Source organism: Nitrospira sp. (genome assembly GCA_016788885.1).
Classification (GTDB): Bacteria; Nitrospirota; Nitrospiria; order Nitrospirales; family Nitrospiraceae; genus Nitrospira_A.
The window spans coordinates 112677-170347 of sequence record JAEURX010000052.1 but is presented as its reverse complement, the minus strand read 5'-3'; the positions used below and the strand labels follow the sequence as shown (position 1 = coordinate 170347).

Genomic DNA, 57671 nt, shown 5'->3' with positions numbered 1-57671 from the left:
GGTCAACGCTGCCGGGGAGGCCAATGGGCGCCGGCATCGAGAGCAAGCGGATCCACCAAGTGGGCGAATCAGGGCCCAGCATGCCCAGCAGAAAAATGGCACGGGATCGTCCGTCAGGGGCTGTGCGCAGGTGGTGCAGGTGATCGGAAGCAGGAGCCGTGATGCCTGTCTGAGTAGGTTCAGTATCATCGCGTGCGTGTATCTTCAGTCGCCCGGAGGAGCGGAGCGAAGCGTGTGGCGGGATTGTGCACGGAATGACCCAGGGGCTGTCAAGGTTGTAGGCCGTGAATGGGTGTGGTATAGGACCCTTCCGCCTGCACCGGGTCGATTCCACGGGCCCGGTCAGGTTCGGTTCCCATGCACCGGCCGAGAATTGCCGCCAACCGTCACGGCTCTGGGGCTCCACCATGCATGCTTCTCCCCGAACGTTGGTCAGTGTGAATCACCTCTCCAAGGAATACCGCCCTGGAGGGACTGTCGTGCGTGCGTTGCATGATGTGACTCTCGATGTGCAGCCCGGGGAGTTCTGCGCGTTTGTAGGACCGAGCGGATGCGGGAAGAGCACGTTGCTCAATCTGATCGGAGGGTTGGATACTCCGACCTCTGGAAGCATCGCGCTTGACGGTCAGCCGGTAACTGGTGCCAGCCCTATGGAGTGGACCCGCCTGCGACGGGAGTTGATCGGGATAGTTTTTCAAGCCTTCCACCTGATTCCCGGCCTGACCGTGGGGGAAAACGTCGCCTTGCCCATCCTGCTGCGGGGCGAGCAAGGACGTGGCCTCGCAGGTCGGATCGATGAGGCTCTGCAGGCCGTGGGCATGCAAGGACGTCGTTCTCATCGGCCGAGCGAGTTGTCAGGCGGTGAGCAGCAGCGCGTCGCGATCGCGCGGGCCATCGTGCATCGGCCGCGATTGATTCTGGCGGACGAACCGACGGGGAATTTGGATTCCAAACAAGGCGCCGACGTCATCAGCTTGTTTCGGACCTTGCCTCAACGGTATGGTCATTCCGTATTGTTGGTGACGCACAGTGAGAGTGCGGCGGCGGCGGCGGATTACGTCTGGCACATGCAGGATGGTCGATTGGTCGACTGCGTAAGGCAACAAGCCTCAGCCGTTCAAACGCTGTAGCCGTCCGGGGTTGGATGGCGACAGGAACGCAAGGCCGGCCGAGGGCAACGATCCTGCCAGGAGAAAGGATGAGAATGGACCTGAGCATCACCATTGCGGGCGTGAAATTCCCCAGCTGTTTTATGAATGCTTCCGGAGCGCTGTGCATGACGAGGGAGGAGCTGCTGGCATTGGGCCGCTCGCGATCCGGTGCCATTGTCACCAAGTCGATGACAGTCGAACCACGGGACGGGAATCCGGAACCTCGCTACTATGGATTCCCAGGCGGCTCGATCAATTCCATGGGGTTACCGAATCTCGGATATCGTGCCTATTCGGAACTCATTCCCGAACTCAAACAGTTCGGCAAGCCAGTGATCGCCAGTATTGCCGGTCTTTGCGAGGATGACTTCCTGACCATGGCGCGAGTCATCGATCAGGCGCGCCCTGACCTCATCGAAGTCAATCTGTCTTGTCCCAATATTCCGGGCAAGCCGCAGATCGCCTATGATGCGGCGGATGCCGAGCGCTTGCTCAAGCGCGTGCGGCCACTGATTACCGTCCCGATGGGCGTCAAGCTACCCCCGTACTTCGATCCTGCGCACCATGCCGTGATGGCGGAGGTCATCGGCCGCGGTCACGTCGACTACTTGAATTTGATCAACTCCGTCGGCAATGGCCTCGTGATCGATCCCACGCGGGACAGGCCCGTGATCAAGCCCAAGGGAGGGTTTGGAGGATTGGGCGGAGCATTGATCAAGCCTGTAGCATTGGCCAATGTGCGGGCTTTCTGGAAACTCCTCGGAGGGCGAGTACCGATCATCGGTACCGGTGGGGTGGTACAGGGCCTTGATGCGTATGAACATGTGTTATGCGGAGCGTCGGCCGTTCAGGTGGGCACCGTGCTGGTCGAGGAGGGAGTAGGAGTGTTCGAACGCCTGGAGCGTGAATTGGCGGCTGAGCTCAACGCTCGGGGGCCGCGTTCACTGGAGGCGACTCGGGGAAAACTCCAGGAATTATAACGATCGCCGTGTGGACTCGGCGCAGCATGTTCCTGGCTGCGCCTATCTGAACGCGAAATTCTTCGGGAGGAATCCCAACTGCAGTGCCTGGCGCAACAGCTGGGCCACGTTACGGACCTTGAGGCGCCGCATGAGGTTGAAGCGGTGCACCTCGACCGTTCGCACGCTGATATCCAGCCGGCGGGCGATGTCACGGTTCGTATTTCCCTGTGACACCAGTTTGAGAATCTCTTTCTGGCGAGGGGTCAAGCCGTCGGATCGTTTGCCTCGTATGGGTGCGGCTTTGACGACCTTCACAGCCTTCCGCTTCTTGGCTGTTGGAGCCGTCTTCGTGGTCTTCACGGACTTCTTTGCTTGAGGACGTTTGCGTGGTGCCATAAAAATTTGTACCCCAAAATTCTACTGAACGTAATCTTAGCATACCTGGGTAAATCTGTAAAAACAATTACTAGACTGCCCAGTCGTCGAGTATGGCGATGTCCTTGATATCCGTGGCGTTCTTGAAGGTCTACGCCCGTCTTGGGTGGACACATTTGTCCACCCATCCGGGGCGGACAGCCCTGACAATGATCGGCGTGGCCCTGGGGGTTGCCGCGAGCATTGCGGTACAAACGGCCAACGTCGAGGTGCTGCGTTCTTTCGAAGAATCCGTCTTGAGCGTCGCCGGGCCGGTCACATTGGAAATATCGGCCGGCGAGGCTGGCATCGATGAGCATCTGATTCGTGCCGTACGGGAAGTCGATGGCGTCGAGTCCACCAGGCCTGTGCTTGAAGTCGGGGTTGTGACCACTGGTGGCCGGAGACACTCGTTCGCGGTACTTGGCTTGGATCTGTTGGACGAGGTGAATCGAGCCGACGGAAGAATTCTTGCCACCTTCGACATGCGGGACCGGCCGGGTGACGCGATCGCGATGGGCGGCCTTCTGAGTGCTAATGGACTGCTGGTTGGTGAGGCGCTCGCTATGGATCTGGGCGTCGGACCTGGAGCGCAGGTTGCTCTGGAGGCCAATGGTCGAGCGGTCTCCGTTTCGATTCTGTCCATCATGCACCGTCGGTCCGGCAGTCCCTCACCCTGGGACCATTGGGCGGTGATGGATATTGCCGCCGCCCAGCGGACGTTCGGGTTGATTGGTCGATTGGACCGCATCGATGTAGTGACTGCGGCAGCCGTATCGGTGGAGCAGGTGGCGGAGGCCATCGCGCGGGTGGTGCCTTCACATATGCAGGTTCGCCGTCCCATTCAACGGAGTCAGCAGGTCGAGTCCATGGTAGGGGCCTTCCAACTGAATCTGTCGGTGTTGAGCATGGTCGGGCTACTGGTAGGGATCTTTCTCATCTACAACACGGTCTCCTTCACGGTGGCTCAGCGACGGAGAGAGGTCGGCATCTTGCGTGCGATCGGCATGTCTGAGCCGATGGTGGTGGGTCTGTTTCTGGTGGAGGCCGGAGTGTTCGGTGTGGTCGGTGGATGTGCTGGAGGTGTCCTTGGCCTGATGCTGGGGAATGTGCTGGTGGGCATGGTGGGACGGACTATTCACGAACTGTATACGCCACTGGCTGAGGCCACCAGGGTGATTGGATTTGTTCCGGGCGCGGGCCGGCTGCTGATCGAAGCGATCGTCATCGGCAGCGGGGTTTCTGTTCTGGGTGCGCTGGGGCCGAGTTTGGACGCCGGCCGAACGGTCATCGTCGCAGCCCTGGCGCCAGGTGAATATGACGTCGCGCAACGGGTTCGCGCGGGGTCGCTCGGCTTGGCGGGAGTTGTTCTGCTGCTGTTCGCCCTGGGCTGTGTCTTCGCCGGGCCGGTTGCCGGAATACCCGTCTTTGGGTATGTGGCGACATTTTGCGTGCTGGCGGGGCTGTCCTGTCTCGTGCCGAAGCTGATGCAGATGTTCTGTCGCACGCGAGAGTTGAGCGTCGTTTCTCCGATGCCATCCCTGGGTGGGGCCGTTCGTCATATTGCCCGTGAGCAGACCACCAGAGGCATGGGCAGGAACGCGGTGACGGTGTCGGCCTTTCTGGTCGGCGTCGCCATCATGGTCGGGGTCATGGTGATGATCAGGAGTTTTCGCGAAACAGTAGAGATTTGGATTGATCAGACCGTCATGGCGGATTTTATTGTGGCGCCTGCCGGGTGGCCCAATGTCGGCCGTCATGGTGCATCGACGGCTGTGCTTCCAGGCGCGTGGCGGGAGCGGTTAGCCGGTTCGACCGTGGTGTCGGCGGTCGATGCCTATCGTGATCTGCGGATCGAGGCGCAGGGACGCCCGGCCGCGTTGGTGTCGAGGGATCTGGCGTTACACGCGGCCCGGAGCCGGTATCTCTTTCTCGAAGGGGATTCCACGCGCATTTTGAGCCGTGCCGCGGACGGGGAAGGGGCGATTCTTTCGGAGGTGTTGGCCAATCGCCTGCAACTCACCGCGGGGAATCGGGTGTCCATTGCCACCCCGGTGGGGGAGCAGTCGCTGTTGGTGCTAGGGGTATTTTACGACTATGCGACGGACGGCGGAAAAATTATCATCGACCGATCCCTCTATCAGCAATGGTGGAAGGACGATGGGGTGACCGTGTTTCCTGTATATCTTCATACGGGGGTGGAACTGGACCAGGCACGCTCGGCGATCGGGGAGTTGTTTGCGCGGGAGGACGATGGAAGTCTGATGCCGACGGTCCTCAGCAATGCTGAATTGCGGCGGGCAATTCTCCGTATCTTTGATCGGACCTTCACCTTGACGTATGTCCTCGAGGCGATTGCGGTCATTATCGCCATGCTGGGTATCATTAATACGCTCGTGACGTCAGTGGTCGAACGGCGCCGTGAATTGGCGACGCTGCAAGCGTTGGGTGGCAGCCAGGGACAAGTGACGGCGTTGATTCTTTGGGAGGCCGGTTATCTGGGGCTGCTGGGGACGGGCATGGGAATCGTGGGTGGGCTCGCGCTGGCCCTTATTCTGATCAGGGTCATCAACCGGCAGTCATTCGGTTGGACGATTCAGGTGGCCTATCCGTATGGGCTTCTCCTGGAAGTGGCAGCCCTGGCCTTGATCGCCTCACTGCTTGCCGGGCTTTGGCCAGCCCGTTGGGCCGCCCGGCAACCGTTGGTGGAGGGACTGCGCTATGAGTGACGTCCCACGGCCGGCTCAGTGGCCGGGGCGGAACCTTGCGTCAGGGGCAACGCATCCACTTGGATCTCAAAGCCCAGGTCTTCGATCATGCGCCAGACCTCTGCCGCCGGTTGGCCCGGTGTCGTGAGGTAGCCGTTCACAAAGACAGAATCGGCCGGATAGAGTGCCAGAGGCTGTAGACTTCGTAGGTTATGCTCGCGTCCGCCGGCGATCCGAATCTCCGTCCTCGGGTGGAGGAAGCGGAAGAGGCAGAGCGCTTTCAGGCATCGCTGCGGCGTCAGAGGCGTGCAATGCTCCATCGGAGTGCCGGACGCCGGATGCAGCATGTTGAGCGGAATAGAATCCGGTTTGACTTCCCGGAGGGCAAGCGCCAGATCGATCAAATCCTCATCACGTTCGCCCATCCCGACAATGCCGCCTGAGCAGATTTCCAGCCCCGCCGTCCGAGCGTGCCGAATCGTGGCTAATCGGTCCTGAAAGGTATGTGTGGTGCAGATTTCTGAATGGTAGGCTTCGCTGGTGTTCAGGTTGTGATTGATGCGGTCGACGCCCGCGGCTTTCAGGTCTTTTGCCTGGCCTTCATTGAGTAGCCCTAAGGAACAGCAAATCTGAATCGGGACTTCCTGTTTGATGGACCGCACCGCTGAGGCAACCTCGGCAATGTCGCGGTCCAAAGGGCTTCGTCCGCTGATGACGATGCAATAGCGTTGGGCCTTGGCGGCGGCCGCACGGCGGGCGCCCGTGAGCATTTGCTCTTGCGGGAGGAGTCCGTATCGCTCAATCGGCGCCTTGGACACGGCAGACTGGGAACAATACCCGCAGTCTTCCTGGCAGGCGCCGCTCTTGGCGTTCATCAGCATTTGCAGGCGGACGGTCTTCCCGAAGTAACGTTCACGCACCGTGAAGGCGGCTTGCAGCAGCTCCAGTAGTCGAGAATCCGGTGTTTGCAATACGGCCAGGGATTCTTCGTGGGTCAGTGGTTCGTCTCGTAAGGCCTTCTCGGCTAGGCTGCTCAGCTCAATCATGCACGCTACTCCTGGAAAAAACAGAACGAACCTTGAGTCCCGATCGGTGCGTCCGAGGGCGGAGGCCGTCTCTGTGAGGTGAAAAAAGTGCGGTCGAAACCCTACACGGTTTCAAAGGGAGATGCAATGCCTTGATAGGGGACGACAGGTATCCGTGAGCCTGGGCTGCTCTGGTCGGTGTCGGCCTTCGCATGGTCACGCCACGGAAGGGCGACGTAGGTATTCCAGCGCCCGCACCGCCGGCACCGGCCTGACCATTCCGCCAGTTCATGATGGCACTGGGAGCATTGATAGGGGACGACGACACGTTTCTTGAATCCGAGGGCTTTCTTGAGTTCCCCGACGGCTTCGTCCATGTGCTGCTTGCGGAGATACAGGTTGGCCATGATCTTGTGGTAGTCCACGAGCTGTTCCTGCGTGCCGTCCAGGGTCGAGAGGACGTCGTACGCCTCATCCACCATTTCGAGTCGGTAATATAATTTGCCCAGATAGAACTGGACGACGGCGTTGTGAGGGTCCTGCTGAAGCGCCTCCTGATATACGCGGATGATTTCATCCGGCTCTCCGAGCTCCAGAAAGAGTTCCTCCAGGCGATGGAGGATGATGACACTGCGTGTCTTGGCGTAGATTTTCTTGAGAATTTCGACCGCGTTCTTGGTCTTGCCCTCGCGAACCAAAATTTCACCGATGCCGATATAGGCTGGGAGAAAGGTCCGGTCCTTCTTGATGGCGCCCCGGAAATACCGTCGCGCTTTGTCGGGATGCCCGCGCTCGAGGAGTTGTCGGCCGACTTCGTACATGCAGCCAAGCAGGAGATTGGCTTCGGCCCGGCGTTCGCTTTCCGGCAGGTTCGCCTTCACCAGCCGGTGCTGGATCTCGAGCGCGTCACTCCATTTTTCAAGGCGGATGTACAGGTCGCGTTTGCGGATCAAGGCCATTAAATTGTCGGGCTCGAGCCGGAGGATGTTCTGAAGCGTTTGAAGCGCCTCTTCGTAGCGGCGTGCGCCTTCGAGATCCTTGGCCAACTCCAGCAGGACTTCCACATTGCGCTCTTCGATGCGGTGGGCCTGCTGATGGAGCCGGATCGCCTCGGCAAAGTTGCTCTCGGAGCGGTAAATATTCCCGAGCCACAGCAGTGAGTCGGTCCGGTTGGGATCGATGACGAGGGCACGTTCGAAGAGACTGACGGCATCGGCCGTTCGTTTGGACATGAAGGCGTGCGTCCCGTCCCGGTGTAGGGCATCGACCTTCTCTTTCCGGCGCACGAGGCGGTTGGTGCGCCAGTTCATGAACACGTGGGAGGTTTCCTTGATCGTGACGATCAGTGCGACCAGGGTGGCCCCCAGAGCCATCGAGAACAGCACCAAGGACACGGGACTGAGCTCAAAGAGGGCGTCTGGGCTGGTTCTGACCGTAATCGTGCCGGGGTTCAGCTCACGAAAGTAGCTGTAGAGAAAGATGCCGACGCTGACGAGGAAAATCGTGGAGAGGAGCCGAAACATGCTAGACCCGTTTCCGGGTGCGCGCCGGGCGTGCTGTCGTCCGTGCCGGTTTCGCCGCTTTCACGGCTCGCTCTTCCGGCAGGCGCACGTGCCCTGCATCGCCCCACAGTCGTTCGAGTGCGTAGTGTTCGCGAATATCCTTCTGGAAAATGTGGACGATGACGTCACCAAAGTCGACGACAACCCACTTGGCCGACGACGCTCCTTCGATGCTGAGCGGCGGATGGCCTTGGGCCTTGAGCTCGTCGATCACATGGTCTGCGATCGCGCGCGCTTGTCGCTCCGATTCTCCGGAGCCGATGACCAAGTAATCGGCAATGGAGGTCAGTTTGGCGATATGCAGGATGAGAACGTCGGCGGCCTTTTTGTCCAGGATGGCACTTGCCACCGCCAGCGCTTTGGCTTTTGATTCAGAAACGCTCACCGTCCTCCCTGTATAACCCCTCGCGAAGTATATAGGATTCCACCTGGGCGGGCAACAGATTTGCCAGAGGACGGCCGGCGTGAATGCGGGCTCTGATCTCCGACGCGGAGCTTTCGCAGGGGGGCAATCGCAGGAACGTCAGGGTGCGACCGTTGGTCAGGGGTACGTCGGCTCGGTCTTGTTTCGCGGCGTCGAGTGCGTCCAGCGTGACCTGTGGAACTTCGTTGAAGAACGGAATTGCAGCTAGGTCGAGGAACTTGGTAGAGGGTCTTGAAATCACGACAAAATTACACGTTTTGAGCAGGAGATCGGCTTCCTTCCAGGACGGGAGATCCACAAACGCATCCAGCCCGATGATGAAAAACAATGAGGTGTCTGATCCATATTCTTGCTGAATCGCCCGGACGGTATCGATCGAGTAAGACTTGCCCGTTCGGCGGATTTCGATGTCGGTTAGTACGAATTCCGGCACATCCTGAATCGCCAGCTGGACCATCTGGTAGCGATGCCGGGCATCGGCGAGAGTGCTCGATTGCTTGTGCGGAGGGTCTCCGGTGGGAATGAACAGCACACGGTCAAGGGGGAGACGCTGTCTGGCCGATTGTGCAATTGCGAGATGGCAGCGGTGGATGGGATTAAAACTCCCGCCCAAAAGTCCCAGACGCACGGCTCCTCCTCTCGCTCGAACTCCTGCCTCAGCTGGTTGACCGCCGGACTGGTTGCTTGATGCCGGCACCGGGAGTACCGAGTCCCTGGGCGCCTACAAAATCACGAGATTATCCCGGTGAATGACTTCTTCGTACTCCTGAAGTCCAGGGATCTTCTGGATATCGGCAGTCTTGAGGCCTTTGATGCGGGTCAGGACCGAGGAGGAGAAGTTCACCAGGCCTTTGGCGCACTCCTTCCCGTCGGGAGCGGTACAGGTGACGGGGTCACCGGCTTCGAATTGGCCGCTGATGTCGCGGATGCCTGAGGCGAGAAGACTCTTGCCATTGCGCACCAGGGCCTCGACCGCGCCCTGATCTAATTGGACATGGCCCCGAGGGCGCAATGTAAACGCGATCCAGTGTTTCCGGCTGTTCATGCGGCGCTCGCGACCAAGAAACAAGCTGCCGCCTGGCTGCCCTGACAGCACTTCCGGGAGGAGTCGTTGGTGGCTGCCATTCAAGATCAAGGTCGGGACCCCGTATTCTCCGACCTTTTTCGCGGCCCGCACCTTGGTCGCCATGCCTCCGGTTCCTTCAAAGGTGGAGGACAGGCCTGCGCGCTGTTCGATGTCTTCGGTGATGTCGTGGATCACGGGAATCAAGGTTGCATTGGGATCCTTGCGAGGATCGGCAGTGAATAAACCATCCACATCCGACAGGATGATGAGCAGGTCTGCGTCGACAAGGTGCGCCACCTGGGCGGCCAGCGTATCGTTGTCGCCAACCCGGATTTCTTCAACGGCCACGGTATCGTTTTCGTTGATGATGGGGATGACCCCGAATTTGATCAGGGTGGTCAGGGTATGTCGAGCGTTCAAAAATCGTCGGCGATCCGCGAGGTCTTCGTGAGTGAGCAGGACTTGAGCCACGCGGAGGCTCAGACGCTCAAACGCCTTTTCGTACGCCCACATCAACTGGCTCTGACCGACTGCGGCAGCAGCCTGTTTCACCGGCAGACTTTTGGGATATTCGCGTAACCCAAGTTTTTTGATGCCCGACACGACCGCGCCGGATGAGACAACGAGCACCTCGCGCCCCTGGCTGCGGATCTCGGCAATTTCTGTGGCGAGCCGCTCAAGGCGTTCGGCGCTTAAGCCCACCTCGCGCGAGGCGATGAGGCTGCTCCCGATCTTCACCACGACGCGTTTGGCTTGCTTTACGACTTCGTCTCGCATGGAATTTTACGCAACGCCGCCACCTGTTGGCCCATGTAGCGCAGGCACTCATCTAATCCTTCACGCGTGGCGGCTGAGATGGCAAAGAAGGGAATCTTGCGCCGTTGGCAATATTTCTTGAGCCGTTCGAGCCGTTCCCCTTCGCCTTTGACGTCAAGTTTTGTGCCCACGACTGCGTAGGGGCGATCGGCAAGCGCAGGGTCATACGCAGCCAGCTCGTGTCGCATAACTTTGAAGCTGGTGACCGGGTCCTCCGTGGCCCACTCTGAGATGTCGATCGTATGAATCAGCAGGCTGGTGCGCTCAATGTGGCGGAGGAACTGAAACCCGAGCCCTTTGCCTTCATGTGCCCCCTCGATCAGGCCAGGGATATCTGCAATAACGAAGGTCTGTTCCTCGCCCGATCGAACCACGCCAAGGTTTGGCGTTAGGGTGGTGAACGGGTAGTCGGCAATCTTGGGGCGTGCCGCGGAGACGGCGGCGATAAGTGTGGATTTTCCGGCGTTGGGGTATCCGACTAGGCCGACATCAGCCAGGAGTTTCAAATCGAGCCGAAGGAGGCGCTCCTCGCCGGGAGTGCCGGGCTCAAACTGAGTCGGAACACGGTTGGTGGAGGTGGCGAATTGGGTGTTGCCACGCCCCCCTCGGCCGCCCTTGGCGATGACGCAGCTGGCGCCGTCTTCCGTTAGGTCAGCGAGCAGTTCCTGCGTGTTGACGTCGAACACCATCGTGCCGACTGGGACGGGAATGGAGACGTCGACTCCGCGACGGCCATGGCAATTGCTGCCACCTCCGCCCTCGCCCTTCTCGGCTTCATAGTGTTTCTGGTAGCGGAGATCCAGCAGGGTCGTGAGGCGAGTGGTCGCCTGGACGAGAACGTTTCCGCCGTCGCCTCCGTCACCGCCGTCAGGGCCGCCACGGGGTACGAACTTTTCGCGGCGAAAGCTGCAGGCGCCATTGCCGCCGTCCCCCGCTTTCACGAGGATTTGGGCTTGATCGACAAATGTGGACATCGCAACGCCCCCTCAGCCGGCGTAGTTATTCAGAAGCAGGAGTATATCGTATTCGCCGGCCCATGGGGACGTTGCGTGAATGAAGGGTGTCAGTTTCCGTGGAGGCGTGGTCAGGACGAATGAGAGGTCAAGCCTTGGTCGTCACCGGATAGACGCTGACCTTTTGTCGGCCGCGACCACCTTCGAATTTTACGACACCGGAGACGTAGGCATAGAGGGTATGATCGCGGCCCAAGCCCACATTCAGCCCAGGAAAAAACTTCGTGCCGCGCTGGCGCACGATGATGGATCCCGCCTTGATGGTCTCTCCACCATAGGCTTTGACGCCGAGGTACTGTGGATTACTGTCACGGCCGTTCCGTGTGGAACCGCCGCCTTTATTTGTTGCCATGGCAAACTCTCCTTACGGCCGTTATTTCGTTTCGATCCCGGTGACCCGCAGCTGCGTGAAGCCTTGCCGGTGGCCCCGAGTCCGCCGATAGTTTTTGCGCCGTTGTTTCTTGAAGATGGTGATGGAACGGGTGCGTCCTTGGCGAAGAATCTCCGCGGTCACCTTTGCCCCTGCGACCACCGGTTGACCGACTACCAGACCGCCTTCTCCGTGCAGTAGTCGAACCTTGTCGATCTGCACCGAATGCCCGACTTCTCCAGGAAGTGACTCCACTTGGAGCACGGTTCCCGCTTCCACTCGATACTGTTTCCCGCCTGTTTCAATAATAGCGTACATGATCGCCTTTCTCCTCGTCAGCAGAACGCGGATGTTTATCATAGCCTCGGAGAGAGTGTCAAGAATTACTGCTGTGTTGGATGAACGGGCCCGGCAAAACCCGAAGAATGTGCGCGACCGGATGAGAAGCTGCAGGTCGGCAGATGGGGCAGTCGTTGCCTTGACGCTTATCGCGAGGCGCTGGTATTATCCGGCGCATGCTACAAACCAGCGAAAAAATATGGATGGACGGGAAGTTTGTTGCGTGGGCTGATGCGCAGGTCCATGTGCTCACACATTCACTGCACTATGGCCTGGCAGCCTTCGAGGGCATCCGGTGTTACAAGGGGCAGAACGGCTCGGCCATTTTCAGGCTGCGCGAGCATGTGGATCGGTTGTTCGAATCGGCCCATATCGGCCTGATGGAGATACCCTACGACAGGAAGCAAATCACCGAAGCGATTGTTGAAACCGTCAGGGTCAATAAGCTCGAAGCTTGCTACATCCGCCCGCTGGTCTATATCGGTTATGGGGCCATGGGTCTGTATCCTGGTGACAATCCCATCAATGTGAGCATCGCCGCATGGAAATGGGGGACGTATCTCGGGGATGAGGCCTTGGCGAAGGGGATTCGAGCCAGAGTGTCTTCCTTTACCCGCCACCATGTGAACGTCTCCATGACTCGCGGGAAGATCTCCGGCTACTATGTGAATTCGATACTTGCCAAGCGGGAAGTCAAAGCCGATGGGTACGATGAAGCCATTATGTTGGATCCTGAGGGGTATGTCGCTGAAGGTACAGGTGAGAATGTCTTCATTGTGCGACGTGGAGTGTTGAAGACTACGCCGCTCACCTCGATCCTCGAGGGAATCACTCGGAATTCGATCCTTCAATTGGCAAAAGAACGCCAGATTCCGGTGGTGGAGGAGCGATTCACCCGAGACGAAATGTATGTGGCCGAAGAAGTGTTCGTGACTGGGACCGCAGCAGAGCTGACACCAGTGACGGAGATTGATCAGCGGCGCATCGGGACCGGAACTCCCGGGCCCATCACAAAGACTCTACAGAAGGCATTTTTTGATGTGGTGGGCGGCACAGATCCCGCTCATCGGCATTGGCTTACCCCGGTCTAGCGATCTCGTAGCATTGCTACTCCTCCCGCGCTGACGATCGTCGGAGTCTCAGCAAAATTGTCGGACTCACGTCGTGTGTGAGGTGTGCCAAGTCCTGTCGTCGTCCATCGCACTCCTGTTCCTACCCCTAGCGGCCCTGCATCGAATGCTCTGTCATGAGTACTCACTCGGAGGTAATGCGACACCGCCAACCTCTTCTTGACGGCTCTTAGGTCTGCACATCCGGTAGGCTTCCGCCAGTGGGTGTATTTTTCTGAGCAACGTCAGCCGGTGTTCAATCGGTTGAGCTGAACGAATCGACGACGACGATACTCAAGATGAGAAGAGACTTCGCGAATGAATCCGGAGATAAACTGAATGATGGGAAGGGGAGAAAAGCTTAGTGCGAGCTCTCGCCGGAGGAGTGGGAGTCCTTTGCAGGGGCGGAAGTGCTGTCGGTCGAAGGCGAACTGGGAGACGTCGTGGCCGGTTTCTTGTTCAGGTCAATGACTGTGGAGGAGAAGGTGCGATCTTTGGCCAGGATAGCCAAAGACAATGACGTAAACATAAACACGAATGCGGTGATCACCGTAAACTTGCTCAAGAAATTCGCCGGCCCACGGCTGCCGAATACGGTTTGACTTGAACCGCCGAACGCTGCACCGATTTCGGCTCCCTTCCCGGATTGCAGCAAAATTGCTCCAATCATGAGCAGGCAGACGATGACATGAACAATGACCAGCAAGGTATACATAGTGTTTACGAGGTCGTGGTGGGCTTGGAGCCGATAGCGACCTTGATGAGTGTAGCAAAAGAGATGGGATCTAAACAAGCCCCGCCGACCAGCGCGCCATCGATTTCTTCGGAAGATAAAAAATCGGCAATATTGTGCGGTGTGACGCTGCCGCCATAGAGAATTCTCATCTCCTTGGCCAAGTGTGCTCCACCCAATTCACCGATAATGCGACGGATCATGCGATGGACCGGTACAGCTTGCTGTGCCGTGGCAGCTCGTCCCGTTCCAATCGCCCAAACTGGCTCGTATGCGATCGTGAGGGTAGCCAGTCCTGGGCCGTCAACCCCGACAAGTCCGGCACGAAGTTGTCGTTCAATCACGAGGTTCGTCTGTTCGGCATCGCGTTCCTGGAGGGTTTCACCCACACAGAGAATCGGGTGGAGTCCGTGCCGGATGGCTGCTAGAACCTTCTGGTTCGTCCACGTATCCTGGTCTCCAAAATATTGCCGGCGTTCGGAATGGCCGACGAGGACGAACTCACAGCCGAGGTCCTTCAGCATCGGACCCGATACCTCGCCGGTGAACGCGCCTTTGTCCTCCCAATAGAGATTTTGAGCTCCGAGGAGAAAGGCCGGCGTTGAACCAAGCGCGTCTCGCGTGGCGTGCAAGGCGGTAAATGGCGGTGTGAACCCAACCTGGATATGTTCAAGGCTGGGTAACTCCTGATTCAGGCGATGAACAAACGCCACGGCTTCGGTGGCCGTCTTGTTCATTTTCCAGTTGCCGACGATGAAGCGTGTTCTCACGGGGCCTCTCGTGGGAAGCGTGGGTCAAGAATATCGTTACGCCGGACGATTTGGGAGTGCCGCAAGCCCCGGGAGGGTTTTGCCTTCGAGAAGTTCGAGCGCCGCTCCACCACCAGTCGAGATGAACGAGATGCTTTCAGATTCCCCCGCGCGGTGAATGGCCAGTGCCGTTTCACCTCCGCCGACAATGGTGAGCGCATAGGCGTTTGCGACGGAATGGGCCATCGCCAGGGTGCCTCGTGCAAAGGCATCCACCTCAAACATGCCCATCGGGCCGTTCCAGAGAATGGTCTTGGCGTCCTGGACGGCTTCTGAGAAGAGTTTCACGGAAGCCGGTCCGATATCCAACCCGTACCAGCCCTTTGGAATTTCCTGAACCGGAACGATCTTTGTTTCGGCGCCCGGCTCGCGGCTGGCGGCGACGACACAGTCTACCGGCAGATAAAATTTGACGCCGCTCGAGAAGGCATGGTCCTGCACCCCTTTGGCGAAATCGAGCATGTCGTTTTCAACGAGTGATTGCCCGATCTCGAGCCCCATCGCCTTCAAAAACGTAAAGGCCATGCCACCGCCGATAATGACCTTGTCGACCCTCTTGCCGAGGTTTTCGATGACCCCGATTTTCCCTGAGACCTTCGCTCCTCCGAGAATGGCCACAAAGGGCCGCACCGGATTTTCGACGGCCCCTTCGAGATACTCGATCTCTTTCTTGAGAAGGTAGCCGGCCGCTGCTTCGGGGATGTATTTCGTGATACCGACGGTCGATGCATGGGCTCGATGGGCAGCACCGAAGGCGTCATTGATATACACATCGGCGAGTGAGGCGAGCGCCTTGGAAAATCCTTCGTCATTTTTCTCCTCTTCGGGGTGGAAGCGGAGGTTTTCCAACAGCATGACGTCGCCGGGTTGCATCTTGGCGACGAGACTTTCGACGGCCGCGCCGATACAGTCCGGAGCAAATGTCACTTCCTTGCCAAGCAATCGCTGGAGCCGTTTCGCTACTGGAGCGAGGCTGTATTTGGGATCGAATTTCCCCTTCGGCCTGCCGAGGTGCGAACACAGGATCACCTTCGCGCCTTCATCAACCGCTCGGTTGATGGTCGGAAGCGTGGATCGAATCCTGGTGTCGTCGGTAATTTGCAAGGAATCATCGAGCGGGACATTGTAGTCTGCTCGGATAATCACACGCTTTCCGCGTAGTTGAAGATCCTCGATAATTCGTTTGCGAATATTCATGACAGGGCCTCACTCCTTTTCCGGGTGTTCCGCGCCGGTGGCTGGCAGCTCCGGCCGGTGCTGCACGTCAGAAAAGCGCGAAGTGTGGGACTCGGTTCACGACGCTTTGGCAACGATGTACTTGATCAGGTCCCGCACACGGCAGGAATAGCCCCACTCGTTGTCGTACCATGCCGTGACTTTGACTAATCGTTTGTCGATGACCGCGGTCAGCGGGGCATCGACGATAGCGGAATGCGCATCGTCCTTGAGGTCGATCGAGACAATGGGGGCATCTGAGTAGGCCAGCACGTTTTTCATCGGGCCGTCGGCGGCCTTCTTGAACGCGGCATTCACCCCGGCCACATCACAGTCCTTTTCCGTTTCCACGGTGAGGTCCACCAAGGAGACGTTTGGCGTCGGAACGCGAATGGCCAATCCATCCAATTTCCCCTTTAATTCCGGAATCACCAGGTGAAGCGCTTTCGCAGCCCCGGTGCTTGTTGGGATCATGGACATCCCGGCAGCACGTGCCCGACGCAAGTCCTTGTGAGGGAGGTCGAGCAGTTGCTGATCGTTGGTGTAGGAGTGGATCGTCGTCATGACGCCGTGTTTGATGCCGAAATTTTCGAGCAAGACTTTCGCAACCGGCGCGAGGCAGTTGGTCGTACACGAGGCGTTCGAGACAATGTGATGGGTTTTGGCGTCAAAGACCTGTTCATTGACGCCCAGTACGACGGTGGCATCAGGGTCTTTCGCGGGGGCAGAGATGATCACGGTTTTTGCCCCGGCGGATAGATGTTTTCCTGCACCCTCGCGATCCGTGAACCGTCCGGTCGACTCCACCACGATATCGACATTGAGTGCTTTCCAAGGCAATTCCTTTGGATCCTTCACGGCCAAGACCTTGATCGCTTTTCCGTCCACGATCAGTTGGTCATCCTTGGCCTCGACCGAGGCCTCCAGCGTTCCATGAACCGAGTCATACTTGAGCAAGTAGGCCAATGTTTTGGCATCGGTCAGATCGTTGATGGCGACAAACTCCAGGCTGGGATCTCCCAGAGAGGCGCGGAGAACATTGCGGCCGATGCGTCCGAATCCATTGATGCCGATGCGTGTGGTCATGGGGCTAAATCCTCAAGAATTAAACGGGTTGAACTGAGTGAATCTGGGGCGATAGTACTGACCGACTTTCTGCGTGTCAAGCATACAAAAAGAGGGAAGGCCGGTGGATATTGGCGAAACGGACATCGGCGAGTGAGTGGAGAGACGGCCTGTCTTGTGTGTGCGCAAGGGGTCGGGTAGAGTCTGTTTTTTGAACATCCATGGGGCGTCGGAGCGATATGCCGTCCGAAACATTGCAGGCTGAAGCAGGAAAAGTGCTCGAGTGGGGGAAGTTATTGGAATACCTGGCGTCGTACGCCCAATCGACGATTGGCGTCGAATATTGTCGTACGATGGAGTTGGAAGAGGATCTGGCTCAAGCCCGAATCCGACAGGCGGAAACCACCGACATGATCCGCTTGCGGGGCGGGACCGATCCCTTTCCGATCCTGCGATTTCCGGACGTGTTGGAGTGGTTGGGGCGGGTGGCCAAGGGGGCGGCTCTGGAAGCGCATGGGTTGCGGGATATTGCCCTTGTCCTGGAAGTCATCGATGACGTGCAGCGCTACCTTCTCCGCCACCAGGCTGATGCGCCGACGGTGAGCGCCCTGGTGCCGGCGTTGGGGCCGGTGAGCGAGTATCGCAGGTTGTCCGACGCCTTGAAGCGAGCGATCGAACCCGATGGGTCCATACGGGAGTCGGCCAGCCCGGAGTTGCATCGCCTGATGCAGCGTGCCACAGACCTCAAACAGCAAATGCGGCATCGCCTCGATCAAATCTTGCACTCGCGCCGATACGAAGAGGTCTTGCAGGAGCAGTACTTTGCTCAACGGGAAGGCCGGTATGTGGTTCCGATCAAGGCTGAGATGCAAGGGCGGGTTCCAGGCATCGTGCACGATGTGTCGTCGAGCGGCGCCACCCTCTTTCTGGAGCCGCGCGAACTGGTAGACCTGAATAATTCTATTAAGGTTGTGGATTTGGACGTCGAGCGTGAGGTGCGTCGCATCCTGCGCGAGTTGTCCGCGCTGGTGGCTCCTCATCAACCGGCACTGGCAGGAACGGTGGGAGTGCTGGGTCGACTGGATAGCATATCGGCAAAGGCGGCGCTGAGTCAGCGCCTGCAGGCCTCTCCCACACGTCTCAACGATCAGGGGTGCGTGCTGCTCAAGCAGGCGCGTCACCCGTTCCTGGTGCTGACGAAAGAGCAGGTGGTGCCCAACGACTTGGCGTTTGATGAAACCGTGCGGGTGCTCATCATCTCCGGCCCCAACACGGGAGGAAAAACCGTCACGCTGAAGTTGCTTGGCTTGTTCTCGTTGATGGTGCGCTGCGGTCTGCACCTTCCCTGTGCGCCTGAGTCGGAAATGGCGATCTTTCCCTCGGTGTATGCCGATATCGGAGATGCGCAGGATCTGGCACGAGATCTGTCCAGCTTTTCTGCGCATATTACGCAGATGGTGCAGCTGCTCTCGGAGGTGTCCGACGGAGCCGCATCAGGAGGGCCGTCGACGTCGGGGGGGCCCGGTCGTGCGCTGGTCTTGTTGGATGAGCCGGTGACCTCCACCGATCCGGCTGAAGGCGCGGCGCTCGCCAGTGCCTTACTCTGTCGGTTGGCAGAGGCTGGGGTGAAGGTTGTGGCCACCACGCACTACAGCGTCCTGAAAGGTTTAGCCCACGAGCGGCCAGGATTTGCCAATGCGAGTGTCGAATTCAATATCGAGACCCTGTCACCGACCTACAGGGTGATCCAGGGACAACCGGGGGGGTCTGCTGCAATTGAAATCGCAGGGCGGCTCGGAATGGATCGAGCTTTGCTGGGCGATGCCCGGGCGCGGCTTCAGGGCGATAACAGGGTCCTTGAGACCCTGTTGAGTGATCTGCAGGACAAGCAACGACGATTGAGCGAGGACCTTGCTGCGGCGACGGCGGCCAGGCAGGCTGCGGAACAGGCGTCTCGAGAAACACAGGAATTGCTGACGTTCCTGCAGGAATCCGAACGGGATGAGCGACAGGGGTTGAAGAAAAAGTTGTCCCAGGAGTTTCAACGCGCCCGGGCGGCCGTGCAGGCAACGATGGATGACTTGAAGCGGGATCAAAAACTGCTCAAGGCCAAAGAGGCCAAGGCGCGGCTGGTGGAATTGGAACAGGCGGTTCGGCACGAGGTCGGAGAGTCCGAAGAACCGATTCCCGTCGATCAGCTATCCACTGGAGATGCCGTCGAAGTGGTGGGACTCGGTATGACAGGCACGCTGCTGGAAAATCCTCAGGGCAAAAAGCGCGTGCGTCTGAAAGTCGGTGAGGGGGAAATCCTGGCGAATGTGGCAAGTCTGGCAGGCATCTCCAGGAGTCGTCGGCCGGCAGTTCCTGAGCCGATCAAAACGAGCGCCGGTTCCCCGAGGCGAACTACCCAGACCTTGGCCTCTGAAGACATCCAGGAGACGCTGGACGTGCGTGGGCAGGCAGCCGACGATGCGTTGGATGTCGTCGTGGCCGGTCTCGATCGTGCCGTCTTTGGGGGAAGCCCCTTTGTGCGCATCATCCATGGGCACGGCACCGGTCGGTTGCGGGCCGCGCTACGGGAATATCTGAAGGCCTCCCCCTATGTCGTGGCGTTTCGGCCGGGTGATCGTGCGGAAGGTGGCGACGGAGTGACGATTGTGGAATTGCGATAACTCGGTGGCTTGGGGGCTATGTTCCATGCCGGAATTTTTGTATGCTGAAGAAGTATCCCCGAACGTGCCCGTCTGCGACTCGGTGTGCGGAGTCTGATAGGACGTAACCACATTGCGTCGGGATCGGAGCTTCGTCGGGCCGCACATAGCGCCTGACCTAAGTCGCCGGTCGAGCCGCAACCTACCCTATGGCCTGCCGTCATGCGCCAGCGGGTCAGTCTTCAGAGTTTGTTCACCCTGTCTGTACTCGCCGTGGGAATGTTCTGCGGCACCGTAGGCCTCGCCTATGCCTATTGGCACGCCAGACAGTCGCTTCAGTCCACCGTCGGGATCACCTTCCAGGAAATAGCCCGTCAAAGTGCCGACAAGGCTGCCTTACTGCTTGCCGGTGAAATTGAGTGGGTGCAACGGCTTGCCGCGCTTCCCGATCCCCGAGCGTCCGTGGAGGGAGCGATGCTCTCTGCGCAGGCGAATCCCCAGGTGGAGCGATGGCGTGAAGAGCAGCATCGATATTTCCATTCCCTCGCCATTGTACGGACGGACGGCCAACTGGTCGGTGGACGGGTGAATGATGCCACCCGAGGTTTTTACAGCCGACAGCCTTGGTGGACGGCGGTCGTGCAACAGGGGCATTCCTGGGCAGGACCCCTCACGGTGGATGAAGAGGGGAGTGGGTACTGGGAAGTCGCGGTGCCGATTGGTGAGCGGGGCGCGCCGGTCCGTGGTGTCCTCAAGGTCGTCATCGGGACGAATCGCATCCTGTCCTCTATTCTTGGGAGCCGTCTGGGTCGGACAGGGCATATGATGCTGTTGGATGAGCATGGAGCGATCCTGGCCTGCTCCGCGCGCGCGCGCAACCTTCATACACCTCTTCCGGAGAGTCTCACACACGGGAGGACCGGGGTTCCTGCCGCCCGATGGACCCAGGTCGACCGGGATAGTCACGGGGCGCAAGGGAGCATCATCGGAATAGCCCCTGTCGTGCTTCCCTCAGAGGTGGCGCAGGCGCCGGCCTGGTCCATCTTGGTACAGCAGGATCCGGCAGAGACATTCGAGCCGTTGTCTGCGTTGCTCGGGAAGCTTGGCGCGTTCTGGATCGGGACGGGCGTGTTTGTGGTGTGGTTACGCTGGCGGCTGGGGCGACGGATTGTGCGGCCTCTGGGTGCGCTGATTCAGCGTATCAACCAGATGGGCGGTGGTGAATATTCCGCCCTGCTTCCGTCGTCGTCCAACCGTGTTAGTGGCATTGAAGAGATCGACCGGCTCGCCGCGAGTTTCGATGAGTTGGCTGAACGCTTGGAGCTGGCGTCACAAGCGAAGGCACAATATCTTCGTCGAGTCGAGCAGGCTAATGCCGACCTGGCGACTTCCGAAGAACACTATCGACTGTTGTGGGATCACTCGGTCGATACCAAAATCCTGGTCGATCCCCTCGGTGTGATCCAAGCCATGAATAGGCGTGGTGAGCTGACGCTCGGCCGACCGGCCTCGACCCTCGTTCACCGTCCGGTTCTCGAACTCGTGGCTGAGGCCCAGCAAGTTCGTCTGCAGGCCCAGTTGGATCGTGTGCGTCAAAGTGGCGAGGACGTGTCGGCAGGCGTGATGCGCGTGCCGATGGTAGGTGGTGAGCTGACGATGGACGTCGATTGCGTGCCGGTCAAGAAGGCCGGCCGCATCGAATCGATCATGGTGCAACTCCGTGATTTGACTCAGCAGAAACAACTCGAGCAGCAATTGCTGCGATCCGAACGCCTCGCGTCGTTGAGTCAGTTCGCCTCGATGTTTGCGCACGACATCCGCAATCCTCTGGCCGGGATCAAGAAAACGCTGGAATGGCTTGCCGGACGTCCGGAGATGGGACAGGATCTGCCACGTCGCTGTTTGGAGGATTTGCGCTTCACGACCGACCTGCTCCTGGGCATGATCAACGACATGTTGGATGTGTATCAGGAACACTATTCGGGTCTTCCGCTGAGCCGGTCGCCGGTCGCCACTGGTCAGCTCTTGCAAGAGACGTTGAGGCTCTTCCGTTTCGAGGCAGAGGCGCAGGGCGTGCGATTCGCGGTGCGTAGGCCGTCGGAGGAAGTGTGGGTGTGGGGGGACGGGCGACGGTTGCAACGGGTCTTGATCAACCTGCTGCACAACGCCCTCAAATACTCGCCGCCGCAGGGCACCATTACCCTGACTCTGCTGGTGGAGGAGGCGTCGATGTCGTGCGCAACGGCAGCTTGTGAGCCGTCTTTTGGATCTATGGTGATGATCCATATCGAGGATGAGGGGCCGGGAATCGCCCCGGATGATGTGCCGCATGTGTTTGACATGTTCTTCCGCAAGAAGGATGGGCAGGATTATCGGATCGGGCGCGGCCTGGGGCTGCATTTTTGTCGGCTTGTGGTGGAGGCCCATGGCGGCCGCATCACCGCAGGCAATCGGTCTGCGGGTGGAGCCGTCTTGACGGTCGCGTTGCCGGTCAGACAGGAGCAGTCATGCCTATCACCATCCTGATCGCCGAGGATCAACGATTGTTTCGGCAGAGTTTACGGATGTTGCTCGAGCATGAGCCGGACATTGTGGTCGTGGGGGACGCGATGGATGGTCGACAGGCGTTCGACCTCGCCGTGGCGGAAAAGCCCGACATCGTGTTGATGGATGTCGACATGCCGCGGCTGGACGGTATTACGGCCACCCGCCTGATCCGTAGTTGTGTCGCGGACTGCCGGGTATTGATGCTGTCGGTGCATGACGACGATGCCCGGATCGTTGCCGCCGTGCAGGCGGGAGCCTCCGGGTACATTTTGAAAGACGCCGACCATGAGGAGTTTCTCCGGATCATCCGCGCGACCTTCCAGAACAAGCCCGTGCATTCGGCCTACATGCCGGATGGGTTTGCCAAAAAGGCTGTGGCCTTGGCAGGCCAACAGGGGGAGACCGATTCCGGGGGGCTCTCCTTGTTGACCGATCGGGAACAAGAAATCCTTGCCTGTGCCGCGGCCGGGCGCAGTAACAAAGAAATCGCCGATCAACTCTGTGTGTCCCTCGATACGGTGAAAACGCATCTCCATCACGCCTATCAAAAGTTGAAGGTCAACGGGCGTGTTGAGGCCGTGCTCGTCTACCTCGGGAACGGCTAACGCCCGATTGCTCACCGCACTCCGCCTCACCCGAAGGGTGGAGAGAAAATCCACCTCCCAGGCAATAGGCCTCGTGTAGACCTTTTCGTAGAGTGAGATCGGTGCCGATCGTCACAGATCGAATCGTCCATATTTCAGAGAGGAGGAGGCATTATGAACAGGAGCACATGCCTCGTGCCTACCTTCCAGATCGTGCTCGGGTCGGTTGTCGCCGCATGGCTGGCGTCTGTGGGTTTCGCTCAGGTCATTCATCCGGATCAGATGTTCGGGACCTTCTCGCCGCAGATGGAAAGTCGGCCTGGAGACAACCCCGCTTCCAGTGATCAGGCGGGCACTGAGCCGGATAAGGGGTTTGATCGCCAGCTGGTGGTCCCGGACCTCGATGCGACCGAAGGGACGGACATGAATATGCTGAGGACGCCGGACAGCAAGGATGCGGAGGAGGCGCGGGAATCGGATCGTCAATCGGCGGTCTCCTACTGATCCCCTTTCCGGGGATCGCGTCATGACCAAGGAGGCGCACTATGAACAGCTCCAGATTGAGATATGTGGGGTGGACCCTGGTGTTCGGATTCTGTCTCGGGGCGAGCCTGCTCATCGGAAATGTCGGTGCTCAACAGTCTTGGGTCGATGAACTCAACGGGTCACTCAACTTCTACAAGATCAGCTATCCGGGTGCGAATTGGGAACCGTACAGCCAACGGCTGGCGATCGTGAAGGATGCCATCGGACGGGGAGATACCAAGACCGTCAAAACCGAAATGGGGAAGTGGTTCAAGATGTTGAGGACTCGCGATCAGGGTATTCACGACGTGGCGGCGGATGAATTGTTCAACTTTGCCGTCATGATCACTCCGATCCAGGAATATGGCATTGCTGTCCCACCGGCTCCAGGGATGGGGAGTGAGCCGGGGTACTGAACGGACAGGGAGCGCGAAAGATGTGAAAGGAGGTTGCCATGAAGTGGACGGCGTGCCTTCTCGTCGGATTGATCGGAGTCCTGTGTCCATTGGTGCCGGCCGGGGCGGAATCCTCAGAGAGATCATCACCGGGCGTGCATCTCGCCGTGAGTGGGCAGATTGCCAAAATTGAAAGCGGCCTCCTGTTTGTGAAAACTCCGTATGGGCTGCAAATGCGGACGATCAGTCCCAATAAGGCGGATCGAATCGGGCTGCATGATGCGCAGGTCGGTGATGAGGTGTGGTTGCTGGTCGATTCGGGAAACGTGTTGCTGGACGCCACCAGACCAGGTGGTGAGGATTTTGCCAATCACAAGGTGTTGGCCGGCCGGATTCACTATGCTGATCCCTTCTGGCGAGAAATCCACATCTCCACTCCTGAGGGGTTTGAACGGTTTGAGGTGGACACCCTGGCAGGGAGCAAACTCTCGGTGTTCCAGGAAGGGATGCCCGTGACGATCGAGTTGGATGCGGACAATGTGATGATCGACATCCAGTCCAATCGGTAAGGACGCAGGGGTCGGCATGCGCGTGGCGCCTTGACTTGATCGCAGGCCACTCGTACCATTTACCCCACGTGCGCTGCGGTCCGGCTGAAGCCGGCGGCAGCGCACGGTTCCCTGCACCCCGCAACGCGAACGCATCAGGGGCCGTCCATGCGATGTCGTCTGCCGTGGATGTTGGCATCGTTGCTAGCAGGAGGGGGGCTGATCGCCATTCAGCCGACCTCGGGATTCGAACAGCCCGACCGTTCTTCCATTCCATTCCACACCGTACTCGAACTCGAACAGACTGCTCGTCTACTCGCCGTACTCCTCGACTCCGGCCGTGCGGTCATCAATGACAATCAGATCCTGTTGGATGAATCGCACGGCAAAGGCCTTACGCCGGACGCCTTCGAACGCCAACTCCTGGACATGTTTCGCGGCCGGGCCGGAATCGACATGCGTGAGTTGGACAACACGACGCTGGCCCCGCGAACGAAACGGCTCCTTCGCGCATTGGTCGACACCAGCAGGCAGGTGATCGCTGATGTCCGCCGGGAGCGTGATCCCCAGGCTGCTGGATTCACGGGGTTTATTCCCGCCGCGTTCGGGGCGCGGGTGTCTGCCCGGTTCACCGATCAGACGGGCGTGCGACTGAAACAAACGTCGCTGGCTCCGCGGAATCCTGCTAACCGTCCGGACGCCTATGAACGGGGCGCGTTGGAAGCGTTTGCCGATTCTGCCTACCCTCGGGAAACCGTCATCAGCGAGATGGCAGCCAACAGCTCCTCGTTTCGCTTGATGTTTCCGTTGTATGCAACCAGGCATTGCCTGGATTGTCATGGTGAACCCAAAGGGGCGGCCGACCGCATGGGCTATCCGCGGGAAGGCCTCGTCCTCGGACAAAATGCCGGGGCGATCAGTGTGCTGTTGCCGGTCAAACCATGAAGATTCTTCTGGTCTTAGTCACCCTCTTTCTGGGTCGTGTCGGTCACGGAGAGGCCAATGAGCGGCCACCGCTGCCGGTCGAGAGACCGGCGGGCAGCGGCGTGATTGTCCACCACGATGGCTATGTCCTCACGGCGCATCATGTGGTCGCCAGCGCCAAACGGATTACGATTGTCACGCCAGGAGAGTTTCGGGCGCCTGCGGTGCTCGTCAGTGTGGATGCGGAGCATGACCTCGCGCTTCTGAAGGTGGAAACCGTCGGGTTGTCCGAAGCGCCGCTTGGCTACGCCGGGGCCGTGAAGCTGGATCAAGAGGTGATTGCCGTTGGGTTTCAGTTCGGGTTGCGCGAAACCACCATCACCAGAGGCCATGTGGCTGCTGTGCGTACGAGGGGCGTGCAACGGGTGTTTCAAGTGGACGCGGCGGTGAACCCGGGCAACAGCGGCGGGGCGGTCTTCAATCGGCAGGGTGAAGTTGTCGGGATTCTCACCACGAAATTTACGCACCCCTCCGGCATTGTGCCGGAAGGCATGGCGTTCGCCGTCCCGATCAGTTATGCCACACCGTTGCTGGCCAATATTCCGGATTTTGATTTTTCGGCGATCGGCAAAGTCAGAAAAGAGGGCAAGAAGGGAAAAGGGACCAGCGATCCCGTACCGGACATGGCGCGGACAGCCGTACGGATCGAGACCATTCGCATGTCTGAAACACCGGCGGCCTCGAGCCAATCTGTCGCAACGTCCCCACCTGCGGAGACGCTGCGAGGCGGGCAGACGTCAGTGGCCCGCGCGCCTGTGCCGCTGGTTCATTCGAACGAGACCGCACCGTCGGTCGGTGAGGAGTCCATCGATCGGGTCAATGTTCAGCTTCAGGTGGATCAACAGGAGGCCGTCAAACGGCTGTTGGAACAAGGCCTGACACCACCGGCTGGAATGGTGCTGATTCCGGCGGGGGAGTTTCTCATGGGGATGGAGGATGGCCTGCCCGATGCGCGTCCGCTGCATCGCCTCTATCTCAGTTCCTACTGGATCGATCAGCAGGGGGTGACCAACACACAGTATCGAGCCTGTGTAGACGGAGGGAGCTGTCTCCCGCCTAAAGTGCGCGCAGCCTTCGATGATCCTCAGCAGGAGCAACATCCCGTAACCGATGTCACCTGGATGCAGGCGAGAGCCTACTGTCAATGGGGCGGGAAACGGTTGCCCACGGAGGCCGAATGGGAGAAAGCCGCGCGCGGCATCGATGGAAGGCGGTACCCCTGGGGCAACAGCGACGAGGTGATTCAAAAAAGCCGGGGGGCGCTCACGGATGGAAAAGCCTCTACGAACGGCGCCGAGCCGGTGAGCATGCCGCTGGCCACCCGTTCCCCTTATGGCGTGTCCGGCATGGTTGGTTTGGTTTCAGAATGGGTGAAGGATTGGTATGCGGAAGATTTTTACCGCACCTCGCCGGCACGTGACCCGCAAGGCCCCCTGCGTGGAACCTTTCGAGTGTTGCGAGGCGGTAGCTGGATGGAACGGCCGCTCGAATTGCGCGCCGGTTATCGAGGATGGGATGAAATGACCTACTGGGGTCCGACGTTGGGGTTTCGTTGCGCGAATGACGCGCCGTAGCTGTGAGGTGACAGATACACCACCGAATGTCCGTTCGCGAACGATGGTTCGCTCCCGCCTCTTTCCCTCTTATCCGATCTCCAGTACGATAGCCCTTCGGTATACGCTGTTGCCTCGGGTGAATCTGCTCGATGACCTCTTCGACACGGACAACGAAACTCTTCTCCGCGCTTGCGGTCGGCCTCGCCGTGTTCAGTCTCGTGGCCGGACTGCGGATGACCCGCTGGTTTGAGGTGATAGAACTCAAGGCGCTGGATCATCTGGTCCGGCGTTATGCGGATCCTGCCAAGGCGGATTCCAATCTGCTGTTGCTGGCCATCGACGAATCGAGCCTGGAGGCGTTCGGGCGGTGGCCCTGGCCGCGCGATCGATTCGGGTATGTGGTCCGCTATCTCAAGCAAGCGGGCGCCAAGGCCGTCGTGTTCGATGTGATGTTTTTCGAACCGGATGAGAATGCCGAGGAGTTTGATCAGTCGTTTGCGGATGACATGCACGCGGCAGACAACGTGTTCCTGCCCATGTTGTTCCTGGCCGAGTCCACCTCGATACCGACGGATCTCCAATCCCGCGCAACGCTGAAAGTCGAGTGGCAGGAATCGGATCGCATGGCGGGCATGCAAGCCGGGATCAAACCGCCGACCCCAGTGCTGGCGCAGCAGGCGCATGGACTCGGCGTCATCAATCTGTCCGCGGATGCGGATGGTCCGACGAGGCGCATTCCAGTGCTAGGGCAATTGGGCGGGCAATTCGTCCCGCACCTTTCGGTCGCAGTGGCTCGGTACTTGCTCGGAGCGGACAGGATTTCCGTCAAGGACGGACGGGTACGGATCGGGAACACCAGTGTTCCACTCGATGCCGACGGCCAGCTCCTGATTCGGTGGCACGGTTCGCTGGAGCAGACCTACCATGCCCGGAAGTATTCGATCGGTGCCGTGCTGCAGGCATTCGCTCGACAGCAGAACGGGGAGCGGCCAACATTGGATGCGACGGTGTTCAAAGACAAGGTTGTGTTTATCGCCGGGACGGCCGCAGGTCTGTACGATCTTCGGGTGACGCCATTTTCTTCCGCCACGCCCGGTGTGTTGATCCACATGGCGGCCTTGGACAATTTGCTGCATGGGCAAGGATTGCAGGCCGCGCCGGCCTGGTTTTCGTTGACGGTGCTCTTGCTGCTGTGCCTCGCCTCGGCCGGGGCCTTCATGTTGGTCCGATCCTATCCGGTGAAATTCGGCGTGACGCTGGGGCTTGCCGTGGCCTACTACGGCTTGGTGGCGCACGCGTATGGCGGGCATGCGCGTTGGCTGGAACTGGTCTTTCCCGAAGTGGCCCTCGCCCTGACATTCGGGACGGCGGCCACGGTGGAATATGTGACCGAGGGAAGGCAGCGGCGGCTTATGCGCGCGGCCTTCGACAAGTACATGTCGTCCGAGGTGGTTGAAGAGATCATGCGCAACCCCGAGGCCATCAAGTTGGGTGGGGAAAAAAAGGAAATCTCGATCCTGTTTTCCGACATCGCGGGCTTTACGACGATTTCGGAGAAGATGTCGCCGGAGGATTTGGTGGCGTTGCTCAATCGCTACCTGTCGGCCATGACGACCATCATCAAGACGACGCACCGCGGCAATGTGAATAAGTATTTGGGGGACGGTATCATGGCGCTCTTCGGGGCACCGCTCGACGATCCGACGCATGCCTCATTGGCCTGTTATGCCGCGTTGGACTGCCAGGCTGAATTGGCCAGACTCCGCGGGATCTGGGTGCAGGAAGGGTTGCCGGAGATCGGCGCCAGGATCGGCATCAACTCCGGTCCTTGCATCGTCGGCAACATGGGGTCCGATGAGCGCATGGAATATACGGTGACGGGAGACAGCGTCAATCTGGCGTCGCGTCTCGAAGGGGCGAGCAAATATTACGATACGTTGATCCTGATCGGGCAACGCACCGCCGAACTGGCTAAGAACGACGTTGAAGTGCGCGAGATCGATCTGCTACGAGTGAAAGGCAAGAACGAGCCGGTCGTCGTATTCGAACTCCTGGGCCGGAAGGGACAGGTCGTCGAAGCCAAACGACGCGTCGTTGACCGGTACCTGGAGGGGCTCGCCGCGTACAAGCAGCGAGACTTCGAGACGGCCTGGGCCAGATTTACCGAGGCGGCCGATTTGGATCCGGCGGACGGGCCATCACGGGTTTATGTGGAACGGTCTGCCAATTACCGGCAGGCACCTCCGCCTCCGGCGTGGGACGGGGTGTATGAAATGACATCGAAGTAAGCCGCGGTGCTGAGGGGGAGGAAGCTGTGACACAACCACGACGATACTGGGTTCCGCTGATCTTGTTCTGCGTCGGTCTAGTGGCGTGGGGGACCGAGGTCTGGGCTGAAACCGTCTACGTGCAAGCCAAGACGGCGCAACTCCGTTCGGGCAAAACCTCGCTGGACACGGTGGTCGGCAACGTCAAGTACGGGGAGGCGCTGGAGGTGGTCGGCCGCGACGGCGGCTGGATGGAGGTCAAGTCGGCCTCCGGTGCCAAAGGCTGGATTTTCGCCAACAAAACATCGAGCACGAAACCGTCCGGTACCAACGATACCCTGGCCAAACTCGGCCAAAGTATGCGCGGCGGTGACGCCTCGGCGACCACGGCGTCGGCCGGTGCCAGGGGGCTGGACAAAGCCTCGGAAGGTTATGCCGATCGTGCCGGCGTATCCGCGCGGGATCGCGAGGCGGTGGATCGCATGACGGCCTACCAGATTTCCGATCAGGAGGTCGAAGAGTTTATGCGGGAGGGAGGACTTGGCGAATATGCGAAATAATCACGTCCTAGCAGCGAACCTGCTCGCGCTGTCCCTCACCGTGGCCGGCTGTGCGGAAGTGCAACGCGCCGGCGAAGATATCGCACGGCAATCAGGGAACCCGCGGCTGGCAGGGGCCATTCATGGGGTCGGCAATGTGGTCGGCAGTCTGTTTCCCATCGGCTATGAGGAAGAATCGTCGATCGGGCAGGCGATGGCGTTGCAGGTGGTGGCCCGCTATGGCGGTGTCGTCGACCAGCCCGAATTGGTTCGGTATGTGAACCTCGTAGCAAGGGCTGTGGCCAACACCTCGGATCGGCCGGACATCCCCTACCGCGTGGCGATTCTGGAACATGACTCCATCAATGCCTTTGCCGCTCCGGCCGGCTACATCTTCGTGACGCGTGGGCTCCTCAAGCAGGTGCGGAACGAAGCGGAATTGGCTGCGGTGTTGGGACATGAAATCGCCCATGTGAGCCAAAAGCATATTCTCGATGTCATCCAGCGCAGCAAACGCCTGGCCGGTGTCACCGAAGCCGGCCTGTCGTATGCGACGAGCAATCCGACAGCTTTCAAGACGGTGATCGACGGCGCCGTCAAGAAGCTCCTCGACGAAGGACTGGACCAGGGGAAGGAGATGGAGGCCGATACCATCGGCGAAGTGTTCACGACGCGAGTCGGCTACGATGCGGAGGCCTACGTAGGCTTGTTGACGCGCTTACGGGACCTCAAGGGAGACGACCGAGCTTTGTTTAAAACCCATCCGAATTTTTCAGCGCGTATCGAGGCAGTACAAAAAACGATACAGGGTAAGCATCTCGCGGCGACCGGCGTCCTGTTGCAGGAGCGGTTTGCTCGCATGACCAAACGCATCTAGTGCAAGATGTTGAAATGGGCTGCCAGCTTTGTTCTCGCATCGTTCAGACCCTCAACGTACCCCAGCGGGTACGCCTCGGGTCTTCACTCGCTGCGGCCTCGCTGGGCGGCCTGTTTGAGCCGCCTGCCGGATTGGTGTGAATCGTCGCCAGCGGTATTCTCGACTCGCTGAGGGGGCGTGCCTTAGCTCGCCGGGCGAAAGCGCAGCGTAAACGTGGTGCCTGCTCCCTGGTTGCTGGTCACGGCCAGGGTTCCGCCATTATCTTCAACCAGTCGTTTGACGTTGGTGAGGCCGAGCCCGGTGCCATAGTTCTTGGTGGTGAAAAATGGTTCGAAGATTCGTGCGAGGTGGTCGGGCGCGATGCCGCTTCCCGTATCGGCCACCGCAATGTTTACCTGCCCTTCCGTATCCACCCTGGTTGTAAGTGTGAGAGTGCCGCCATCCGGCATGGCTTCCCGCGCATTGATCAGCACATTCATCAGGGCCTCTTTGAGTTGCTCGCGGTCGACGCGGATCGGCGGAAGCGACTGCCCGAATCGGTGCTCAACCCTGATCCGCTCCTGCCCTCCCTGCGCCTCCCACTGCTTCAAGGCGGCTCGCAGCACGTCTTCCGCTGCACAGTCGGCGAAGTCCGGCGGTTTCTGCCTGGCATAACGCAGAAAGTCGTGAAGGCGCTGCGACAGCTTGTCGACTTCGTCGATGATGTAGCGGGCCATCTCCTGTCGTATCGGTTCGTCCTGCGGACCCTCCAGTACGACCTGGGCTGAACTTCGGATGACGCCGAGCGGATTGCGCAGGTCATGGGCAAGGGCGGCAAGAAGCTGCCCGACCGAAGCCAGTTTCTCCCGGCGGATCAATTCATGCTGTTGAGATCGGATCGTGCGGAGGTTTTCTTCCAAGACGACTCGCATGGCGGCGAAAGTTGCGGCCAGGTCCTCGATCTCATCGCCCGTTCGGTACTCGTGCGGTAGGGCCGGGATGGCCGGTGGGGGAGCGTCGGGGCGTTCCGGTGTGGCCAAAGTGAGGCGTAGTCCTTCGGCTTCGCGTTGCAGTGCCGTGATGGGTTTGACGATGCGTGAGCCGACGACGAAGCCGAGGCCCGACAGCACGATCACCAGGCCAAAGCCGATCATGCCCACGGTCAGCAACAAGGAATAGATCGGCGCGTAGGTTTCTTCCGGCGCCTGGCGGATAAAGGTGTACCACCGATTCCCATCGAGACTGGAGGGGGTGAGAGCGTGGCTGAATCGGACCGGTGCGGCCCCGACGATCGCATCGTGACCGCCGTGGGCGTCGTCGTCCGCGACCAACCACAGAGGATGATCCGTGGCCAACCGGCTCATGAGGCCTGATGGAATCAGGTGCGCGGTAGGCGGGAGTACCGGACAGATCAACGGGGTTCCCTGGGTGTCGAGGAGCATGGCATGACCGGTGTTCCCGATATGGATCGGGAGGATCATGTGCGTGAGGAGGCTGCGATGGACTACGACGTCGACGATGCCGATGGTGGTCCCGCTTGGATCGCCGACGAGAGGCACGGCGATGTGAAACACGGCCTCGCTGTTCCGCGGGTCAGGAACCACGGTGCTCACATAAGCCATGCCTGGTTTAGCTTGCATGGCTTCGCGCCACCAGGTCTGGTCGTCCTGTCGCGCCGTGAGTGTCGGATCGGTGGATGCGATGACGAGACCTTGTGCGTCGGTCACGGTGACACGCGCATAGTGCCGCGATTCACGAGCCCAGGTGTCGAGCCATCCCGGCGAGATCGAGCCGGGAGCCATCTGGCGGTTTCGCGGCGCAGGAACCTGCCATCGTTCGCTGTCGGTGTTTGCGGTGGCTGTCTCTTGTGTGTGTGTGGCGGCTAGGGTCGAGGCCAGGTGTGCGGTGCGGTCGATTTCGTCGTCTACGGCGGTCGCCAGGCGAATCGCGGTGGAACGTGCAATTTCCTGAAATCCTTCTCCGATCGCTTGCTTGAGGGTGGCGGTACTGGAGTGATAGGTCGCCCAGAGTGCTACCATGCCGGGCAGGATGCCGACGATCAGCAGCGCGATGAAGAACGTTCTCTGCAGTCTGCCGGTTCGTGCTGCAGCGTGCATCAGCCTTGAGGCTGCGAAAGGTTGTGCTTGGCCATGCGATAACGCAGCGTGTTCCGCGTGATCTTCAGCAGACGGCTCGCCTCGGACACGTTTCCCCCGCTTTTCTGCAAGGCCTCCTGGAGCATGGTCTTCTCCACTTCCTCGACGGAGAGGCCCAGCGACAGGAGCGATGGAGTGTCGGCCTGCGTGCTTGAGGGGTGAGATGGTGACGCGTGCAATGAAGCCGGGAGATGCTCGGGCAGAATCGTGTCCTGCTTGCAGGTGATGGTCAGCCATTCCACGACGTTGTGGAGTTCACGAACGTTTCCCGGCCAGGCATAGGCCTTCAAGATGGAGAGTGTTTCAGGGGCGATCCCTTTGATGCGGCTGCCGCGCTCACACCGGGCCTGGTTGAGGAACTGGGCGAGAATCGGCTCAATGTCTTCCGGCCGTTCCCGCAGGGGCGGCATGCGGAGTTGGTAGACGTTCAAACGATAATAGAGATCTAGGCGGAACCGCCCCGCCTTGATGAGGTCGGGCAACTCCTGGTTGGTGGCGGCGATGACGCGGATATCCACGGGAATACTCCGCACCCCGCCCAGCGGCTCGACAACGTGCTGCTCAAGCACCCGCAGGAGTTTTGCCTGGGCCGTGAGACTCAGCTCGCCGATTTCGTCCAGGAACAAGGTGCCCCGGTCGGCGATTTGAAAGCGGCCAGGCTTGGATTTCTTCGCGTCGGTGAAGGCGCCTTTTTCATAACCGAATAGCTCGGATTCCAGGAGGTGTTCGGGAATGCCGGCGCAATTCAACGCCACCATCGGTCCCTGAGCACGCGGGCTGACGAGGTGAATCGCGCGCGCCAGCAGGTCTTTGCCCGTCCCGCTTTCTCCTGTGATCAGCACCGTGGCGTCGGTGACAGCGACTTCTTGGGCGAGCCGCTTCACGAGTTCCATTTCCTTGGAGACGCTGACGATGCGATCGAATCCGAATTGCTCCTGCAGCCCTGCGCGCAGGGTGCGATTGTCGCGGGCCAGTTGGCGGACCTGCAGCGCGCGGGCGATAACGATCTTCAATTCCTCGTTGTCGACGGGTTTGGAGATGTAGTCGTAGGCGCCCTTCTGCATCGCCTCGACGGCCGATTTGACGGTTCCGAACCCCGTGACGATGAGGACCGGTACGTCGGGCACCTGTTGGCGGGCGGCTTCCAAGACCTGCATGCCCGAGATCGCGCCCAGTTGCAGGTCCGTAATGATCATGTCGAGTGCGTCATGGTCTTGGATCAGGCGAAGGGCTTCGTCGCCGGATCGCGCCAGCAGCAACTGGTAGCCGGCCGGCTTCAACACGAGTTCGAAGAGCCGCCGCATGCGGTCTTCATCTTCGACGATCAGGAGCGTGGGTGCCTGCATGGCCTCGTACCCGGCTGCGAGAAGTCCTCGGATGAGCGAGGACGTGACGCTGTAGCCTATCACTATCGACCGAGGAGGAACAGTGGGTGATGTCTAGCGGGGAGCGATGGGTGGGGTGGAGCCGGTGGCATTGGTCAGGGCCCAGGAGAGGTTGCGCTGGAATCCGGCATGCTTGGCGCGCGTGATCGGGCTCCCTGTAAACGTCGTCGTGAAGGTTTGTTCGTCCATGCTCGCGAGTGCTTGGAGGTTGGGGGCCGTTGTCAGCCGGACGGGTTGAAAGCCCGGTTCCGTGGTCGGTGATGCCTGGTGATTGTAGGGGCAGATGTCCAGGCAATCGTCGCAGCCGAAAATCCGGTTGCCGATGTTTCGGCGGAGGTCTTCCGGCAGGGGCGGTTCGCTGCCGCGCAGTTCAATGGTCAGATAGGAGATACAGCGTCCGGCGTCCACGATATAGGGTTCGACAATGGCGCCGGTCGGACAGGCTTGGATACAGAGTGTGCAACTGCCGCAGAGATCTGTGCCGGCCTCGTCGGGCTCGAGGGGGAGAGTGGTCAAAATTTCTCCCAGCAGGAGCCAGGAGCCGAATTGCGCCGAGACGAGATTGGAATGTTTGCCGATCCACCCGAGTCCAGCCTGTTGGGCCCAGGCTTTTTCCATGACCGGCCCCGTGTCGACATAGGCGCGATGACTGTAGCCAGGGGCGAAGGTGTTGAGCTGCGTCGTCAGCTGTTTCAGGCGTTCACCGAGAATGTCGTGGTAGTCCCGACCCCAGGCATACCGGGCGATACGTCCGTTGCCCTGCCGCTCGTCGGCGCGCTCATTGGTGTAGTAGTTCATCCCGAGTGAAATGATCGAGCGGCAGCCGGGCAACACCACGCTCGGGTCCGCCCGTTTGGGCGGGTCGCGAGCCATCCAGGCCATGGTGGCGTGGAAGCCGCGCTGCAGCCATTCATGTAACCGAGCCAGGAGGCTGTCTGGCGAAGTCTGCTGCGTGTGAGAGGGGGCGTCTTGCGCGGGAAGGCCGCTGATCCCGACCACGTCGAATCCCAGGTCGCGCGCAGCCTGTTTGATCTGAGCGGTGAGCGTCGGAGCCATTAGGGTTTTGTGCACTCGAAACGCACCATGAATTGGCCGGTGCAATGGCTGGAGTCGCATCGCGTGCATTGACCGGTGATGCGAGTTTTCCAGTCCGTCCCTTTCTTGTCGAATGTGCAGAAGGTGCGTCCGGCTTTGGACACGGTGGTCCAGGGCTTGTCCGTTCCGGGAAACTTGGCGATGATGCAGCCGGTCGGGATCGGTACCTGGCATTGGTGGGCGGGATCGCCCTTGGCCATGCCGAAGCTGCAGGATTGTTCCGTGGTTGCCGCGGAATCGGTCGGTGCCTGCGCCTGGCCGGTGCACGGAATGAGCATCGTCGAGAGAATAACGTACAGCCGGATCAACAGGGGGGACTGGTTCAGACGGTACATACTCAAGAGACTCCGAGAAAAACGGCATCGTACCACAGGCATGCTTTCCGCGGCGAACCCCCTGAGCTGGACCATCCCGACGGCGAATTCCCGAACGTTCCGATTCTGTCCATGCCCTGTTCAAAAATCACCGTCACAGATGAGCCTGCACACGCCATGCGAGGCATAACTCAACGCCGGCATAGAGAAGGCCGAATGGCATGTTAGTTGCGTTCTGCGGAGGGCATCAACCGGCGTATGGATACGTGTGTGATCCGCAGGGCCTGCCTGCTTGCGGCAAGGACCGGTTGCTCGGTGGAACCATGGCACAGGAAAAAATTCTGATCGTCGATGACGAAGTGGTGGTGGCGGAGGACATCAGGCGCCAGCTGCGTTCGCTCGGGTATACGGTGGTCGGCGTCGTCTCGTCCGGGAGTGATGCCGTGCACCAGGCCGGCGCACACCGACCCGATCTCATTCTCATGGACGTAAAGCTGAAGGGGCCGATTGACGGGATCGATGCAGCGCGAACCATTCACGCACAGTACGGCATTCCGGTCATCTATCTGACGGCGTTCTCGGACGAGGACACGTTGGAGCGGGCGAGACGGACGCTTCCCCTGGCGTATTTGATCAAGCCTTTTGTCAGCAGCGATCTGCGGGCGGCGCTGGAACTTGCGCTCTTTCGCCATCGTGTCTCGCGCATTGCCGAGCAACGGGGGCGCTGGCTCGATGCCGTGGTGCACTCGATGGGCGATGCAGTCGTGACTGTTGATCCACTGGGTCGGGTGACGTTGCTCAATCCGGCGGCGGAGGAACTCACCGGCTGGTCGCAAGCCGATGCATTAGGAAAAGCCATTCAAGACGTGATGGTCATCCTGGATCCGATGGAGCGCACGCCGATCCCGCACCCGGCTCTGCATACGCTGGCAACGCAACATCCTTCGCAGTCCAAGGCGCGTTCGGTCCTTCTGGTGGACCGTCGAGGGGAGGAGCGGTTGATGTGTGATCGTACGACCGTGATTCAGGATGAGCGGGGGGAAGCGTCAGGCGTGGTGCTGGTGTTTCGCCCTGCCGTGTAAGCCTGGGTCACTGTGCTGCCGACTCTGTCCCTCGTGTCGCCGGGGTTTCGTCTCGCTCAACCTCCCCGCTCGCACTCACCGCCGCCGATCAGTATACTTCCATGAGGACATGGGAACGTACTGATGCGTGTGATGGTCTGTCGGTGGTGTCGTCTTGGCATGGTGGTCGCGAGTTTGACGAGCACCGTGCTTGCTCCTGCCGCTCCGATGTGGGCGGGGGAGGTGGGCTCCATTCAGTTGCTCCGGGCGCTCGTCGTGCAGGCGGAGCCGACCGGGGGCGTACGGGCGACGGCGACGCTCCTGTTTCCTGGCAATCCCGCCGTGCTCCATTCGATCTTGACCGAATACCACAAGTGGCCGGAGTTGTTTGAGACCAAGATGCGGGTGGCACAGGTTGAGGAGCGCGAGGGGCACGTCCTCACCGATGTCTTTATTTCCCATCCGCTGCTGCCGGGCGAACAACGACTGATCTGCGACTCACAGGTATTGCCGGGGGGCGGGCTGGTGACCGACCTCAAGGGCGGCGATTTTAAGCAGTACCATCGAACCTGGAAGCTTGAAGCTGCCGGCGATGGCAGTCAGACCAGGGCCGATTTCGAATTATTGGTTGAGCCGAAGACGCTGATTCCTGATTGGCTGATTGCGGTGGCGATGGAACGGGAACTCAACGCGCACTTTCATTTGGTACGGCAACGCGCATTGGATCGGGTTACGAAGGAAAGATGAACGTGGAGAGTTCGGCCTTTTCCACGCCCTGTTTCACGAACGCACTGATCTCGAGGCTCCGTTCGACGCGGAGAATGTCATCCAGTCTGGTTTTCGTGCTGGGATGGAGCGGAACAAAGAGTTTGCAGCAATCTTGATCCGGCTCGATCGAGGTGGCGAAGCTCCCGATCTGTTGCGCCTGTTCGGTAATTTCAATCTTATCCATGCCAATCAGCGGACGGAGCACTGGAAGTTCGGCCGCGTCCTCGATCACTGACAGATTCTCGGGTGTCTGCGACGCGACCTGGCCGAGACTATCCCCGGTGACCAGCGCCCAGCATCGTTCACGGCGTGCGAGTTCCTGCGCAATCCGGACCATGATCCGCCGGTACAAGACCACGCGAAAGGGGGCCGGAGCGTTGGCGACAATCTCCCGTTGAATCTCACCGAACGGAATGATGTGAAGTCGGGATTCGTATTGATAGGTGGTCAGCAACTGAACGAGTTCCTGGACCTTTTCCTCCGAGGCGCGACTGACCAGCGGGCGGCCCGAGAAATGGACGAACACCGCCTTGCACCCGCGTTTCATCATGCGATAGGCGGCGACAGGGGAATCGATCCCACCTGAAATCAAGCAGGCGACCTTTCCGCTCGTTCCCACGGGCATGCCGCCGGGTCCTTGAACCTTCCTCGCCGCGACGTGCGCCTCATTCGTGAGCAGCTCGATATAGAGCGTCAGGTCGGGCTGTTTCAGTTTGACGGATTTTCCGGTGACATCGAACAGATACCCGCCGACTTCGCGTTCGACATCCATCGACGTCAATGGAAGGCGTTTGTCCGCGCGTTTGGCGGTCACCCGGAATGACTGGAAGGTGTGTTCGGCCAGTTGCCGTTCTGCAACCTGCTTGAGCAGCGTGAGATCCGGTGTGCGGAGATCCAGCGGCACCGACTCGGTGAGGAGGACGTTCGACACGCCGCAGGTTCGTCGGACACGTTCAATCACCAGCGCAGGCGAGGCCGAGTCGGGAATCGTGACCCGGATGCGCCCCTGCAGCGATTCGATCCGTCGAATCTTCAGATCTTTCAATGCCAGCCGGAGATTGCGGACGAGCCGTTGCTCGAAGAAGTCGCGGTTGCGGCCTTTGAGGGCGAGTTCGTGGTAGTGGACGATGGTGCAATGCATAAGTGGTTACAGGATGCTGAAAATGGCCCCCAACTTCGTTCTCGACTCACCAAAATCCTCAACGTACCGCAAGGGTACGCCTCCGGTTTTGTTTCGTCTGCGGCCTCGTTGGAGGCTCATTTTGAGCATCCTTGGGAAGTTACATTCATAGTAAGTGGTCTTGAAAACCCTTCGGCATCAAGGGCTGCTAACTTCGTTCTCGACTCACCAAAATCCTCAACATACCGCAAGGGTACGCCTCCGGTTTTGTTTCGTCTTCGGCCTCGTTGGACAACCATTGTGAGCATCCGGTGGGAGACCTAGAGTTGATGAAGCACCGATTCCAGAAACCGTTCGGCGTCGATGGCGGCCATGCATCCTGAGCCGGCTGCAGTAATGGCCTGGCGATATTTCGAGTCCTGGACGTCGCCGGCGGCGAATAGGCCGGCGACGCTGGTGGCGGTTCCCTGCGAGGTGAGGACGTAGCCCTTCTCATCCATCGCCACTTGCCCCTTCAGCAGATCCGTATTGGGTCGGTGGCCGATGGCGACGAAGACGCCGGCACAAGTGAGTTCTGTGGAGGCACCGGTGACGATATTCTTGAGTCGGACCCCGGTGACCACATCCTTTCCGAGAATGTCTTCAACGACAGAATTCCACGCGAATGAAATCTTTTCATTCTTCATGGCGCGGTCTTGCATGATTTTGGAGGCCCGCAGCTTGTCTCGGCGGTGCACGACGGTGACGGTGCGCGCGAATTTTGTCAGGAAGGTGGCCTCTTCCACCGCGCTATCGCCGCCGCCGACGACCACCAGGTCCTGCCCGCGGAAAAAGTAGCCGTCGCAGGTGGCGCAGGTCGAGACTCCGTGCCCGGTCAGGCGTTGCTCATTCGGGAGCCCAAGCTGAATGGCCGAGGCGCCGGTGGCCAGAATCAAGGCTGCGGTTTCCACCGTCTGCTCTCCATCGATCGTCAACCGGAATGGTCGATCGGTGAGATTCATCGCCGAGACGTCGCCGGTGAGGAATTCCGTCCCGAACCGTTCGGCTTGTCCACGCATCTCCTTCATGAGTTCCGGTCCCATGATGCCCTTAGAAAAGCCGGGATAGTTTTCTACTTCGGTCGTGGTGGTCAGTTGTCCTCCGGATTGCCAGCCTTCGATCAGAAGCGGCGACAGGTTGGCACGCGCCGCATAGATGGCGGCGGTGAGACCAGCCGGCCCGGAGCCGATGATGACAAGGTTGCGCATGAGCGGATGCTAACATACCGAAGCGGCGAGGGAAAAGCTGGGGTCAGGCAAGGGCGAGGAGTTCAGCATAGAGGTGCTTCACGGCGGTGAACAGGCGCGGGCGTGGGGTGGTGCCGTCGAGGAGGTAGTCGGCGGCGGCAGCTTTCCGCCTCAGGGGGAATTGATTGCGGATACGTCGGATGGCTTCGGCGCGCGTGAATCCGTTGCGGCGCTTCAGGCGAGCGATCTGGCTGGCGCGATCGGCGGTGACCACGACGATTATGTCCACACGCGCGTCGATTCCCGCTTCGAACAAGAGTGGGACATCGTAGATGACGACAGATTTTGGCTTCAGGCGAGCGGCTTCCCGAGTTCGTCTGGCCTGCTCTCGTGCCACGCGAGGATGAATGATCCGTTCCAGGCGCCGCAGTTGTGTGGGGTGCCGGAAGACCAGCGCGCCCAGCGCTTGCCGGTTCAGCGTCCGATCCGGGTTCAACACAGAGGGGCCGAACGTCCTGACGATCTCGCGCCAGGCCGGTTTGCCCGGCTCGACGACCTGATGGGCCAAGGCATCGGCATCGATAACGATTGCTCCGCAACGCGCAAACATGTGTGCGACCGTGCTTTTGCCGGTCGCTACTCCGCCGGTCAGGCCTACCAAAATCATGGGGCGTGAAGATAGCACGGGGTGGCTGCCCCCGCAACGAGGCTCGATTGACTTCTCGCTGGTCCCGGCGGTATAGCCATCCATATGCTGTACGCTCTCATTCGAAGTGTGTTCCTAGGCCTCGCTGTCGTGACTGCTGGAGTGGCTGGTGCGCAGGCGGAAGACCCTGCGACTGCGGAACGTGCGCCTCTGGTGGTGGCCCTGGACGGATCCGGGCAGTACCGGTCCATTCAGGAGGCGGTTGATGCGGCGAAGAAGGGAGACACCATTCTGATCCGACCCGGCGCCTACGCCGAAGATGTCACGATTCACAGCAAAGAAAACGTGAGGCTGATCGGGGCCGGCATGGACCAAGTCACGATCCTGGGGCGTGAACGGGTAGGAGTGTTCCACATCGGCAAGTGGCCCTATGGGGCCACGAACATTGAGATTTCCGGCATCACCGTCAATGAACATGGCGGGCATGCGATGGGCATGTTTAACGGTCGCGGCATTCACTTCCATCATGCGCGTGTGAAAGGGATGTTGTTCACGCAGCAGGTCGAGGATGTGCGGATCGAAGATTGCGACATCGGGGGCAGCGAAACCACGGGGGTTCAGTTTGCGAACTCACAAGCTGTCATGCGAGGAAATTTCGTCCATGACAATGATCATGGGGTCAGTGTCGCGGGCAAGTCCACCGTGCGGTTGGAACGAAATGTCATCACGCGGAGCCTGTTCGAGGCAGTGATCGTCAATGATCAATCCCGAGCCGTCTTGGTCGGGAATACGTTTGTGAAAAACGGCGGAGGGGCCGCGTTTCTTGGAACTTCCCAAAACGAGGCATCCGGGAACATCATCAGCTTGAATTCCTACGGATTCGTCGTAGGCGGCTCCAGCCGAGTGTTGTTGTCCTATAATGCCATGCAGAATTCCGGCTCCAACTATTTACGCTCCGGCAACCCCAACCAGCCGGCCCCCGAATTGAAGCCCGATTCTGATTTGACGGTGGATCCACGCTTCGTTGACACTGCCCGAGACGATTTCAGACTGCGAGCGGATACCTCACTGCTGCGAATCGGTGACTTCCCCTATCTTGGTGCCCTTCCTCCGCTCACCGAATCCCACTAAACCTCGATCAACACAGCATAAATTCAGCCGTCAGCCGGCCTCCTCGGGCGGGCAAGCCCGTGTGCTATGCTTCAAGGTGAGCAGCGACAGTACGCGGCCCAGGTGTGGCTCAAGAATTGCTGTACTACGACCGACAAGGGATTGGAGGTACGACGTGGCCAGCTTTCGATTCGATCTAGAAAAGCGCAGTACCGACGGGATTCCCAACCTCGCGGAAGTGGAATCCGGCAAGCTGCTTGGGGCGGTGTTACCCATGTCCGAGCAGGCGCAACTCCAGCTGCGAGATAGCATCGAGGTCATCGACTATCTCATGAACCAAGAAGGCGTGATTTGGAGTTAAGGCCTCTCCCTCCCGGGTGAGCCGCGCCGACCTCCTCTTTGCGCAGTCGGTTCACTCGTTCCGGTTAGTCTCAAATTCACAACAATCTGTCGTCCCCTTTCCCCAGTCTCCCGTCTGTTCTCGTCTGCCAACCCCCGTTCGTTCTGCTTCCGAGCAGGAGAAAGTCCTCGGTCCGAACGGTAGTTGAATCTTTTCGACGCCGAGTGCATGCTGGCTCCCTTTGTTGGGCCCATTGCGGTCTTGGGACGGGAGTCTGCGTCGTATGTCGACATCGGCAGGGGGGGAGGCTGCACGCCATCCCTCGGCGGAGCAGCAGCGCCTTGATGAGGATGATCTGCGCCGCAAGCATTGGAAGCGGTGGGGGCCCTACTTGAGCGAACGGGCCTGGGGGACGGTGCGGGAGGACTATAGCCCCGATGGGACGGCCTGGGAGTCACTTCCCCACGATCACGCCCGCTCGAAAGCCTATCGGTGGAACGAGGACGGCCTGGCGGGGATCTGCGATCGCCACCAGTTCGTGTGTTTTGCACTGGCGCTTTGGAACGGGCGCGATCCGATTCTCAAAGAACGGATGTTCGGTCTCACCGGCCACGAAGGGAACCACGGAGAGGATCTCAAGGAGTACTATTTCTACCTCGACTCGACCCCCACGCATTCCTACATGAAGTTTCTGTACAAGTACCCGCAGGCCGCGTTTCCCTACACGCAGCTTGTCGAAGAGAACCGCCGCCGAACCCGGAGCGATCCGGAGTTCGAGCTGCTGGATACGGGCGTGTTCGACGGTGACCGCTACTTCGATGTGTTCGTGGAGTATGCGAAGGCCTCACCGGAGGATTTGTTGGTGCGGGTTCAGGTCATCAACCGGGGCCCGCTGCCTGCGACGCTGACGGTGTTGCCGACGATCTGGTTTCGGAACACCTGGTCGTGGGGGCTCGATGTGCGCCGCCCGCGGATGCGCAAGGGGAACTCCATGCCTGGGGTCAGCGTGGTGGAGTTCGATCACGACTACTACGGCCGGCGGCAACTGCTGTGCGAGGGGGCTCCCGATCTCCTGTTCACCGAAAATGAGACCAATACGCGGCGTCTGTATGGCGACGAGGACGGCGCGCGGTATGTGAAAGACAGTTTTCACGACTACGTCGTGCAGGGAGAGCAGGCTGCCGTCAATCCGGAGCAGGTCGGCTCCAAAGCCGCGGCGCACTATGTCCTTTCCACCCAGCCTGGCCAGCCGGTGAGCCTCCGACTGCGCTTCACGAATGGTTCAGCCGAAGGTGCGCTCGACCCCGCAGCGTTTGATGCGGTCTTTACGTCGCGGCTCCGGGAGGCCGATGCGTTCTATGCGCCCCTGGCACCACCGAATGTGTCCGACGACGCGAGGTTGGTTCAGCGGCAAGCCTTTGCCGGCCTCCTGTGGAGTAAGCAGTTTTATCACTATGAAGTCGATCGTTGGTTGAAGGGGGATCCGGCAGGCCCTGAACCACCCGTTGAGCGGCTGCGTGGGAGGAACGCCGACTGGACGCACCTCTACAACGCCGATGTCATCTCCATGCCGGACAAATGGGAGTATCCCTGGTATGCCGCCTGGGATCTGGCGTTTCACTGTCTGCCGATCGCGCTGGTCGATTCCCGCTTCGCCAAGGACCAGCTCGTCTTGATGCTCCGTGAATGGTATATGCACCCGAACGGGCAAATCCCCGCCTATGAGTGGGCCTTGGGCGACGTGAATCCTCCCGTGCACGCGTGGGCCGCCTGGCGGGTCTACAAGATCGAGAAGAAACGGAAAGGGGTGGGAGATCGAGTCTTTCTGGAGCGGGTGTTCCACAAACTGCTGCTGAATTTCACGTGGTGGGTCAATCGGAAGGATGCCGACGGGAAAAACATCTTTCAGGGCGGGTTCCTGGGATTAGACAACATCGGGGTGTTCGACCGAAGTAAACCGCTCCCCACCGGCGGGCAGATCGAACAATCGGACGCCACGAGTTGGATGGGCATGTATTGTCTGAACATGCTGTCCATCGCCCTGGAGTTGGCGCGTGATGATCGGGCCTATGAAGATGTGGCCAGTAAGTTCTTCGAGCATTTCGTATACATCTGCCGGGCTATGAACAACATCGGCAACGCGAAGATCGAACTCTGGAACCGGGAAGACGGATTTTTTTACGACGTGCTGCATCTGCCTGACGGCAGGACGTTTCCCATGAAGGTCCGCTCGATGGTCGGCCTGATTCCGTTGTTTGCGGTCGAAACGTTGGACTCGGAGCTCATCGACCGGTTGCCGCGCTTTAAGCATCGCATGCAGTGGTTCATTGAAAATCGACCGGATTTTAGCCTTCACATTGAAACCCAGTCGCAGAACGGAGAGGTGCGCCGGTTCCTGTCGTTGGTCAATCGCCAGCGACTGCCGAAGGTGTTGCGATATTTGCTGGATGAGCGCGAGTTTTTGTCTCCGTATGGGGTAAGGGCCTTGTCCCGCTATCACCAGGAACACCCTTACATCCTGTCGATGATGGGCACGACGCATAGCGTGGAGTATCAGCCGGCGGAATCCACAACCGGCCTCTTTGGCGGCAACTCCAATTGGCGGGGACCGGTCTGGTTTCCCGTGAATTATCTGCTCATCGAATCGCTCCAGAAGTTTCATTACTATTTCGGCGATTCGTTTACCGTCGAGTATCCGACCGGTTCCGGGCAGCGCCGTCATCTCGCCGATGTTGCGGCGGAGTTGTCCCGTCGTCTCACGCATACGTTTCTGCGCGGGACGGATGGCCGACGTCCTGTGTACGGTGGTACGGACAAGTTCCAACAGGATCCGCATTGGCGTGATCTTGTTCAGTTCTACGAATATTTCCATGGCGACAACGGGGCCGGAATCGGCGCCAGTCACCAGACCGGCTGGACCGGCCTGGTTGCCAAATTGATTCAGCAGTCAGGGACATAATTCGGAGTAATGTCATGACGATTGACGCGAGAGGGTGCCGGGATCTTGAGCGGGCGTTGAGTCTGGAGTGGCTGGAATCGAACGGCCGCGGCGGGTATGCGTCGGGGACGGTCGCCGGTGCCAACACCCGCCGGTACCATGCGTTGCTACTCGTGGCCAGGCATCCGCCGGTCGATCGGGTGACGTTGGTCAATCATCTGGAGGAATCCATCGAGGTCGGCGGGGAGACGTATCCGCTTTCGACGAACCTCTATGCCGGAGCCGTTCATCCCGAGGGCTATCACTATTGCGAACAGTTTTCCGACGCGCCCTGGCCGACCTGGCAGTTTGCCTGTCGTGGCATTCGATTGGAGCGGGAGCTAGTCTGTCCGCATGGACGTGATCTGGTGATCCTTCGCTGGCGATTGCTTGATGACATCTCACTGCCCGTAGTGCTGCGCGTGCGACCGATGCTCACCGGACGGGATTTTCATGCGACGCATTTGGAAAATGCCACATTGCGAAACGAGGCGACGGTCACGGAGGGGCAGGTGGTTTGGCATCCCTATGAGGGCTTGCCTGCGGTGCGGGCTCTGCACAACGGCCAGTACCATCACCAGCCTGATTGGTACCGTCATATTCATTACAGGGTGGAGCAGGAGCGTGGGCTCGATCATGTCGAAGATTGGTGGTCACCGGGCGAGTGCCTGTTCACGCTCACACCGGGTACGACGGCTGAACTGGTGTGTACGACGGAGACTATGCCGACCCTCAGTGTGACGCAGCTGGTGGAGACGGAGCGCCGTCGCCGCGCCGGATTGGTGAGTTCTGCGCCGACCGAGGACGAACTGACACGCCGCCTGTGGGTGGCGTCGAATGCCTACCTGGTTCAGCGGGGAGCCAGGCAGACAGTGATCGCCGGGTATCCCTGGTTTGCCGATTGGGGCCGCGATACGTTCGTGGCGTTACCTGGGCTCTGTCTGGTCACCGGTCGATATGACGTGGCACGGCAGGTGATCGAGGCGTTTGCCTCGTACGTGTCGCAAGGGATGGTGCCCAATCGGTTCCCTGATATCGGCGAACAGCCGGAGTACAACACGATCGATGCATCCTTGTGGTTCATTCACACGGTCGATCGCTACCTGCAGTACAGCCGTGATCTTGCCGGTGTGCAGCGGATTGCCTGGCCGGCGATCAAGCAGATTCTTGACGGCTATCGTCAAGGCACGCGGTTCGGAATCCGTATGGATGACGATGGCCTGATCACCGGTGGCGTCGAAGGAGTGCAGCTAACCTGGATGGACGTCAAGATCGGCGATTGGGTCGTCACGCCGCGCCACGGCAAACCGGTCGAGGTTCAAGCACTCTGGGTGCGGGCCTTGGCGGTTGCCGCAGGCTTGGCAGAGCAATTCGGCGAGCCGGCCTATGCGGCGCAGTGTCGAGAGCATCGCGCCCGTGCGACCGCATCATTCCGAGAGCGGTTTTGGTACCGAACCGGAGGGTATTTGTTCGATGTCGTGGACGGGCTGACCGGCGACGATGCCTCCCTGCGCCCCAACCAGATCTTTGCCTTGGCGCTGGATGATCAGTTGGTGACCGATGTGCAGGCCAAACAGATTCTCCAATTGCTCAAGGAGCGACTTCTCACGCCGGTCGGGCTGCGGACGCTGGCGCCGGAAGATATTCGCTTTTTCGCATCGTACGAAGGCGGCGTGGCCGAACGGGACGCCGCGTATCACCAAGGAACCGTGTGGCCGTTCCTGCTTGGCCCCTTCGTGACGGCCTGGGTGAAGACCTATGGGGACAGTCCTGAGGTTCGGCGTGAAGCACGACAGTTTCTCCAGGGATTGTCCCAGCATCTTGAAGAGGGCTGCCTGGGGCAGGTGTCGGAAATCTTCGACGGGGAACTTCCGCACCGGGCACGTGGGTGCATCGCGCAGGCCTGGTCCGTGGCGGAGCCGTTACGCGCCCTCATCGAAGACGTCGGCATGACTCGCGAGGGTGCGCCGGTCGTGCGCTGATGCATGGTGTCATGGTTGCGGCCGTTCCGAATGTTCGTCTTGTCGAAATCGCACTCGTGACGGACGCAGTGATCTTTTCTCAGGATTCCTCGCCAAAATTCTTGACAGCGTCGGAACCGTTCCGGTAAGCATACGATCAATGGCACGGTCCACAGTGATACCTCTGTCTGCGGTGTTGTCTGCCGGAATGTTGTTCGCCGGTTGTCAGCTGTTTGATGGCTCCACGAAAGCGACGACCTCGCCGTCGACCTCGGTGATGTCGATGTGGGAGTTGTACCGCCACTGTCAGTCCAGCGGGGATGTGGAGACGGTCTTGTCGGCGGCAAAGCAATTACAGCAGTCCGCCGATACGCATGTGGTCCCTGCTCCGGATGTTCCGAAAAGTCTGGATCGGTTCGTCACGAGACAGCCGGTTCGCACGACCGTGGACCCCAAGGCTCTGGCTGCGTCGTGCACCTTGCAGGCAGCCCGGACAAGTCTCAGTGCGGGGCGGGAACAGGAGGCCGAACAACTTCTGTACGCCGTGGTGCTGAGTTATCCGGAGAGCGACTACACGTTCTATGTCGCGCAGGCCAAGGTATGGATTGAGGAATTGCATCGTCCCGGCGCAGTCGATCCCGTGATCCACCCCATTTCCATCTACTAGCGATCGTCGATCTCGTCTCGTTTCCTGCTTCGGCCCGCTCTTCCGGCCGATTCTCCATCATTGCGGAGTCCATGATCATGCGCGAGTGCGTGTCGTCGGGATTCGCTATTGATTGCGTAGCCCACGAAGGCAGGGGGCTTCCCTGGCCGGCGGCGAGATTCGCTCTCTCCTCTTCGTCTACTGTGCCTGTCTCACGGATCTCTGCGCCGGTGGTTGGATATTGACAGCGCGGGAGGATGGCCGTAGGCTCGCGATGTCGGCGTGAGGATTCTGGTCCAGAGAGAACACGACCATGGGAGGCGAATGATGGGACGGGCGATACAGGTGTCCGGGGGGAAGTTGGGCAGCGTGGGGGCGGTGGCTGTGATCTTGCTGATGGCCGGGCAAGGGTTGTTCGTGGCGAATGCGGCGGACGAATTGCCGAAAGAATCGGTGTTGCCGGCCTCATTGGCAGGGAAGGCCGCGCAGGCCGCGCTGGATTTCTGTAAGAAGGACGGGTATCGGGTCAGTGCCTCGGTGGTGGATCGTGCCGGTGTCCTGCGCGCTATGCTGCGAGCTGACGGGGCCGGTCCGCACACGGTCGACAGTAGCAGGAAGAAAGCCTACACCTCGGCCAGCCTGAGGCGTGCGACGACCGACTTGGCGGACATGATTGCCAAGCAACCGGCCTTGCAGGCTTTGCGCGAGATGAATGAGAGCATCCTGATGGTTGGTGGCGGTCTGCCGATCGAAATCGCGGGTGAAGTTGTCGGAGCGATCGGGGTCGGTGGAGCTCCCGGCACTCATCTGGATGATGCCTGTGCTGAAGCCGGTCTCGATGCCATCGGGGCTGCCTCGAAGATGCCTGCGGCAAAATGATGCGAATGCGGGGACGGGGACCGGGCTGGATGGTGGTCGGCCTGGCTCTTTTCCTGACGGCGTGCAATAGTGATCGCCCAGAACCGGCGGAGGTGGATCTACCCTCCGTCGGTCTGCGCGTCCGTCTGACTCGTGTCGCAACCCATCCGTTTCTGTCCCGTTATCGGTTGACGCTTCGTGTGGAGGGTCGGCAGGGTTGCGAGGCCACGGCTGAGCTGTTCCCTGACACCGGCTATGCCGGACGCCGCAATGTGTACCAGCAGACCTCTGGCGTCATCACGGTCTTAGGGCAGTACGACGCGAGGGTGGTGGACCCGCACAGCTGTGCCATTCGCCTGGTGGAATTTCAGTCGCTGGCCGGGCAGGCAACCTATTTGGGCACGTTCGATATCGATACACAGAAGCGCTGGCAGTTTCTCTCACCGTCGGTCAAATCGGAGCGGCCGTTTGAAAAGCCGTAATCGAGAGCCATGCTGCTCAGTCGGCACGTGACGCCGTCAGCCGCTCTTTGAAGGTCAGTTCCGCCACGGCTGACTTGTCCATCTCCCCCTTGCCCATCGCGACCAAGCGTCGATATTGCTCGTGGGTGGCGTGTGCTACTGGGAGGTTCAATTCGACCTCTTTGGCCAGACTGCAGGCGATTCCTGAGTCTTTGGCGGCATGAGCGGCTGAAAAATAACAGTCGTGCGCACGCTGCTGCATGTCCTCACCGTCGGTTTCCAACACGCGCGAATTGGCGCCGGTTTGAGCGAACACTTCGCGCAGCATCGTCAGGTCGAGGCCCAGTGCAGACCCCAATCCCAGACCTTCTGCCAAGGCCGCCGTATTGGCGTTCATCACCATATTCACGAGGGCTTTTACGTTGGCGGCTTCACCGGCCGGACCGATATAGCGGAGATGTGCGCTCAACGCTTTCAGGAGGGGGGCGGCCCGATCGAAGACGTCACGTCGTCCGCCGCACATGAGGTAGAGCGTCCCTTGGCGAGCTTGTGTGATGCTGCTCGCCATGCAGGCCTCGAGGCACTGTCCGCCTTGTTGCTCCACCAAAGTGTGGACATCCCGTTGGAGGGCCGGAGACAGCGTCGCGCAATTGATAAAGAGTCGGCCGGTCGCGTGTCGTAAGAGGCTGTCAGCCGACCCTGGCGCATAAATCTTCCGCATGGCCCCATCATCCGATACAACGGTCAGCACCGTGTTGGTCAGCTCGGCTAGATCTGCCAGGGTTGAGGCGGCCATGCATCCCAGCTCACTCGCCAATTCTTTCGCGCGTTGTGCATCGCAGTCATACACGGCGACGACGGGATAGCGGAGTTCCTGGAGCCGTCGGGCCATGTTGGCTCCCATGCGTCCAACACCGACGATGCCGATACGAAATTCTGACTGTGCCATCCATCTCCTCCTGGAAAACATGCTGCTCTTGTTAGCGCGGAAGTGTACCATAGTCGTTTCTGATGCACATGTCTTGGCGCCGGCGGGTGTCCGGCCGGCGGAATTGTGCGTGCGTCATCAGGAGCGGTGGGGAGCCAGGAATGCAACAGGCCATTATCGGATATCATCAGGATGAAGAAGGCCATTGGGTCGCAGACCTTCGCTGCGGGCATGGCCAGCACGTGCGCCATCAACCGCCGATGACGAGTCGCCCTTGGGTGCTGACCTTGGAGGGGCGGCGTGCGTTCCTCGGCACCGAACTCAATTGTAAAAAATGTGAAGAGGGGGGTGACGGGTACAGCCCTACCGAGGCCCCGTCCTAATGGGCTCGATAGAGCTGATGCCGGTGTGTGGGGCGTCTTGAGCAGGTGTCGGGTACTTAACCCTGCGGGGGCTTAGGCCCAGATCCAGTTCAGCAGGGACGAGAACCAGCCGGTGACGCTCGAGAACCAGGAGTCTTCCTGCGGAGCTGCGGCGGTCGCAGGGCGAGGGGCCGGCTGTGCGGCTGGTGCTTGAGCAACTTTTGCCGGTACCGGTGATGGCGTAGATGGAGCCACCGACGGCGTCGGCTGTGGCGCGGCTGCAGTGGGAGTTGGGCTTACCGCTGGTGTGGCTGGCGCCGGCGCCGGAGCTGTCGCGGGGGCCGCTGAGGTTTCTGCGGGAGCCGGTTGAGGGGTGATCACTGCGACCATGGCTGGCGCCGGCTGCACGTGATCAATCATGGTCGCCTGCGCGTCCGTCGCTGCGTCGACGGGCGCCATGGTCTGTTCACGCTGGGCCGTGAGAGCCTCCAACCGTTTTTCCAGACGCTTGGTCTCGCCGATTTCCTTCAGCATCGCCTGGTGTCGGGCTCGTAACGTGGTGATGTTCTGTTCCAGAAGCGCCAGTTTGGCCTGATTGGCTTTGTGGATCTGATCATACGAGGCCTGGATCTTCCTCAACTCGCTCTTCAGCGCGGTGAGGGCGCGTTCATCACGCTGGTTGGCGAGATGCGCCTCCTCCCGTTGCTGCTCCAGACCACGGAGCTCCGATTGGGCCTGCGCGAGTTCAGTGGCTCTCGTTTTTGCTTCATGTTTGGCGGTGTCATAGGTTCGTTGTGAGACACAGCCTCCCAAGATCAACGCAGCGCTGCCCACTATCCAGCAGAGTGTGATGGCTCGGGCCGTCAGAGCCGAGACGTTCGCTGTCCGCGAAGATTGGGTCATTGATGGCATGGGACGTTCCTCTCAGGTGCGTAGAGTGGCAGTCTATGCAACAGGTGGCCCGCCCTCTGCAGAGCCACTGTGCCTCAGGTTAATTTTTCAGAAAAGGGGGAAAACGGCAAAATATTTCAGGAAACCTGCAGCCGGTTGTCTGTGAGGGGGATTGGTGATCGGTCGCCTATTGAATGATGATGCCGTCTGTCGGGGACGACACCTGCATCGCAAGGCCTGATTCCTGCCAGGGGTATAATCGCGGACCGCTGTATCGGTAGCCACCGACGATGGGGTCGTTCGAGAGAAGCAACGGGGTATCCAGATCAAGGACATCAAAGCCGCCCATGCCTAGCACGAGGCTGAACGAGCAGCCCATGGCAATGCGAGTTTCCAGCATCCCTCCGACCATGAGACGGAGGCCGATCGAGCGGGTATAGGCGGCGATGCGTCGAGCTTCGATCACCCCGGTTTTCATGATCTTGATATTGATGTAGTCGGCAGCGTGCATCGCGACGACCCGGCGCGCATCCTCTAACGATCGCACGGATTCGTCTGCGGCTACGGGTATGCCGGTCAGATGGCGGATCGCCTGCAGACCCTCGAGGTCATCTCGTACCACCGGCTGTTCGAGCAGTATCAGCCGCCCTCCGAATTGTTTGACGCCGCCGGCAAAGCGGAGGCAGTCTTCGCGGGAAAATCCCTGATTCCCATCACCAATAAAACTGATCCCTGGGAGCGCCTCGTGCACGGCGTGGAGTCGGCGAATGTCCTCCTCCACATCAGTGCCGACTTTCATTTTAAACAGGCGGAACCCTCGACCATACCAGGCGCGTGACAGGGCCACGGTCTTCTCCAGATCGCAGATCGGGATAGTGATATCGGTTTGATGGTCACGGATGTCGGCTGCTCCCCACAGCCGCCACAGCGGCACGCCTTGTGATCGGCAATAGGCATCGAGTACGGCGGTTTCCAGTCCGCAGCGGGCGGCAGGCTGGAGCGGGGACAGCTCAGTCAATCGGTCGGCAAGAGATTCGTAGTCTGCGGCCGATTGGCCGATCATCGTCCGGGCAAGGTTCGTCGCGGCGGCAAGGCAGGTCGGTCGATCTTCTCCTCCGACTTCCGGAAAGGGAGCCGCCTCCCCGATGCCTTGCGCACCGTCATGCAATGTGACTCGGATGAAGAGGTTTTGTGCCGTGACTCGTGCGCCGGTGGCGACAACAAACGGATCCGTAATCGGGATATCAACTGGCCAGATCTGGATGCGTTGAATGGTGTGTGGTGTCACCGGGTGTCTTGGACTCACAATCCGTAGGTCAGCCGTACCGGTCGTTCTTCCAGGGGAAGGCCGTATTGGAATAGCCCCGTACTTCCCAGAAGCCTTTCTCGTCATGCTCTGAAAACGTGATCTCCTTGATCCATTTGGCACCCTTCCAGGCATATCGCTTCGGGACGATCATGCGGACAGGGCCGCCATGTTCCTTTGTGAGTGGGCGCCCACTCCATTTGTACGTGAGCAAAACATCGTCATCCTGGCAGGCACTCAGGGGCAAATTGGTGGTGTAATCGTCGTACGACTTGAACAGGACGAATCGGGCGGATGCGAGCGGCTGGACGACCGTCATCAGCTGTTTGAAGCTAACCCCTTCCCATTCATTGTCATACCGACTCCAGGAGGTGACACAATGGAAGTCTGACACGTCCTTGAACTGCGGCTGGGCGAGAAAGTCGTCCCATGTCCAGGTTACGGTCGTGGTGACGGCACCTCCAATGGTCAATCTCCAATCCACCAGAGGAATCTCCGGCTTGTGTCCAAGGTCCAGCACCGGCCAGGTTTCGACCAGATGCTGGCCCGGTGGAAGCCGATCATCTCCCTCATAGAAGACCTCACGCTCTTCCCCTCCGCGACGAGCCCTGGCCCAATTTTCCTTGCTCTTTATCAAGCGGTCGTTCTGATCCATACCCAGCCTCCTACGGTGACAGAGTAGGGCAAGTATCCATCAACTGGCAAGGGCGCAGGGCTAGCGAGCATGGCGTGAGGGGATGGAATCTGGTACAGGGGAGCTCAGAAGGCGAGAAACGAGACTGCCAGCGGAAATGATTGAAATTGTGGGGGCTTATGGATCGTGTCGGGGATGGACAGTTTAGACGGAAGCTCGCGCGTGGCTACGGAAGGCCATCATGCCGCGTGGCTGCAGAAGGAAGAGAGATTAGGCGTGGAGCCTGGTCTCTCGTTCACACCAGCGTTGCGGGCGCATCAACGTTCCCAGCGCGGCGATGGCACAAATCGTCGCCAAGAGAACGAAGCTTGCGATGAGAAAGAAGCCACCTTTCATATCGTGCACCGAGAGCGGTCCCATGACATCACCCCCCTGCTATGATGCAATTGTACCACGTCACTCCGAGCGCCAGCCGCAACTGCAACGCCATGATTCTTCAGGAGAAGTTTTTCTCAGGCGTGAACTGCAGTGCGGACAGGGGCGCATCCACACGTGTGAAGCGGTGTCATAACTGGGGTGCGAGGTACGAGTCTGCTGTGAAACCGAATGTGTTGTCGGCATAGCAGGATCCAGGAGATCAATCAGTATCGAGAGCATGACATTACCTCCTCTGACACCCGAGCTTCAAGAGATCTTTCGGAGGGCTGTGTTCCGTACTTGAGTGGTCCGACGAAAAAGTCGGTGACAGATTCGACCAATGGGTTCGGTAGGCGACGGGTCCGACATTCCCTTGCGGGAGTGAGGACGTGTGTGTGCGGCGTGGCGGCAAGCGCTATGGCGGACTGTCCCGCCGCTCAATACGGTGAGGGCGCAATTGACACATGCATAAGGAGACACGATGATACCGCCAGGGAGAATAGGACTACGATGACCACTTCTGCAGACGCATCCTCGCAACCCACCGGCTCCAACTTCGGCAAACTGATGCTCGGACTGTCTGTCGTACTTGCGGTTGCGGCGTTTTTTTATTTTGACCTTGGGCGGTACCTCTCGTTGGACGGGCTGAAAGCCAACCGCGACCACCTGATGGACTTTACCGACGCCCACTATTCGACCGCCGTGGCCCTGTTCATCGGCGCATACTGTGCCGTGGTCGGGTTGTCATTGCCCGGTGGGGCGATCATGACCCTGGCCGGAGGATTTTTGTTCGGCAGTGTCTTAGGGACCCTGTATGTCAACGTCGGAGCGACTGTGGGGGCGACCCTGGCGTTTCTGGTGGCGCGCTATCTGTTGCGGGATTGGGTGGAACGCAAGTTCGGGAGCCGCTTGGGTGCCATTCAAGAGGGGTTTGCCAAGAACGCGTTCAGTTATCTCATGACCCTGCGTCTGATTCCGCTGTTTCCATTTTTCCTGGTCAATATGGTGTCGGGATTGACTCGCGTGTCCATTGGAACCTATGTGGTCGCCACGTCGTTAGGGATCATTCCAGGCAGTTTCGTCTTCGCCTATGCGGGGCGTCAGCTGGGCACGATCAATTCGCTCAAGGAAATTGTCTCGCCGAATGTCTTGATGGCCTTTATGTTGTTAGGGCTACTGGCACTGGTCCCCATCCTCTACAAAAAAATCGCCGGCAGGGCGGTGTAGCAAGCGAACGCATGCAGGATGATCTCTCATGGGCGCAGGGAGAAAGGTTGCGATGATGTCGCGTGACGCGAGAGATGTCTCTGCTGCTATGGCAACTCCGGCGCAGCAGATGGTGTTGCCGGATGACGAATTCAACCGCACGCTCGTGGAGAACGTTCATCCACCCGCATGGGTGAACCCTGAACCCACAGGGCGATACAACATCGTTGTCCTGGGGGCGGGCACGGCAGGGTTGATCACCGCGGTGGTTGCGGCAGGTTTGGGCGCGAAAGTGGCCTTGATCGAACGACATCTGATGGGGGGGGACTGTTTGAATGTCGGCTGTGTGCCGTCCAAAGCCCTCATTCGTGCGGCCAATGCGTGGGCGCAGTTGCGCAATCTTTCTGCGTTTGGTGCGCAGATGGGTTCTGCGGCGACGTATGACTTTGGTGTGGCGATGTCCAGGATGAGGCAGGTGCGTGCCAGAATCAGCCATATGGACTCCGCACATCGATACGCCTCGCTGGGCGTGGATGTCTACATCGGCCAGGGCCGATTTGCCGGCCAGGACCGTGTGGTGGTGGAGGGGCCGTCGGGAGATCGGATCTTGTCGTTCGTCAAAGCAGCGGTCTGCACGGGCGCGAGCGCCTCGGCCCCTCCCATTCCCGGGCTGGAGGAAGCAGGGTACCTCACGAACGATACGGTGTTTTCGCTGACGGAGCTGCCTCGGCGGATGGCGGTGATCGGTGCGGGACCGATTGGATGTGAATTAGCGCAGGCATTTGCGCGATTCGGCAGCCGCGTTTCGCTGTTTGAAGCTATGCACGGCATCATGCCGAACGAGGATCGGGATGCGGCGGAGATTGTTCAACGGGTGATGGCCAAGGATGGGGTCACGCTGCACTGTTGCGGAAAGGATGTGAGGGTTGAGACCATCTCCAACGGAAAGCGTCTAGTCGTGGAGTCCCATGGCCAGCGCCATGAAGTGATCGTCGATGAGATTGTCGTGGGGACGGGTCGCTCGCCGAATGTCCAGGGACTGGGACTGGAGACGGTCGGGGTCGCATTCGACAAGGCCGGGGTGACGGTGAACGAACGACTTCAAACGACGAATCCGCAGATCTATGCCGCTGGCGACATCTGCTCACGCTACAAATTTACCCACGCGGCGGATGCGATGGCGCAGATCGTCATTCAAAACGCCCTGTTCCCGCATCCCTTTGGCCTGGGGTATGCGAGTACGGACTCACTGAACATGCCCTGGTGCACCTATACCACTCCGGAGATCGCCCACGTCGGCCTCTACGAAGCCGACGCCAAGCAGAAAGGGGTGGAGGTCGAAACCTATACCTATCCCTTCACGGAGGTCGATCGAGCCATTCTTGATGGGGACGAGGAAGGGTTCGCCCGTCTGCACATTCAGAAAGGGACCGACAAGATTCTTGGTGCAACGATTGTGTCGTCCCATGCGGGAGACCTGATCAGCGAAGTGTCGGTCGCGATGAAGGCAGATGTTGGTGTGAAGACCATTGCGGCAACGATCCATCCCTATCCCACCCGGGCCGAGATCATCAAGAAGACCGCCAATCTTTGGCGCAAAGCACACTTCACGCCGCGGACCAAAGCAATCCTGGCCCGTCTCTTTGCTTGGTTGCGGCGATGAGTCTATCTGCAGTGCAGCGTGGCATGCTGGTGCTCTTGTTGCTGGGCTCAGCGTCGGTAGGGCTTGCGAATGATCCGGCCAAGCTGGTCGTGGGGGCCTTTTCGCTCGCGGCCCCAGGGGACAGTCTACCGGAGGGGTGGAACCCGCTCACGTTCAAGAAGATCTCACGGCACACGCGCTACGAAGTGGTGAAGGATGGGGCAGTGTCCGTTGTGAAGGCGGTGAGCGACGCCTCCGCCTCGGGACTGACAAGAGCCGTGACGATCAGTCCGCGTGAGTATCCGATCGTTCGCTGGCGCTGGAAGATCGACCATGTGCTGGAGCGGAGTGATGTGGCCCGCAAGGACGGCGATGATTATCCGGCGCGGCTTTACATCACTTTTGCGTATGAACCGGACAAGGTGAGCTTCGGGAAGAAATTGCAGTATAAGGCCGGGCAGGTCCTGTTCGGCGAGATTCCCATCGGCGCGCTCAACTACATCTGGGATGGAAAGAGTCCGGTGGGGACGATGGTAGACAACGCCTACACCGGCTTCGCCAAAATGATCGTCGTGCAAAGCGGCTCTCGCCACGTCGGTTCCTGGGTCGAAGAAGAGCGCAATGTGTATGAAGACTATACGCGTGCCTTCGGCGAGGAGCCTCCGGCGATCAACGGTGTGGCCATTATGACCGACACGGACAACACGTTGGAGCAGGCCGTGGCCTATTACGGCGACATTGTGTTCGTGCAGGCGATGAAGTAGGTGCGCGGGGATGGTAGGTGTGCGATGAGCTGCGGTGCGGCCGACCTGTACAGGGGCGGCCGCGCCAGGATACCGGCGAGCTGCTGCGGGTTCGCAGAATCAGTGGATCATTGAACTGAATTGGCGAAGCCACCATGTGTAATTTCAGCCCGAATGGTGTCACCGACCTTCTTATGACCTCGTAGGTGTTTGGTGCCCTGTCCGACACGCACCTGCATTTGGCTTCCGTCGTAGTCCTCCACGGTATAGGTTTCTCCCTGGATGTCTTTGACCGTGCCGCCGATGGTTTTCCATGCCGTTCCCGGTTTGGAGTCATAGTGGCCTGGCTTCGGCGTGGGAGCTTGCTCGGGTACAGAGCCCATGAGTGATGCCGCGGCGGCGGCTGATGTGATGGGCGCTTGCTTCGAGTGTTTCTCGGCTTTGTCTTTGGCAAATGCGGGAGTGATGAGGACGCTGACGGCTGCGAGGGTCGCGACGGCAACGGTCGCGAGGGAAGGTTGCAATATCTTATGCATCTCGTTCCTCCTTGCGATAACGCTCACGGCCTATCGACCTCCTCTGCAGCAATCCGTATGCCCGCCCGTCCCGCCGCCCATGTGCTGAATCGGTCGGATTTGTGGCGGTTCTGTCACATTGTATCGGTCGAAGATTCACGGAGAGCGGTCCTTCGCGCGCAGGTGTTCAATTCTGCTCAGGCATAGACGCAGCATCAGCTCATGAGTCATCCGGAAGTGTGCGACCTGGGCCTTGCATCTCAATGGATACACAGCTGCAGAAAATGGAATCTCGTTGTCAACGTGGCGGTCCCCTTGTACGTTGGAATGGGTGGCAGGCATGGTCGTTAACCAAGGGGGGATGTATGAAGCAGGTGATCTGGAGTGCTGCGGTATGGTCGATTTTCGCCTCATCGGTTGTGTTCGCACAAGCAGAGACCCCGGGCATTGATCAGCGGCAGGCGAATCAGGAACGGCGTATCGATCAAGGCATTGCGAACGGCCAGTTGAATACGCGCGAGGCCAACCGTTTGAACAATCAGCAGGAGCACATCAATAAAATGGAGGACAAGGCCAAGGGCGACGGTGCCGTCACGAACAAAGAACGCGCCAGACTGAGGCACGCCCAAGATCGTACGTCGCGCCATATTGCTCGCCAGAAGCACGACCG

55 protein-coding genes (2 of these 55 cut by a window edge) are annotated in these 57671 nt (G+C 59.6%); 29 read left to right on the top strand and 26 right to left on the bottom strand.

Annotated elements, in window-relative coordinates; all coding sequences use genetic code 11:
* On the bottom strand, nt 1–24 hold the beginning of the coding sequence (locus JNL86_14510; GenBank protein MBL8044124.1) for a ComF family protein. The gene continues 627 nt to the left of window position 1, outside the view; the window shows 24 of its 651 coding nt (coding positions 1–24); its start codon is at nt 22–24; its stop codon lies off the left edge, out of view.
* A 383-nt stretch (nt 25–407) separates the two neighbouring features.
* Between JNL86_14510 and JNL86_14505 the strand changes: the two genes are divergently transcribed.
* Nucleotides 408–1130 carry an ABC transporter ATP-binding protein gene (locus JNL86_14505; protein MBL8044123.1) on the top strand — a complete coding sequence of 241 codons (723 nt, stop codon included), beginning with the start codon at nt 408–410 and terminating at the stop codon, nt 1128–1130.
* A 74-nt stretch (nt 1131–1204) separates the two neighbouring features.
* The gene (locus tag JNL86_14500) at nt 1205–2131 is read left to right on the top strand and encodes a dihydroorotate oxidase (GenBank protein ID MBL8044122.1); all 927 of its coding nucleotides are present in this window, start codon (nt 1205–1207) and stop codon (nt 2129–2131) included.
* 42 nt (nt 2132–2173) lie between these two features.
* On the opposite strand, the gene JNL86_14495 is transcribed toward JNL86_14500, so the two are convergent.
* Nucleotides 2174–2473, bottom strand: coding sequence for a response regulator transcription factor (locus JNL86_14495; protein ID MBL8044121.1), 300 nt, complete (start codon nt 2471–2473; stop codon nt 2174–2176).
* Nucleotides 2474–2607: 134 nt separating this feature from the next.
* On the opposite strand from JNL86_14495, the gene JNL86_14490 reads away from it, so the two are divergent.
* Nucleotides 2608–5256, top strand: a complete 2649-nt coding sequence (locus tag JNL86_14490; protein ID MBL8044120.1) for an FtsX-like permease family protein — start codon at nt 2608–2610, stop codon at nt 5254–5256.
* Here the strand turns inward: JNL86_14490 and bioB are convergent.
* The 8 genes from bioB to rplU all read right to left on the bottom strand — a co-directional run bounded on the left by bioB (nt 5247) and on the right by rplU (nt 11829).
* Nucleotides 5247–6281 (bottom strand): biotin synthase BioB, encoded by a 1035-nt coding sequence (gene bioB / locus JNL86_14485; protein MBL8044119.1) that lies wholly within the window; start codon nt 6279–6281, stop codon nt 5247–5249. The genes JNL86_14490 and bioB overlap by 10 nt on opposite strands.
* 101 nt (nt 6282–6382) lie before the next feature.
* On the bottom strand, nt 6383–7783 hold the full coding sequence (locus tag JNL86_14480) for a tetratricopeptide repeat protein (protein MBL8044118.1): 1401 nt from the start codon (nt 7781–7783) through the stop codon (nt 6383–6385).
* 1 nt (nt 7784) lies between these two features.
* Entirely contained in the window at nt 7785–8207 is a 423-nt protein-coding gene (gene rsfS, locus JNL86_14475; protein MBL8044117.1) for a ribosome silencing factor, read from the bottom strand.
* A complete protein-coding gene (locus JNL86_14470) occupies nt 8194–8874 on the bottom strand; it encodes a nicotinate-nucleotide adenylyltransferase (protein MBL8044116.1) in 681 nt (226 codons plus the stop codon). The genes rsfS and JNL86_14470 overlap by 14 nt, the downstream gene beginning before the upstream one ends.
* 93 nt (nt 8875–8967) lie before the next feature.
* Complete coding sequence (gene proB, locus JNL86_14465; GenBank protein ID MBL8044115.1) at nt 8968–10089, bottom strand: glutamate 5-kinase; 1122 nt, start codon at nt 10087–10089, stop codon at nt 8968–8970.
* On the bottom strand, nt 10071–11102 hold the full coding sequence (gene obgE, locus JNL86_14460) for a GTPase ObgE (protein ID MBL8044114.1): 1032 nt from the start codon (nt 11100–11102) through the stop codon (nt 10071–10073). Before obgE ends, proB begins: the two co-directional genes overlap by 19 nt.
* Before the next feature lie 127 nt (nt 11103–11229).
* Entirely contained in the window at nt 11230–11493 is a 264-nt protein-coding gene (gene rpmA / locus JNL86_14455) for a 50S ribosomal protein L27 (protein MBL8044113.1), read from the bottom strand.
* A 21-nt stretch (nt 11494–11514) separates the two neighbouring features.
* On the bottom strand, nt 11515–11829 hold the full coding sequence (gene rplU / locus JNL86_14450; protein ID MBL8044112.1) for a 50S ribosomal protein L21: 315 nt from the start codon (nt 11827–11829) through the stop codon (nt 11515–11517).
* A gap of 197 nt (nt 11830–12026) precedes the next feature.
* Here rplU and JNL86_14445 point away from each other — a divergent pair, with 197 nt between their 5' ends.
* On the top strand, nt 12027–12941 hold the full coding sequence (locus JNL86_14445) for a branched-chain amino acid transaminase (GenBank protein MBL8044111.1): 915 nt from the start codon (nt 12027–12029) through the stop codon (nt 12939–12941).
* A 379-nt stretch (nt 12942–13320) separates the two neighbouring features.
* On the opposite strand, the gene secG is transcribed toward JNL86_14445, so the two are convergent.
* The 4 genes from secG to gap form a co-directional block, all read right to left on the bottom strand.
* The gene (secG, locus tag JNL86_14440) at nt 13321–13674 is read right to left on the bottom strand and encodes a preprotein translocase subunit SecG (protein MBL8044110.1); all 354 of its coding nucleotides are present in this window, start codon (nt 13672–13674) and stop codon (nt 13321–13323) included.
* A 5-nt stretch (nt 13675–13679) separates the two neighbouring features.
* Complete coding sequence (locus JNL86_14435) at nt 13680–14462, bottom strand: triose-phosphate isomerase (protein MBL8044109.1); 783 nt, start codon at nt 14460–14462, stop codon at nt 13680–13682.
* A gap of 36 nt (nt 14463–14498) precedes the next feature.
* A complete protein-coding gene (locus JNL86_14430) occupies nt 14499–15692 on the bottom strand; it encodes a phosphoglycerate kinase (protein MBL8044108.1) in 1194 nt (397 codons plus the stop codon).
* 102 nt (nt 15693–15794) lie between these two features.
* Nucleotides 15795–16802, bottom strand: a complete 1008-nt coding sequence (gene gap, locus JNL86_14425) for a type I glyceraldehyde-3-phosphate dehydrogenase (GenBank protein ID MBL8044107.1) — start codon at nt 16800–16802, stop codon at nt 15795–15797.
* 218 nt (nt 16803–17020) lie between these two features.
* Here gap and JNL86_14420 point away from each other — a divergent pair, with 218 nt between their 5' ends.
* From JNL86_14420 to JNL86_14370, 11 genes are all read left to right on the top strand, one after another.
* The gene (locus tag JNL86_14420; protein MBL8044106.1) at nt 17021–19453 is read left to right on the top strand and encodes a Smr/MutS family protein; all 2433 of its coding nucleotides are present in this window, start codon (nt 17021–17023) and stop codon (nt 19451–19453) included.
* A gap of 201 nt (nt 19454–19654) precedes the next feature.
* Nucleotides 19655–21958: a PAS domain S-box protein gene (locus JNL86_14415; GenBank protein MBL8044105.1), complete on the top strand. Its 2304-nt coding sequence runs from the start codon at nt 19655–19657 to the stop codon at nt 21956–21958.
* Nucleotides 21940–22584 (top strand): response regulator transcription factor, encoded by a 645-nt coding sequence (locus JNL86_14410; GenBank protein MBL8044104.1) that lies wholly within the window; start codon nt 21940–21942, stop codon nt 22582–22584. Before JNL86_14415 ends, JNL86_14410 begins: the two co-directional genes overlap by 19 nt.
* Nucleotides 22585–22737: 153 nt before the next feature.
* Nucleotides 22738–23067 (top strand): hypothetical protein, encoded by a 330-nt coding sequence (locus tag JNL86_14405; GenBank protein MBL8044103.1) that lies wholly within the window; start codon nt 22738–22740, stop codon nt 23065–23067.
* Between the two features lie 41 nt (nt 23068–23108).
* Entirely contained in the window at nt 23109–23504 is a 396-nt protein-coding gene (locus JNL86_14400) for a hypothetical protein (protein MBL8044102.1), read from the top strand.
* A gap of 38 nt (nt 23505–23542) precedes the next feature.
* Complete coding sequence (locus JNL86_14395) at nt 23543–24052, top strand: hypothetical protein (GenBank protein ID MBL8044101.1); 510 nt, start codon at nt 23543–23545, stop codon at nt 24050–24052.
* A 147-nt stretch (nt 24053–24199) separates the two neighbouring features.
* Entirely contained in the window at nt 24200–24976 is a 777-nt protein-coding gene (locus JNL86_14390; GenBank protein MBL8044100.1) for a DUF3365 domain-containing protein, read from the top strand.
* Nucleotides 24973–26589, top strand: a complete 1617-nt coding sequence (locus JNL86_14385; GenBank protein ID MBL8044099.1) for an SUMF1/EgtB/PvdO family nonheme iron enzyme — start codon at nt 24973–24975, stop codon at nt 26587–26589. Before JNL86_14390 ends, JNL86_14385 begins: the two co-directional genes overlap by 4 nt.
* Nucleotides 26590–26720: 131 nt before the next feature.
* The gene (locus JNL86_14380) at nt 26721–28859 is read left to right on the top strand and encodes an adenylate/guanylate cyclase domain-containing protein (GenBank protein MBL8044098.1); all 2139 of its coding nucleotides are present in this window, start codon (nt 26721–26723) and stop codon (nt 28857–28859) included.
* Between the two features lie 26 nt (nt 28860–28885).
* Nucleotides 28886–29398: an SH3 domain-containing protein gene (locus tag JNL86_14375; GenBank protein MBL8044097.1), complete on the top strand. Its 513-nt coding sequence runs from the start codon at nt 28886–28888 to the stop codon at nt 29396–29398.
* Nucleotides 29388–30254, top strand: a complete 867-nt coding sequence (locus JNL86_14370; GenBank protein MBL8044096.1) for a M48 family metalloprotease — start codon at nt 29388–29390, stop codon at nt 30252–30254. Before JNL86_14375 ends, JNL86_14370 begins: the two co-directional genes overlap by 11 nt.
* A gap of 182 nt (nt 30255–30436) precedes the next feature.
* Here the strand turns inward: JNL86_14370 and JNL86_14365 are convergent, their stop codons facing one another.
* The 4 genes from JNL86_14365 to JNL86_14350 all read right to left on the bottom strand — a co-directional run bounded on the left by JNL86_14365 (nt 30437) and on the right by JNL86_14350 (nt 35204).
* Nucleotides 30437–32350, bottom strand: coding sequence for a hypothetical protein (locus tag JNL86_14365; GenBank protein ID MBL8044095.1), 1914 nt, complete (start codon nt 32348–32350; stop codon nt 30437–30439).
* The gene (locus tag JNL86_14360; GenBank protein ID MBL8044094.1) at nt 32350–33735 is read right to left on the bottom strand and encodes a sigma-54-dependent Fis family transcriptional regulator; all 1386 of its coding nucleotides are present in this window, start codon (nt 33733–33735) and stop codon (nt 32350–32352) included. The genes JNL86_14365 and JNL86_14360 overlap by 1 nt, the downstream gene beginning before the upstream one ends.
* 93 nt (nt 33736–33828) lie before the next feature.
* Nucleotides 33829–34845: a tRNA epoxyqueuosine(34) reductase QueG gene (gene queG, locus JNL86_14355; protein MBL8044093.1), complete on the bottom strand. Its 1017-nt coding sequence runs from the start codon at nt 34843–34845 to the stop codon at nt 33829–33831.
* Nucleotides 34830–35204 carry a hypothetical protein gene (locus tag JNL86_14350; protein ID MBL8044092.1) on the bottom strand — a complete coding sequence of 125 codons (375 nt, stop codon included), beginning with the start codon at nt 35202–35204 and terminating at the stop codon, nt 34830–34832. The genes queG and JNL86_14350 overlap by 16 nt, the downstream gene beginning before the upstream one ends.
* A 200-nt stretch (nt 35205–35404) precedes the next feature.
* Here JNL86_14350 and JNL86_14345 point away from each other — a divergent pair, with 200 nt between their 5' ends.
* Nucleotides 35405–36265, top strand: a complete 861-nt coding sequence (locus JNL86_14345; GenBank protein ID MBL8044091.1) for a response regulator — start codon at nt 35405–35407, stop codon at nt 36263–36265.
* A gap of 123 nt (nt 36266–36388) precedes the next feature.
* Nucleotides 36389–36991 carry a hypothetical protein gene (locus JNL86_14340; protein ID MBL8044090.1) on the top strand — a complete coding sequence of 201 codons (603 nt, stop codon included), beginning with the start codon at nt 36389–36391 and terminating at the stop codon, nt 36989–36991.
* On the opposite strand, the gene thiI is transcribed toward JNL86_14340, so the two are convergent.
* From thiI to JNL86_14325, 3 genes are all read right to left on the bottom strand, one after another.
* The gene (gene thiI, locus JNL86_14335) at nt 36975–38153 is read right to left on the bottom strand and encodes a tRNA 4-thiouridine(8) synthase ThiI (protein MBL8044089.1); all 1179 of its coding nucleotides are present in this window, start codon (nt 38151–38153) and stop codon (nt 36975–36977) included. The two genes, JNL86_14340 and thiI, sit on opposite strands and share 17 nt — an antisense overlap.
* A gap of 299 nt (nt 38154–38452) precedes the next feature.
* Nucleotides 38453–39379: a thioredoxin-disulfide reductase gene (gene trxB / locus JNL86_14330; protein MBL8044088.1), complete on the bottom strand. Its 927-nt coding sequence runs from the start codon at nt 39377–39379 to the stop codon at nt 38453–38455.
* A 43-nt stretch (nt 39380–39422) separates the two neighbouring features.
* Nucleotides 39423–40025: a dephospho-CoA kinase gene (locus JNL86_14325; protein ID MBL8044087.1), complete on the bottom strand. Its 603-nt coding sequence runs from the start codon at nt 40023–40025 to the stop codon at nt 39423–39425.
* A gap of 129 nt (nt 40026–40154) precedes the next feature.
* On the opposite strand from JNL86_14325, the gene JNL86_14320 reads away from it, so the two are divergent.
* The 7 genes from JNL86_14320 (at nt 40155) to JNL86_14290 (ending at nt 48378) form a co-directional block, all read left to right on the top strand.
* Nucleotides 40155–41135: a right-handed parallel beta-helix repeat-containing protein gene (locus JNL86_14320; protein ID MBL8044086.1), complete on the top strand. Its 981-nt coding sequence runs from the start codon at nt 40155–40157 to the stop codon at nt 41133–41135.
* Between the two features lie 154 nt (nt 41136–41289).
* Nucleotides 41290–41475: a hypothetical protein gene (locus JNL86_14315; GenBank protein ID MBL8044085.1), complete on the top strand. Its 186-nt coding sequence runs from the start codon at nt 41290–41292 to the stop codon at nt 41473–41475.
* Nucleotides 41476–41737: 262 nt separating this feature from the next.
* Nucleotides 41738–44413 (top strand): glucosidase, encoded by a 2676-nt coding sequence (locus tag JNL86_14310; protein MBL8044084.1) that lies wholly within the window; start codon nt 41738–41740, stop codon nt 44411–44413.
* A 14-nt stretch (nt 44414–44427) separates the two neighbouring features.
* A complete protein-coding gene (locus tag JNL86_14305) occupies nt 44428–46413 on the top strand; it encodes a glycogen debranching enzyme family protein (GenBank protein MBL8044083.1) in 1986 nt (661 codons plus the stop codon).
* A gap of 139 nt (nt 46414–46552) precedes the next feature.
* Nucleotides 46553–47059 carry a hypothetical protein gene (locus tag JNL86_14300; GenBank protein MBL8044082.1) on the top strand — a complete coding sequence of 169 codons (507 nt, stop codon included), beginning with the start codon at nt 46553–46555 and terminating at the stop codon, nt 47057–47059.
* Nucleotides 47060–47362: 303 nt separating this feature from the next.
* Nucleotides 47363–47917, top strand: coding sequence for a heme-binding protein (locus tag JNL86_14295; protein ID MBL8044081.1), 555 nt, complete (start codon nt 47363–47365; stop codon nt 47915–47917).
* 5 nt (nt 47918–47922) lie between these two features.
* Nucleotides 47923–48378, top strand: coding sequence for a hypothetical protein (locus JNL86_14290; protein MBL8044080.1), 456 nt, complete (start codon nt 47923–47925; stop codon nt 48376–48378).
* 16 nt (nt 48379–48394) lie between these two features.
* On the opposite strand, the gene JNL86_14285 is transcribed toward JNL86_14290, so the two are convergent.
* Complete coding sequence (locus JNL86_14285) at nt 48395–49306, bottom strand: NAD(P)-dependent oxidoreductase (protein ID MBL8044079.1); 912 nt, start codon at nt 49304–49306, stop codon at nt 48395–48397.
* A gap of 140 nt (nt 49307–49446) precedes the next feature.
* Here JNL86_14285 and JNL86_14280 point away from each other — a divergent pair, with 140 nt between their 5' ends.
* Nucleotides 49447–49668 carry a DUF3565 domain-containing protein gene (locus tag JNL86_14280; protein MBL8044078.1) on the top strand — a complete coding sequence of 74 codons (222 nt, stop codon included), beginning with the start codon at nt 49447–49449 and terminating at the stop codon, nt 49666–49668.
* A 72-nt stretch (nt 49669–49740) separates the two neighbouring features.
* Here JNL86_14280 and JNL86_14275 read toward each other — a convergent pair whose 3' ends face one another.
* The 3 genes from JNL86_14275 to JNL86_14265 all read right to left on the bottom strand — a co-directional run bounded on the left by JNL86_14275 (nt 49741) and on the right by JNL86_14265 (nt 52499).
* Complete coding sequence (locus JNL86_14275) at nt 49741–50559, bottom strand: hypothetical protein (GenBank protein ID MBL8044077.1); 819 nt, start codon at nt 50557–50559, stop codon at nt 49741–49743.
* A 166-nt stretch (nt 50560–50725) separates the two neighbouring features.
* A complete protein-coding gene (locus JNL86_14270; protein MBL8044076.1) occupies nt 50726–51844 on the bottom strand; it encodes a dipeptide epimerase in 1119 nt (372 codons plus the stop codon).
* A gap of 10 nt (nt 51845–51854) precedes the next feature.
* Entirely contained in the window at nt 51855–52499 is a 645-nt protein-coding gene (locus tag JNL86_14265; protein MBL8044075.1) for a molybdopterin-dependent oxidoreductase, read from the bottom strand.
* Nucleotides 52500–53405: 906 nt separating this feature from the next.
* On the opposite strand from JNL86_14265, the gene JNL86_14260 reads away from it, so the two are divergent.
* From JNL86_14260 to JNL86_14250, 3 genes are all read left to right on the top strand, one after another.
* Nucleotides 53406–54122, top strand: a complete 717-nt coding sequence (locus JNL86_14260) for a TVP38/TMEM64 family protein (GenBank protein MBL8044074.1) — start codon at nt 53406–53408, stop codon at nt 54120–54122.
* Between the two features lie 88 nt (nt 54123–54210).
* The gene (locus JNL86_14255; protein ID MBL8044073.1) at nt 54211–55764 is read left to right on the top strand and encodes a mercuric reductase; all 1554 of its coding nucleotides are present in this window, start codon (nt 54211–54213) and stop codon (nt 55762–55764) included.
* Between the two features lie 11 nt (nt 55765–55775).
* Nucleotides 55776–56507, top strand: a complete 732-nt coding sequence (locus JNL86_14250; protein ID MBL8044072.1) for a DUF3047 domain-containing protein — start codon at nt 55776–55778, stop codon at nt 56505–56507.
* A 107-nt stretch (nt 56508–56614) separates the two neighbouring features.
* Here the strand turns inward: JNL86_14250 and JNL86_14245 are convergent, their stop codons facing one another.
* Nucleotides 56615–57022, bottom strand: a complete 408-nt coding sequence (locus tag JNL86_14245; GenBank protein MBL8044071.1) for a hypothetical protein — start codon at nt 57020–57022, stop codon at nt 56615–56617.
* A 344-nt stretch (nt 57023–57366) separates the two neighbouring features.
* Between JNL86_14245 and JNL86_14240 the strand changes: the two genes are divergently transcribed.
* On the top strand, nt 57367–57671 hold the 5' portion of the coding sequence (locus JNL86_14240; protein MBL8044070.1) for a hypothetical protein. Its footprint extends 10 nt past the window's final position; the window shows 305 of its 315 coding nt (coding positions 1–305); it begins with the start codon at nt 57367–57369; the stop codon falls past the right edge of the window.

Coding starts and splice junctions, on each gene's coding strand:
- JNL86_14505 (MBL8044123.1), top strand. CDS start 408: ATGCATGCTTCTCCCCGAACGTTGGTCAGTGTGAATCACCTCTCCAAG.
- JNL86_14500 (MBL8044122.1), top strand. CDS start 1,205: ATGGACCTGAGCATCACCATTGCGGGCGTGAAATTCCCCAGCTGTTTT.
- JNL86_14490 (MBL8044120.1), top strand. CDS start 2,608: ATGTCCTTGATATCCGTGGCGTTCTTGAAGGTCTACGCCCGTCTTGGG.
- bioB (MBL8044119.1), bottom strand. CDS start 6,281: ATGATTGAGCTGAGCAGCCTAGCCGAGAAGGCCTTACGAGACGAACCA.
- JNL86_14480 (MBL8044118.1), bottom strand. CDS start 7,783: ATGTTTCGGCTCCTCTCCACGATTTTCCTCGTCAGCGTCGGCATCTTT.
- proB (MBL8044115.1), bottom strand. CDS start 10,089: ATGCGAGACGAAGTCGTAAAGCAAGCCAAACGCGTCGTGGTGAAGATC.
- obgE (MBL8044114.1), bottom strand. CDS start 11,102: ATGTCCACATTTGTCGATCAAGCCCAAATCCTCGTGAAAGCGGGGGAC.
- rpmA (MBL8044113.1), bottom strand. CDS start 11,493: ATGGCAACAAATAAAGGCGGCGGTTCCACACGGAACGGCCGTGACAGT.
- rplU (MBL8044112.1), bottom strand. CDS start 11,829: ATGTACGCTATTATTGAAACAGGCGGGAAACAGTATCGAGTGGAAGCG.
- JNL86_14445 (MBL8044111.1), top strand. CDS start 12,027: ATGCTACAAACCAGCGAAAAAATATGGATGGACGGGAAGTTTGTTGCG.
- secG (MBL8044110.1), bottom strand. CDS start 13,674: ATGTATACCTTGCTGGTCATTGTTCATGTCATCGTCTGCCTGCTCATG.
- gap (MBL8044107.1), bottom strand. CDS start 16,802: ATGACCACACGCATCGGCATCAATGGATTCGGACGCATCGGCCGCAAT.
- JNL86_14420 (MBL8044106.1), top strand. CDS start 17,021: ATGCCGTCCGAAACATTGCAGGCTGAAGCAGGAAAAGTGCTCGAGTGG.
- JNL86_14415 (MBL8044105.1), top strand. CDS start 19,655: ATGCGCCAGCGGGTCAGTCTTCAGAGTTTGTTCACCCTGTCTGTACTC.
- JNL86_14410 (MBL8044104.1), top strand. CDS start 21,940: ATGCCTATCACCATCCTGATCGCCGAGGATCAACGATTGTTTCGGCAG.
- JNL86_14405 (MBL8044103.1), top strand. CDS start 22,738: ATGAACAGGAGCACATGCCTCGTGCCTACCTTCCAGATCGTGCTCGGG.
- JNL86_14400 (MBL8044102.1), top strand. CDS start 23,109: ATGAACAGCTCCAGATTGAGATATGTGGGGTGGACCCTGGTGTTCGGA.
- JNL86_14395 (MBL8044101.1), top strand. CDS start 23,543: ATGAAGTGGACGGCGTGCCTTCTCGTCGGATTGATCGGAGTCCTGTGT.
- JNL86_14390 (MBL8044100.1), top strand. CDS start 24,200: ATGCGATGTCGTCTGCCGTGGATGTTGGCATCGTTGCTAGCAGGAGGG.
- JNL86_14385 (MBL8044099.1), top strand. CDS start 24,973: ATGAAGATTCTTCTGGTCTTAGTCACCCTCTTTCTGGGTCGTGTCGGT.
- JNL86_14380 (MBL8044098.1), top strand. CDS start 26,721: ATGACCTCTTCGACACGGACAACGAAACTCTTCTCCGCGCTTGCGGTC.
- JNL86_14370 (MBL8044096.1), top strand. CDS start 29,388: ATGCGAAATAATCACGTCCTAGCAGCGAACCTGCTCGCGCTGTCCCTC.
- JNL86_14365 (MBL8044095.1), bottom strand. CDS start 32,350: ATGCACGCTGCAGCACGAACCGGCAGACTGCAGAGAACGTTCTTCATC.
- JNL86_14360 (MBL8044094.1), bottom strand. CDS start 33,735: ATGCAGGCACCCACGCTCCTGATCGTCGAAGATGAAGACCGCATGCGG.
- JNL86_14350 (MBL8044092.1), bottom strand. CDS start 35,204: ATGTACCGTCTGAACCAGTCCCCCCTGTTGATCCGGCTGTACGTTATT.
- JNL86_14345 (MBL8044091.1), top strand. CDS start 35,405: ATGTTAGTTGCGTTCTGCGGAGGGCATCAACCGGCGTATGGATACGTG.
- JNL86_14340 (MBL8044090.1), top strand. CDS start 36,389: ATGCGTGTGATGGTCTGTCGGTGGTGTCGTCTTGGCATGGTGGTCGCG.
- thiI (MBL8044089.1), bottom strand. CDS start 38,153: ATGCATTGCACCATCGTCCACTACCACGAACTCGCCCTCAAAGGCCGC.
- trxB (MBL8044088.1), bottom strand. CDS start 39,379: ATGCGCAACCTTGTCATCATCGGCTCCGGGCCGGCTGGTCTCACCGCC.
- JNL86_14325 (MBL8044087.1), bottom strand. CDS start 40,025: ATGATTTTGGTAGGCCTGACCGGCGGAGTAGCGACCGGCAAAAGCACG.
- JNL86_14310 (MBL8044084.1), top strand. CDS start 41,738: ATGTCGACATCGGCAGGGGGGGAGGCTGCACGCCATCCCTCGGCGGAG.
- JNL86_14305 (MBL8044083.1), top strand. CDS start 44,428: ATGACGATTGACGCGAGAGGGTGCCGGGATCTTGAGCGGGCGTTGAGT.
- JNL86_14300 (MBL8044082.1), top strand. CDS start 46,553: ATGGCACGGTCCACAGTGATACCTCTGTCTGCGGTGTTGTCTGCCGGA.
- JNL86_14295 (MBL8044081.1), top strand. CDS start 47,363: ATGATGGGACGGGCGATACAGGTGTCCGGGGGGAAGTTGGGCAGCGTG.
- JNL86_14290 (MBL8044080.1), top strand. CDS start 47,923: ATGCGGGGACGGGGACCGGGCTGGATGGTGGTCGGCCTGGCTCTTTTC.
- JNL86_14285 (MBL8044079.1), bottom strand. CDS start 49,306: ATGGCACAGTCAGAATTTCGTATCGGCATCGTCGGTGTTGGACGCATG.
- JNL86_14280 (MBL8044078.1), top strand. CDS start 49,447: ATGCAACAGGCCATTATCGGATATCATCAGGATGAAGAAGGCCATTGG.
- JNL86_14275 (MBL8044077.1), bottom strand. CDS start 50,559: ATGCCATCAATGACCCAATCTTCGCGGACAGCGAACGTCTCGGCTCTG.
- JNL86_14265 (MBL8044075.1), bottom strand. CDS start 52,499: ATGGATCAGAACGACCGCTTGATAAAGAGCAAGGAAAATTGGGCCAGG.
- JNL86_14260 (MBL8044074.1), top strand. CDS start 53,406: ATGACCACTTCTGCAGACGCATCCTCGCAACCCACCGGCTCCAACTTC.
- JNL86_14255 (MBL8044073.1), top strand. CDS start 54,211: ATGGCAACTCCGGCGCAGCAGATGGTGTTGCCGGATGACGAATTCAAC.
- JNL86_14245 (MBL8044071.1), bottom strand. CDS start 57,022: ATGCATAAGATATTGCAACCTTCCCTCGCGACCGTTGCCGTCGCGACC.